General features: G+C 67.2%; 35 protein-coding genes and 1 pseudogene. 18 read left to right on the top strand and 18 right to left on the bottom strand.

Translation table 11 applies throughout. The annotated features are described in order from the left end of the window. Together LRP66_RS16500 and LRP66_RS16495 are read left to right on the top strand one after the other, a co-directional pair. Positions 1–281 (top strand): annotated as a pseudogene (locus tag LRP66_RS16500) (hypothetical protein); the annotation flags it as partial. Between the two features lie 193 nt (positions 282–474). Next, complete coding sequence (locus tag LRP66_RS16495) at positions 475–1,743, top strand: methyltransferase family protein (RefSeq protein ID WP_230483694.1); 1,269 nt, start codon at positions 475–477, stop codon at positions 1,741–1,743. A gap of 88 nt (positions 1,744–1,831) precedes the next feature. Here the strand turns inward: LRP66_RS16495 and LRP66_RS16490 are convergent, their stop codons facing one another. Then, positions 1,832–3,205 (bottom strand): glutamate--cysteine ligase, encoded by a 1,374-nt coding sequence (locus LRP66_RS16490; RefSeq protein WP_230483693.1) that lies wholly within the window; start codon positions 3,203–3,205, stop codon positions 1,832–1,834. A gap of 45 nt (positions 3,206–3,250) precedes the next feature. After that, on the bottom strand, positions 3,251–3,994 hold the full coding sequence (locus LRP66_RS16485; RefSeq protein WP_230483692.1) for a 16S rRNA (uracil(1498)-N(3))-methyltransferase: 744 nt from the start codon (positions 3,992–3,994) through the stop codon (positions 3,251–3,253). Between the two features lie 77 nt (positions 3,995–4,071). On the opposite strand from LRP66_RS16485, the gene ppk2 reads away from it, so the two are divergent. After that, complete coding sequence (ppk2, locus tag LRP66_RS16480; RefSeq protein WP_230483691.1) at positions 4,072–4,863, top strand: polyphosphate kinase 2; 792 nt, start codon at positions 4,072–4,074, stop codon at positions 4,861–4,863. Between the two features lie 31 nt (positions 4,864–4,894). Here the strand turns inward: ppk2 and LRP66_RS16475 are convergent, their stop codons facing one another. Next, a complete protein-coding gene (locus LRP66_RS16475; protein WP_230483690.1) occupies positions 4,895–5,104 on the bottom strand; it encodes a hypothetical protein in 210 nt (69 codons plus the stop codon). Positions 5,105–5,129: 25 nt separating this feature from the next. Here LRP66_RS16475 and ubiA point away from each other — a divergent pair, with 25 nt between their 5' ends. From ubiA to glgX, 8 genes are all read left to right on the top strand, one after another. Next, positions 5,130–6,053: a 4-hydroxybenzoate octaprenyltransferase gene (gene ubiA / locus LRP66_RS16470; protein WP_230483689.1), complete on the top strand. Its 924-nt coding sequence runs from the start codon at positions 5,130–5,132 to the stop codon at positions 6,051–6,053. A gap of 194 nt (positions 6,054–6,247) precedes the next feature. Beyond that, positions 6,248–7,558 (top strand): Nramp family divalent metal transporter, encoded by a 1,311-nt coding sequence (locus LRP66_RS16465; protein ID WP_230483688.1) that lies wholly within the window; start codon positions 6,248–6,250, stop codon positions 7,556–7,558. Positions 7,559–7,651: 93 nt separating this feature from the next. Further along, on the top strand, positions 7,652–10,084 hold the full coding sequence (locus LRP66_RS16460; RefSeq protein ID WP_230483687.1) for a glycogen/starch/alpha-glucan phosphorylase: 2,433 nt from the start codon (positions 7,652–7,654) through the stop codon (positions 10,082–10,084). Further along, complete coding sequence (gene glgB / locus LRP66_RS16455; RefSeq protein ID WP_230483686.1) at positions 10,081–12,234, top strand: 1,4-alpha-glucan branching protein GlgB; 2,154 nt, start codon at positions 10,081–10,083, stop codon at positions 12,232–12,234. The genes LRP66_RS16460 and glgB overlap by 4 nt, the downstream gene beginning before the upstream one ends. 77 nt (positions 12,235–12,311) lie before the next feature. After that, entirely contained in the window at positions 12,312–13,574 is a 1,263-nt protein-coding gene (gene glgC / locus LRP66_RS16450; RefSeq protein ID WP_230483685.1) for a glucose-1-phosphate adenylyltransferase, read from the top strand. A gap of 8 nt (positions 13,575–13,582) precedes the next feature. Then, complete coding sequence (gene glgA, locus LRP66_RS16445; RefSeq protein WP_230483684.1) at positions 13,583–15,037, top strand: glycogen synthase GlgA; 1,455 nt, start codon at positions 13,583–13,585, stop codon at positions 15,035–15,037. Then, complete coding sequence (locus tag LRP66_RS16440; protein ID WP_230483683.1) at positions 15,034–16,659, top strand: alpha-D-glucose phosphate-specific phosphoglucomutase; 1,626 nt, start codon at positions 15,034–15,036, stop codon at positions 16,657–16,659. Before glgA ends, LRP66_RS16440 begins: the two co-directional genes overlap by 4 nt. 73 nt (positions 16,660–16,732) lie before the next feature. Then, positions 16,733–18,535, top strand: coding sequence for a glycogen debranching protein GlgX (gene glgX / locus LRP66_RS16435; RefSeq protein ID WP_230483682.1), 1,803 nt, complete (start codon positions 16,733–16,735; stop codon positions 18,533–18,535). Between the two features lie 313 nt (positions 18,536–18,848). Here glgX and cyoD read toward each other — a convergent pair whose 3' ends face one another. The 5 genes from cyoD to LRP66_RS16410 are packed head-to-tail and all read right to left on the bottom strand — an operon-like array spanning position 18,849 to position 23,257. Next, positions 18,849–19,232 carry a cytochrome o ubiquinol oxidase subunit IV gene (gene cyoD / locus LRP66_RS16430; RefSeq protein WP_230483681.1) on the bottom strand — a complete coding sequence of 128 codons (384 nt, stop codon included), beginning with the start codon at positions 19,230–19,232 and terminating at the stop codon, positions 18,849–18,851. Beyond that, positions 19,229–19,864 (bottom strand): cytochrome (ubi)quinol oxidase subunit III, encoded by a 636-nt coding sequence (locus tag LRP66_RS16425; RefSeq protein ID WP_230483680.1) that lies wholly within the window; start codon positions 19,862–19,864, stop codon positions 19,229–19,231. Before LRP66_RS16425 ends, cyoD begins: the two co-directional genes overlap by 4 nt. After that, on the bottom strand, positions 19,861–21,873 hold the full coding sequence (cyoB, locus tag LRP66_RS16420) for a cytochrome o ubiquinol oxidase subunit I (RefSeq protein WP_230483679.1): 2,013 nt from the start codon (positions 21,871–21,873) through the stop codon (positions 19,861–19,863). The genes LRP66_RS16425 and cyoB overlap by 4 nt, the downstream gene beginning before the upstream one ends. Next, entirely contained in the window at positions 21,870–22,757 is an 888-nt protein-coding gene (cyoA, locus tag LRP66_RS16415; RefSeq protein ID WP_230483678.1) for a ubiquinol oxidase subunit II, read from the bottom strand. The genes cyoB and cyoA overlap by 4 nt, the downstream gene beginning before the upstream one ends. A gap of 53 nt (positions 22,758–22,810) precedes the next feature. Next, the gene (locus tag LRP66_RS16410; RefSeq protein WP_230483677.1) at positions 22,811–23,257 is read right to left on the bottom strand and encodes a hypothetical protein; all 447 of its coding nucleotides are present in this window, start codon (positions 23,255–23,257) and stop codon (positions 22,811–22,813) included. Positions 23,258–23,356: 99 nt separating this feature from the next. On the opposite strand from LRP66_RS16410, the gene LRP66_RS16405 reads away from it, so the two are divergent. Next, positions 23,357–24,199, top strand: a complete 843-nt coding sequence (locus LRP66_RS16405; RefSeq protein ID WP_230483676.1) for an HpcH/HpaI aldolase/citrate lyase family protein — start codon at positions 23,357–23,359, stop codon at positions 24,197–24,199. Positions 24,200–24,299: 100 nt separating this feature from the next. Here LRP66_RS16405 and LRP66_RS16400 read toward each other — a convergent pair whose 3' ends face one another. The 9 genes from LRP66_RS16400 to LRP66_RS16360 form a co-directional block, all read right to left on the bottom strand. Further along, on the bottom strand, positions 24,300–26,297 hold the full coding sequence (locus LRP66_RS16400; protein WP_230483675.1) for an acetyl-CoA carboxylase biotin carboxylase subunit: 1,998 nt from the start codon (positions 26,295–26,297) through the stop codon (positions 24,300–24,302). A 190-nt stretch (positions 26,298–26,487) separates the two neighbouring features. Continuing rightward, positions 26,488–27,513: a biotin synthase BioB gene (bioB, locus tag LRP66_RS16395; protein ID WP_230483674.1), complete on the bottom strand. Its 1,026-nt coding sequence runs from the start codon at positions 27,511–27,513 to the stop codon at positions 26,488–26,490. 14 nt (positions 27,514–27,527) lie between these two features. Continuing rightward, on the bottom strand, positions 27,528–29,792 hold the full coding sequence (scpA, locus tag LRP66_RS16390; protein ID WP_230483673.1) for a methylmalonyl-CoA mutase: 2,265 nt from the start codon (positions 29,790–29,792) through the stop codon (positions 27,528–27,530). A 72-nt stretch (positions 29,793–29,864) separates the two neighbouring features. Next, on the bottom strand, positions 29,865–30,623 hold the full coding sequence (locus tag LRP66_RS16385) for an enoyl-CoA hydratase-related protein (protein WP_230483696.1): 759 nt from the start codon (positions 30,621–30,623) through the stop codon (positions 29,865–29,867). An 8-nt stretch (positions 30,624–30,631) separates the two neighbouring features. After that, complete coding sequence (gene mce, locus LRP66_RS16380) at positions 30,632–31,051, bottom strand: methylmalonyl-CoA epimerase (protein ID WP_230483672.1); 420 nt, start codon at positions 31,049–31,051, stop codon at positions 30,632–30,634. 156 nt (positions 31,052–31,207) lie between these two features. Continuing rightward, the gene (locus tag LRP66_RS16375) at positions 31,208–32,734 is read right to left on the bottom strand and encodes an acyl-CoA carboxylase subunit beta (RefSeq protein ID WP_230483671.1); all 1,527 of its coding nucleotides are present in this window, start codon (positions 32,732–32,734) and stop codon (positions 31,208–31,210) included. A 287-nt stretch (positions 32,735–33,021) separates the two neighbouring features. Continuing rightward, positions 33,022–33,954, bottom strand: coding sequence for a 50S ribosomal protein L11 methyltransferase (locus LRP66_RS16370; protein WP_230483670.1), 933 nt, complete (start codon positions 33,952–33,954; stop codon positions 33,022–33,024). After that, entirely contained in the window at positions 33,944–34,639 is a 696-nt protein-coding gene (locus LRP66_RS16365) for an SDR family NAD(P)-dependent oxidoreductase (RefSeq protein WP_230483669.1), read from the bottom strand. Before LRP66_RS16365 ends, LRP66_RS16370 begins: the two co-directional genes overlap by 11 nt. 83 nt (positions 34,640–34,722) lie before the next feature. Continuing rightward, positions 34,723–36,081, bottom strand: a complete 1,359-nt coding sequence (locus LRP66_RS16360) for a methyl-accepting chemotaxis protein (RefSeq protein ID WP_443026710.1) — start codon at positions 36,079–36,081, stop codon at positions 34,723–34,725. Positions 36,082–36,386: 305 nt separating this feature from the next. On the opposite strand from LRP66_RS16360, the gene sdhC reads away from it, so the two are divergent. The 6 genes from sdhC to LRP66_RS16330 all read left to right on the top strand — a co-directional run bounded on the left by sdhC (position 36,387) and on the right by LRP66_RS16330 (position 43,376). Beyond that, complete coding sequence (gene sdhC, locus LRP66_RS16355) at positions 36,387–36,731, top strand: succinate dehydrogenase, cytochrome b556 subunit (protein ID WP_230483667.1); 345 nt, start codon at positions 36,387–36,389, stop codon at positions 36,729–36,731. Beyond that, the gene (sdhD, locus tag LRP66_RS16350) at positions 36,731–37,114 is read left to right on the top strand and encodes a succinate dehydrogenase, hydrophobic membrane anchor protein (protein WP_230483666.1); all 384 of its coding nucleotides are present in this window, start codon (positions 36,731–36,733) and stop codon (positions 37,112–37,114) included. The genes sdhC and sdhD overlap by 1 nt, the downstream gene beginning before the upstream one ends. Then, positions 37,114–38,922, top strand: a complete 1,809-nt coding sequence (gene sdhA / locus LRP66_RS16345) for a succinate dehydrogenase flavoprotein subunit (protein WP_042489426.1) — start codon at positions 37,114–37,116, stop codon at positions 38,920–38,922. The genes sdhD and sdhA overlap by 1 nt, the downstream gene beginning before the upstream one ends. A gap of 496 nt (positions 38,923–39,418) precedes the next feature. After that, positions 39,419–40,192, top strand: a complete 774-nt coding sequence (otsB, locus tag LRP66_RS16340; RefSeq protein ID WP_230483665.1) for a trehalose-phosphatase — start codon at positions 39,419–39,421, stop codon at positions 40,190–40,192. Then, a complete protein-coding gene (locus LRP66_RS16335; protein ID WP_230483695.1) occupies positions 40,192–41,970 on the top strand; it encodes a glycoside hydrolase family 15 protein in 1,779 nt (592 codons plus the stop codon). Before otsB ends, LRP66_RS16335 begins: the two co-directional genes overlap by 1 nt. Further along, a complete protein-coding gene (locus tag LRP66_RS16330) occupies positions 41,967–43,376 on the top strand; it encodes an alpha,alpha-trehalose-phosphate synthase (UDP-forming) (protein ID WP_230483664.1) in 1,410 nt (469 codons plus the stop codon). The genes LRP66_RS16335 and LRP66_RS16330 overlap by 4 nt, the downstream gene beginning before the upstream one ends. A 64-nt stretch (positions 43,377–43,440) precedes the next feature. On the opposite strand, the gene LRP66_RS16325 is transcribed toward LRP66_RS16330, so the two are convergent. Next, a complete protein-coding gene (locus tag LRP66_RS16325; RefSeq protein ID WP_230483663.1) occupies positions 43,441–44,562 on the bottom strand; it encodes a mechanosensitive ion channel family protein in 1,122 nt (373 codons plus the stop codon). Positions 44,563–44,862: the final 300 nt, after the last annotated feature.

Below are 44,862 nucleotides of genomic sequence, written 5' to 3'. Positions count from 1 at the left end.
AGCGCGAGACGGCGGCGCGCGAAGCCGAGCGCACCGCCCGCCGCGAGGCGGAGACGATCGCGGCCGCCAGGGACCCGCATGCCGTCGCGGCGAAGCGCCATCGCAGCTCTGGGCGCAAGGACGTGGTACGCGAGCAGCGCGATACGCGCGGCTATGCGACGGTGGTCGACGAGACGCGGATCCGCGAACTCGCCAAGCGCGGCGCGTCGCTGTCCGGGCTGGCGGGCGCGTTCGGGATCGACGAAGAGCGGATTAGGGAGATCCTCGACGCTGGGGAATGATGGCGCGGCCCCATTCCGTCACCCCGGCGGCTTGGCATTGGCAGGATTGCGAAACGCATCGCGTCCTAGGCCCGATCGACATCACCTATGCCTGTCCTTCCCTCGCCCCTCGTAGAGGGGAGAGGGGAGAATAGGCTGAATGTCGATCAGGCCTAACGCCTTGCTTACCGGATTGCGCTAAGACGAGCCTTCGATGTCCGAACCGCTCCCGCCCGCCCGCCCGCCGCGCCCCGCTTCCGCCGTCAGCCATGGCGTCGGGCTGGCGGGGCTGGCCGGGTCGGTGGCGTGGATCGCCTTCGCGCGGTGGCGGCATCTCGACGGACCGTTCGCGGCCCTGTTCCACCTGCTCTGTGCAGGGGTGCCGATGCTGCTCTGGTCGATCCTGGTCGACCGGGTGTACCGCTCGTCCAGCACGGGGATCGACTGGCATCGTCCCCGCCCCTTGTCCGAGACGCTGGACATCAGCCTGACCAAGCTGGCGGGGTTATGGGCGACGTTCGGCCTCATCGCGCTGATCTTCGCGACGGGGCGTTTCTATTGGCAGGGCATCTTCCTGTTCGCGATGAACTGCCTGGCCTGGGCGGCGCCGATACTATTCCTGCTGTCGATCCCCTATGTGATCTGGCTCGACCGGCGACTGGTCGAGCCCAAGGACGGCGCTTGGATGCTGGGGGCATGGCTGACCGGCCAGCCGGGGGTGGAGCGCGAGGCGATCTTCGCCCATCTGCGCGCCTGGGCGGTCAAGGCATTCTTCCTGCCGTTCATGCTGGGCGTCGTGCCGGGCGGCTTCGGCATGTTCGTGCGCGGCGATCTGTCGGTCGTGCTGCATGATCCGGTGGCGCTGGCCAACTGGCTCATCACGCTGATGTTCCTGATCGACGTCGCGTTCGCCACGGTGGGATATGTGCTGACCCTGCGGCCGCTCGATTCGCATATTCGTTCCGCCAATCCCCATGCGGCGGCGTGGATGGCGGCGCTGATCTGCTACCCGCCTACGATCCTGATGGGGGATAACGGGCCGCTCAACTATCGTCCGGGCACCGCCGAGTGGAGCTACTGGTTCGCGGGGCATCCGATCGTGCTGGCCGCGATCGGCGCGGTGCTCGTCGCGCTGACCGCGATCTATGCCTGGTCGACGGTGGCGTTCGGCATTCGCTTTTCCAACCTGACGCACCGGGGGATATTGACGCACGGCCCCTATGCGGTGTCGCGGCATCCGGCCTATCTGTCGAAGAACATCTTCTGGTGGATCGCGACCATACCGATCCTGTCCATCGGGACCTGGGTGGATGCGATGCGCAGCACGCTGCTGCTGGGGGTGGTCAGCGGGATCTACTATTGGCGGGCCAGGACCGAGGAACGGCATCTGTCGGCCGATCCGGCGTATCGGGACTATTCGGACTGGATGGCGCGGTACGGGGTGGTGCCGCGGTTCTTTCGCTGGCTGCTGGGGCGGGGATAATCCCTTGGCCTTCGACGTCGCTCAGGCCGAACGGGCCGGGGGATGAACGTCCGTCCGCCCCGAGCGCCGTCGAAGGCCATGGCAACCGTCAGAAGCTCGCTTCCCCGTAAACCCGCGAGATATCCCCACCCCACTCGCCGTGATAGCGATCGAGCAGCACCTGCGCGGGCACCTTGCCCGAGCGGACGATCTCGCGCAGCGGGTCGAGGAAGCCGGTTTCGTTATCGCCCGCCCCATTGACCCGCGCGCGCGCCGCGAGGCCACCATGCGCGATGTCGAGCACTTCGCCCGCGATGTCGCGCAAGCGTCCGCCGCCGGGCAGCGGCGCATCGAGCGCCAGTTCGGGCACCGAATCGCGCAACGCCTGCCGCTCGGTCAGCGACCAGCCCTTGACCAGCTCCCAGGCCGCATCGAGTGCGCCATCGTCATAGAGCAGGCCGACCCAGAGCGCGGGCAGCGCGCAGATGCGGTTCCACGGGCCTCCATCGGCGCCACGCATCTCGAGGAAGGTCTTCAACCGCACCTCGGGAAAGGCGGTCGAGAGATGGTCGTTCCAGTCGTCGATCGTGGGCAGCTCGCCCGGCAGGACCGACAACTCGCCCTTCAGGAAGTCGCGGAACGACAGCCCCGCCGCGTCGATATATTTGCCGTCGCGGTAGACGAAGTACATCGGCACATCGAGCGCATAGTCGGCGTAACGCTCGTACCCGAACCCGTCCTCGAACACGAAGGGCAACATGCCGGTGCGGGCGGGGTCGGTGTCGGACCAGATATGGCTGCGGAAGGACAGCTTGCCGTTGGGCTTCCCTTCGGTGAAGGGCGAGTTGGCGAACAGCGCCGTCGCCAGCGGCTGGAGCGCGAGGCCGACGCGGAACTTCTTCACCATGTCGGCCTCGGACGCGTAATCCAGATTCACCTGGATCGTCGACGTCCGCAGCATCATGTCGAGGCCGAGCGAGCCGACACGCGGCATGTGGCGAAGCATGATCGCATAGCGGCCCTTGGGCATGATCGGCAGCTCGGCGCGGGTCTTGTCGGGCCACATGCCCAGCCCCAGGAAGCCGACGCCGAGCGTATCGCCCGCCGCCTTCACCTGTTGCAGATGGCGGCCGGTCTCGGCGCAGGTCTGGTGCAGATTGTCGAGCGGCGCGCCCGACAGCTCGAACTGTCCGGCGGGCTCAAGGCTGATCGATCCGTCCGCGCCGTTCAGCGCGATGACGTTGCCGCCCTCCAGCACCGGCTCCCAGCCATATTGCTCAAGCTGACCGAGCAACGCGCGGATGCCCGAGGGTTCGTTATAGGAGGGCGCGTGGTGATCGCCGAGCGCATACACGAATTTCTCATGCTCGGTGCCGATCCGCCAGCGATCGCGCGGCTTTTCTCCGCGCGCGAAACTCGCGATCAACTGGTCGCGCGATTCGATGATGGCGCCCTTGGCGGTGCTCGCGGTCTTGGTGCTCATGAACCGCGCCTTACGCGGGCGCGCGCATCCGCGCCATAGGCTGAATCAACGCCAGTCGCCCGCCGCCGCCATCCATAGCGACACCGCCGCCGCCGCCGCCGTATCGGCGCGAAGGATACGCGGGCCAAGCCCGATACCGACGGCGCCGGGATGCGCGCGGATCGCCTCGCGCTCGCCCGCGTCGAAGCCGCCCTCCGGCCCGATCAGGATCGCCGCGGGGCCGGAATGCGCGCGCATCGCCTCCAGCGCCGGAACACCGCCATTCTCATCGGCGAAGAACAGCGCCCGCCCCTCCGGCCAGTCGCGCAGCAGCGCGGGCAGCTTCACCGGCTCGGCCACTTGCGGAAGCGCCGTGCGACCGCATTGCTCGGCCGCCTCGATCATGTGCGCGCGCAACCGTTCGGTATTGGGCTTGTCGACGACGGTGCGGCGCGTGACGACGGGCACCAGCCGTGCGACGCCCAGTTCGCAGGCCTTCTCCGCCAGCCAGTCGACACGTCCCTTCTTCAGCGGCGCGGCGCACAGCCACAGGTCGGGCACCGCCTCGCGCTCGCGCAGAAGCTCGGTCACGTCGAGGGTCAGGTCGCGCTTGCCCACCGACGCGGCGACGCCAAGCCATTCGCCGGTGCGGTCGTCGAACAGCTTGACCGGATCGCCGACCTTGGTCCGCATCACCGACACCAGATAATGCGCGGCGGGGCCGTCGATGCGGATCGCCCCCTCCCCCAGCGGCTGGTCGACGAACAGGCGGGGCGTGGATTGCGGCGGCCAGGCGGGGGTAGCGGGCATGGCGGCACGCTTACACGGGTCACGCGCGCCATGCCACTTTTGCCGCACCGTGCGTTTGTCGCGCAAAGGAGGTGACGATGGCGAAACATTATCATGAGGAGCTGGAGGCGCTGCAACTGGCGCTGGTCCGTACCCAGATGGCGATGACCGGTTCGGACGCCAAATCGGACGCCAGATCGGACGCCAGATCGGACGAGCGCGTCGTCATCGTGCTGGAGGGGCGCGACGGTGCGGGCAAGGACGGGACGATCAAGCGGATCACCGAGCATCTCTCGGTCCGCGCCACCCGCGTCGTGGCGCTGCCCAAGCCCTCCGACCGCGAACGCACGCAATGGTATTTCCAGCGCTACGCCAACCATCTGCCCGCCGCCGGAGAGATCGTGATCTTCAACCGGAGCTGGTACAACCGCGCCGGGGTGGAGGTTGTCATGGGCTTCTCGACCGCCACCGAGCAGGAGGCTTTCCTGCGCGACGCCCCCGATTTCGAACGGATGCTGGTCGAAAGCGGCATCCGGCTGGTCAAGATCTGGCTCGACATCTCAAAGGACGAGCAGGCGGAACGGCTGGAGGCACGGCGGACCGATCCGCTCAAGGCGCTCAAGGTGTCCGACATGGACAAGGTCGCGCAGGCGAAATGGGCGGAGTATTCGGCGGCGCGCGATGTGATGCTGACCCGCACCCACACCCCCTTCGCGCCGTGGCACATCGTCCGTGCCAACGACAAGAAGGAGGCGCGGATCGCGATCATCCGCCACATCCTCAACCGCATCGCCCCGCCCGAGATCGCGGCGGAGGTCAAGCTGCCCGATCCCGAGCTGCTGTTCCCGTTCGAGATGGCGGCACTGGAGGACGGGCGACTGGCGAAATAGCGGTCCCCTTGGCGCCGGGAGGATCGAAGCGTCAGCGGCGGCGACGGATCAGCCACCAGAGCAGGATCATCCCCACCACACCGAGCAGCACCACGCCGCCGACCATCCCCGCGACGCGCAGGATCGCCCAGAACAGCGCCTCGACGAAGCGGCCGACCGCGACCGACAGGCCGATCATACGGGAAAGACGGGACGAGGTGACACGAAGCCGCTGATAGCCGCGAACGGACTTGCGCGCCACGGGTCGCCCCCATAGGCCGCAGGGCATGACTACCGAGCCCAGGACCATCGAGATCGTACCCGATAGCGAGCATAAGGGGCTGGTCGGCCGGCTGCCGCCCCGCCTGCGGGGGCTGGCGCTGCTCGCCCGGTTCGACCGGCCGATCGGCTGGTGGCTGCTCTTCTGGCCCGGCGTCTGGGCGATCGCGCTGGCAGGGGGGCTGCCGCAGCGCTGGCCGCTGATCCTGTGGTTTCTGCTCGGCTCGATCGCGATGCGGGGCGCTGGTTGCGTCTTCAACGACATCGTCGACCGCGACCTGGACGCCAAGGTCGCCCGGACCCGCGCGCGTCCGATCCCCTCGGGTCTGGTGTCGGTGAAGCTGGCGGCGATCTGGCTGGTCGCGCTTTGCCTGATCGGGCTCGTCGTACTGGTCCAGCTACGCCCGCTCGCCGCGATCGTCGCGGTGGCGAGCCTGGCGCCGGTCGCGGCCTACCCCTTCATGAAGCGGATCACCTGGTGGCCGCAGGCCTGGCTGGGCATGGTGTTCAGCTGGGCTGCGCTGGTCGGCTGGGCGGAGGTGGCGGGCGCCCTCTCCGCACCGCTCTGGCTGCTCTATGCCGGGTCGATCGCCTGGGTGATCGGATATGACACCATCTATGCGTTGCAGGACCGCGAGGACGACGCGCTGATCGGCGTGCGGTCCTCGGCATTGCGCATGGGGGCGCATGTGAAGCCGGGCGTCGGGGCGTTCTATGCCGTGGCGGTGCTGTGCTGGGCGGGGGCGATCTGGCTGGTCCGGCCCGACCCGCTTGCGGTCGCCGCGCTGACCCCGGTCGCGCTTCACCTGGCGTGGCAGGTGGTGACGCTCAGGCCCGACGACGGCGCGGGCACGCTGTACCGGTTCCGGTCGAACCGTTTTGCCGGGTTGCTGATGGCGCTGGCCTGCGCGGTGGTGGGCAGCAGCCTTTAATCCTCCCCGATGCGGGGAGGTGGCAGCGCGGAAGCGCTGACGGAGGGGGGCTTCCGCGTAGAGTGACCTTTGTGGAAGCCCCCCTCCACCATGCTGCGCATGGTCCCCCTCCCCGTGGCGGGGAGGAGTATTGATCCACCGCAACGCTTTGCCGGGTTGTCGCGTTGGCGAACTTCCGTCACATCTGAAGGTCGATGACCGTAGCCACGCCCGCCACCCGCTCGCTTGCCGAAAGCCATCGTTCGATCGTGATTCCGGAGGGGGCGTCCTTCCTGCGGCGGCTGTTCGCCTTTGCCGGGCCGGGCTATCTCGTCGCGGTCGGCTATATGGACCCCGGCAACTGGGCGACCGACATCGCGGGCGGCTCCGCCTATGGCTATACGCTGCTGTCGGTCATCCTGTTGTCCAACATCATGGCGATGATCCTGCAGGCGCTGTCGGCGCGGCTGGGCATCGCCGCCGGGATGGACCTGGCCCAGGCGTGCCGCGCGGCCTATTCCAGGCCCGTCTCGCGAATCCTGTGGCTGCTCTGCGAGATCGCGATCATCGCGTGCGACCTGGCCGAGGTACTCGGCACCGCCATCGCGCTGCAACTGTTGTTCGACCTGCCCTTGGTGTGGGGCGTGCTCATCACCGGGTTCGACGTCTTCCTGATCCTGGCGCTCCAGCGTTACGGCTTCCGCAAGATCGAGGCGTTCATCATCGCGCTGCTGCTCATCATCGGCGGTTGCTTCCTGTACGAGCTGTTCGCCTCGCGCCCCGATCCGGGGGCGGTGATGGCGGGGTTCGTGCCGACGACGCGGATCCTCACCGACCCGGCGATGCTCTATATCGCGATCGGCATTCTCGGCGCGACGGTGATGCCGCATAACCTCTACCTCCACTCCTCGGTGGTGCAGACCCGCGCTTTCGACGAGTCCGAGAACGGCAAGCGCGATGCGATCAAGATGGCGACGATCGACAGTACGGTCGCCTTGTTCTTCGCCTTCTTCATCAACGCCGCGATCCTGATCGTGGCCGCCGCGACCTTCCATGTCGCCGGGCGTACCGACGTGGCGGAGATCGACCAGGCCTACCGCCTGCTCGCCCCGATGCTGGGCGCGGGCGCGGCGAGCGTGGTGTTCGGCATCGCGCTGCTCGCCTCTGGCCAGAATTCGACGGTGACGGGCACGCTGGCCGGGCAGATCGTGATGGAGGGATTCCTCGACCTGCGGCTCGCACCCTGGCTGCGGCGGCTCATCACGCGCGGCCTCGCCATCATCCCCGCCGTGCTGGTCGTCGGGGCAAGCGGACAGGCGGGTGCGACCAGGCTGCTGGTGCTCAGTCAGGTGATCCTGAGCCTCCAGCTTCCCTTCGCGGTGGTGCCTCTGGTCCGCTTCACCGCCGACAAGGGGATGATGGGCCCCTTCGCCAGTCCGTTCTGGCTGCGCATCCTGGCCTGGGTCATCGCGGCGATAATCATCGGCCTTAACCTTACATTGTTGTGGGGGCTGGCAAGGGGCTGATCTCGTTTTCGCAGTTGCGAAGTAATGCCGCGTGACTTCAATCCTGACGTGGTTAATCTGAGTGCAACTGGATCGACAGGGACGCCTGAATCAATGACGACCACCATCACCACCTTGCATGTCGACGATACCGGACCGCTGGCCGACGCGATCGTCGACACGCTGGTGCACCGGATCGGCAAGGACGCCGCCAATGCCCGCCGCCACGACTGGCTGGCCGCGACCATCCTGACCGTCCGCAACGGCATCATCGAACGCTGGATGGCCTCCACGCGCGAGGCACATGCGGCGGGTGCCAAGCGGGTCTATTATCTCAGCCTGGAATTCCTGATCGGTCGGCTGCTGCGCGACGCGCTGTCCAATCTGGGCGTCATGGCGCAGGTGGCGGGCGCGCTCCAGAATCTGGGCGTGGACCTGGCCGACCTGGAGGAAATCGAACCCGACGCCGCGCTGGGCAATGGCGGCCTGGGACGGCTGGCGGCCTGCTTCATGGAAAGCCTCGCCAGCCTCGACCTCCCCGCGTACGGCTATGGCATCCGCTATGTGAACGGCATGTTCCGCCAGCGGATCGACGATGGCTGGCAGATCGAATTGCCCGAAACCTGGCTGAGCCACGGCAATCCCTGGGAGTTCGAGCGGCGTGAGAGCGCCTATTTCGTCGGCTTCGGCGGCGAGGTGATCGGCACCGAGACGGGCGCGGTCCATTGGAAACCCGCCGAGGCGGTCGAGGCGATCGCGGTCGACACGCCCGTCGTCGGCTGGCGCGGCAAGCGGGTCAACACGCTGCGCCTCTGGACCGCGCAGGCGATCGACCCGATCCGGCTCGATCGGTTCAATGCGGGCGACTATACCGGCGCGCTGGCCGGACAGCTGGCGGCGGAGACGCTGGTCCGCGTCCTCTATCCCTCGGACAGCTCGCCCGCGGGCCAGGAACTTCGGCTGCGGCAGGAATATTTCTTCTCGTCGGCGTCGATCCAGGACATCGTCCGGCGGCATATCCAGTATTTCCATGACATTCGGACGCTTCCGGACAAGGCGGCGATCCAGCTCAACGACACCCATCCCGCCGTCTCGGTCGCGGAACTGATGCGGCTGCTGGTCGATCATCACGACCTGGGTTTCGACGAGGCGTGGGACATCACGCGCCGCACCTTCGGCTATACCAACCACACGCTGCTGCCCGAGGCGCTGGAAAGCTGGCCGCTCCATCTGTTCGAGCGGCTGCTGCCGCGCCACATGCAGCTCATCTACGCGATCAACGCCAAGCTGCTGCGCGAGGCGCGTGGGGTCGAGGGGGTGGACGACCGCGCCATCGCCGCGATCAGCCTGATCGACGAGGGCGGCGAGCGGCGGGTGCGCATGGCCAACCTGGCCTTTGCGGGCAGCCACAGCGTCAACGGTGTGGCCGCGCTCCACACCGAGCTGATGAAGAAGACGGTCTTCGCCGACCTCCACCACCTCTATCCGACGCGGATCAACAACAAGACCAACGGCATCACCCCGCGCCGCTGGCTCCAGCAATGCAACCCGCAACTGACCGCGCTGATCCGCGAGGCGATCGGGCCGGGTTTCGAGGATGATGCCGAGCGACTGGTAGCGCTCACCGAATTCGCGGACGATGCGAATTTTCGGGAACGGTTTCTCGCCATCAAACGTTCGAACAAGGTGGGGCTGGCAAATTATCTTCGGGAATCGAACGGCCTCCGCGTGGACCCGGACGCGCTGTTCGACGTCCAGATCAAACGCATCCACGAATATAAGCGCCAGCTTCTCAATATCATCGAGACGGTCGCGCTCTACGACCAGATCCGCAGCCATCCGGAGCGGGACTGGACGCCGCGAGTCAAGCTGTTCGCCGGCAAGGCCGCGTCGAGCTATCACAACGCCAAGCTGGTCATCAAACTGGCCAACGATGTCGCCCGCCGGGTCAATTCGGACCCCAGCGTCGGCCATCTGCTGAAGGTCGGGTTCATCCCCAACTATAATGTCAGCCTGGCCGAGAAGATCATCCCCGCCGCCGACCTGTCCGAACAGATCTCGACCGCGGGCATGGAGGCGTCGGGCACCGGCAACATGAAGTTCGCGCTCAACGGCGCGCTGACCATCGGCACGCTCGACGGTGCCAATGTCGAGATCAAGGAGCATGTCGGCGACGAGCATATCGTCATCTTCGGCCTCACCGCCGACGAGGTCGCCGCCAAGCGTCGCGACGGGTACAACCCGCGCGAGGTGATCGAGGGCAGCCCCGAGTTGCGCCAGGCCGTCTCCGCCATCGCCTCGGGTGTCTTCTCGCCCGACGATCCCGGCCGTTATGCGGGCCTGATGGGGGGACTCTATGACGGCGACTGGTTCATGGTCGCCGCCGATTTCGATGCCTATGCCGCCGCACAGCGGAGCGTCGACCAACGCTATCGCGACCGGGCGGGCTGGACCGCCTCGGCGATCCACAATGTCGCCAATGTCGGCTGGTTCTCCTCCGACCGCACCATCCGGCAATATGCCGAGGAAATCTGGAACGTGATGTGAAGCCACCCCGTGCCGCTCTGGATGCCCTGATCGAGGGCCGCAACGCCGATCCCTTCGCGTTGCTGGGTCCGCATCAGGGGCCGGGCGGCACCTTCCTCCGCGCGCTGGTGCCTGGGGCGGAGGCGGTCACCGCATTCGACCTGGACGGCGCGCGACTGGGCGAGCTGACGCAGGCCGATCCGCGCGGCCTGTTCGAGGGCGCAGTGACGGGCGCGCCGCAACCGGTGAAATATTGCGCCAGGGGGCATGGCGCCGAATGGTGGATCACCGATCCCTACAGCTTCGGTCCGGTGCTCGGCCCCGTCGACGATTTCCTGATGGGCGAGGGCAACCACTTCCGCCTGTACGACAAGATGGGCGCGCATCTGATCGAGCATCAGGGCGTGGCGGGCGTGCACTTCGCCGTCTGGGCCCCCAATGCCGAGCGGGTGGCGCTGGTCGGCGACTTCAACGACTGGAATCCCGGCCGCCACGTCATGCGCCGCCGCCTGGATGTCGGCGTATGGGAGATCTTCATCCCCGATATCGGCGAGGGTCGCGCCTACAAGTTCGCGATCACCGGCCCGCATGGCGACGAGCAGCCGATGAAGGCGGACCCCTTCGCATTCGCCGCCGAATTGCGTCCCAAGACAGCCTCGGTCACCACCGCCCCGCCAGCCCATGTCTGGAAGGATGCGCCCCACCGCGAGCATTGGGCGGGCGTCGACCCGCGCCGCGTGCCGATCAGCATCTACGAGGTTCATGCGGGTTCGTGGGACCGCGACGAGAATGGCTGGTATCTGAGCTGGGACGCGCTGGCCGACCGGCTGATCCCCTATGTGGTCGAGATGGGCTTTACCCATATTGAATTCCTGCCCATCTCCGAGCATCCGTACGACCCGAGCTGGGGCTACCAGACGACCGGCCTCTATGCTCCCTCGGCGCGGTTCGGCGATGTGGAGGGGTTTTCGCGCTTCGTCGACGGCGCGCACCGCGCGGGCGTGGGCGTGATCCTCGACTGGGTGCCCGCCCACTTCCCCACCGACGCGCATGGCCTGTCGCATTTCGATGGCACCGCGCTCTACGAGCATGAGGACCCGCGCCAGGGTTTCCACCCCGACTGGAACACCGCCATCTATAATTTCGGGCGGCGCGAGGTGGCGAGCTTCCTGGTGAACAACGCGCTGTTCTGGCCCGAGCGTTACCATATCGACGGGCTTCGCGTGGATGCCGTCGCCTCGATGCTCTACCGCGATTACAGCCGCAAGGACGGCGAGTGGGTGCCCAACGAACAGGGCGGGCGCGAGAATTGGGAGGCGGTCGAGTTCCTCCGCCAGGTCAACCGGCAGGTATATGGCCAGCATCCCGGCGTCTTCACCGTCGCCGAGGAATCGACCGCCTGGCCCGGCGTCTCCGCCCCCGCGCATGACGGGGGCTTGGGCTTCGGGTTCAAGTGGAACATGGGCTTCATGCACGACACGCTCCAATATATGGCGCGCGAGCCGGTGCATCGGCGGCACCATCATGGCGAGATCCTGTTCGGGCTCCATTATGCCTTCGACGAGAATTTCGTCCTGCCGCTCAGCCATGACGAGGTCGTCCACGGCAAGGGCAGCCTGCTGACCAAGATGGCGGGCGACGACTGGCAGAAATTCGCGAACCTGCGCGCCTATTACGCCTTCATGTGGGCCTATCCGGGCAAGAAGCTGCTGTTCATGGGCCAGGAGTTCGCCCAGCGCGAGGAATGGTCGGAGGATCGCCCGCTCGACTGGCATCTGCGGTGCAGCCATGCGCATGAGGGCGTCCGCTCGCTGGTCCGCGATCTCAACCATCTCTATCGCGACACGCCCGCGCTCCACGCCCGCGACTGCGAGCGCGACGGGTTCGAATGGCTGGTCGCCGACGACAGCGCGCACTCGGTCTTCGCCTGGCTGCGCAAGGCCCCCGGCGAGGCGCCGGTCGCGGTCATCGTCAACATGACGCCGGTCGCGCGCGCGCCCTATCGCGTGCCGCTGCCGCATGACGGGCGCTGGACCGAGGTGCTGAATTCGGACGCGAGCCAGTATTGGGGATCGGGGCTGGGCAATATGGGCGGGGTGGACGCGACGGACGGCGCCGCCTGGGTCACGCTGCCGCCGCTGGCCACCGTCATCCTTCGCTTCGACGGCTGATCCAGGTTCAGGTCTTTATTCGAATACCAACGCGCCGGACATGCGTTGCGATACCAACATAGGACGGGAGACGGACGATGGACCTGAGGCGCGGACAACCGCTGGCGCGCGATGCCATGGCCTATGTGCTGGCGGGCGGCCGTGGCAGTCGGCTGATGGAACTGACCGACACCCGCGCCAAGCCCGCCGTCTATTTCGGCGGCAAGGCGCGGATCATCGACTTCGCCCTGTCCAACGCGATCAACTCCGGCATCCGCCGCATCGGCGTGGCGACCCAGTACAAGGCCCACTCGCTGATCCGCCACCTCCAGCGCGGCTGGAACTTCCTGCGCGACGAACGCAACGAGAGTTTCGACATCCTCCCCGCCAGCCAGCGGATCAGCGAATTCCAATGGTATGAGGGAACCGCCGACGCGGTATTCCAGAATATCGACATCATCGAGAGCTATGCGCCCGAATTCATGGTCATCCTGGCGGGCGACCATGTCTACAAGATGGACTATGAGCTGATGCTCCAGCAGCATTGCGACAGCGGTGCCGACGTCACCGTCGCCTGCCTGGAGGTCACCCGTGCCGAGGCGAGCGCGTTCGGTGTGATGCATGTCGACGAGACCGACCGCATCGTCGATTTCGTCGAGAAGCCCGCCGACCCGCCGTCCATCCCCGGCAGCCCGGACGTGTCGCTGGCGTCGCTGGGAATCTATGTCTTTCGCACGTCCTTCCTTTTCGACCAGCTTCGCCGCGACGCCGCGACGCCCGGCTCCGCCCGCGACTTCGGCAAGGACATCATCCCCTATCTGGTCGAGCACGGCAAAGCCCAGGCGCACCGTTTCTCCGCCTCCTGCGTCCGTTCGCATGACGAGCCCGGCGCCTATTGGCGCGATGTCGGCACGGTCGACGCCTATTGGGAGGCCAGCCTCGACCTGACCGACGTGGTGCCGCAGCTCGACCTGTACGATCGCAGCTGGCCGCTCTGGACCTATGCCGAGATCACCCCGCCGGCCAAATTCGTGCACGACATCGACGGGCGGCGCGGATCGGCGGTGGCCAGCCTGATCGCGGGCGACTGCATCGTGTCGGGGTCTTCGATCCACCGCTCGCTGCTGTCGACCGGCGTGCGCACGCACAGCTTCGCGATGGTGGACGAGGCGGTGGTCCTGCCCTTCTGCCATATCGGGCGCGGCGCGCGGGTGCGGCGCGTCATCATCGACCGCGGCGTCAAGATCCCCGACGGGCTGGTGGTCGGCGACGATCCCGTGCTCGATGCGCACCGTTTCCGGCGGACCGACAAGGGCATCTGCCTGATTACCCAGCCGATGATCGATCGTCTGGACCTCTGAAAGATACCATGACCCTCTCCGTCCTGTCCGTCGCTTCCGAAGCCTTCCCGCTCATCAAGACCGGGGGGCTCGCCGATGTCGTCGGTGCGCTGCCCGACGCGCTGGCCCCGCACGACATTGCCGTGACCACGCTCATCCCCGGCTTTCCCAAGGTGATGCGCGCGATCGGTGACGACGCTCCCCGCGTCCATCACTGGACGCATATCATCGGCGCCGAAGCCTGGCTGTGCGAGGCGACGATCGGCGAGCACCGGTTGCTGGTCATCGAATCGCCGCAGCTCTGGGAGCGCGAGGGGCTTCCCTATGTCGATAGCGACGGAAACGACTGGCACGACAATTGGCGACGCTTCGCGGTGCTGGCGCGGGCGGGCGCGGACCTGGCCTCGGGCGCGGTGCCGGGCTATGAGTTCGACCTGCTCCACGCGCATGACTGGCAGGCGGCGCTGGCCCCGGCGTTCCTCCATTATGCCCCCGGCCCCGGCAAGGTCGCCAAGAGCATCGTGACGATCCACAACATCGCGTTCCAGGGGTCGTTCGCCGCGCATCACTTCGCCGATCTCGGCCTGCCCGACTATGCCTGGAGCGTCGACGGCGTCGAATATTATGGCCAGATCGGCTATCTGAAGGCCGGCCTGCGCACCGCCGACGCGATCACCACCGTCAGCCCGACCTATTCGGAGGAAATCCACCGCGCCCGATATGGCATGGGTCTGGAGGGCCTGATCGCGCAGCGCGCCGAATGCGTCAGCGGCATCGTCAACGGCATCGATCCCGCGATCTGGAGCCCCAAGGCCGACGCCGCGCTGCCTGCCCCCTTCTCCGTCGAGACGCTGGACGCGCGCATCGCCAACAAGCGCGCGGTCGAGGAGCAGTTCGGCCTGCAACAGGACGACAGCCCGATCTTCACCGTCATCAGCCGCCTGACCTGGCAGAAGGGCATGGACGTGCTGGTCGAGGTGATCGACGATCTCGTCGCGATGGGCGGGCGGCTGGTGGTGCTGGGCACCGGCGATCCGGCGCTGGAAATCGCCTTCGCCACCGCCGCGCTTCGCCATCCCGGCCGCGTCGCGGTGCGGATCGGCTATGACGAGCCGGTCTCGCACCTGCTTCAGGGCGGGTGCGATGCGATCGTCATCCCCTCCCGTTTCGAACCGTGCGGGCTGACCCAGCTTTACGGCCTCGCCTATGGCTGCGTACCCGTGGTCGCGCGGACCGGCGGCCTGGCCGACACGATCATCGATGCCAACGAAGCCGCGCTGGCGACCGGGGTGGCGACCGGGCTTCAGTTCGACAACGTCACCACCGACAATATCGTCGCGGTGCTGCGTCGCACTATGAGACTCTATGCCGACCAAGACCAATGGCGGACCATTCAGGTCAATGGCATGAATGCCGACTATAGCTGGCACCATAGCGGCCGCCACTATGCCGAACTCTATCATTCCGTCCTGGGGGACCAATGATCACCACCGTTTCGACCCAACCCTATCTCGACCAGAAGCCGGGCACGTCGGGCCTGCGCAAGAAGGTGCGGGTGTTCCAGCAGCCCAACTATGCCGAGAATTTCATCCAGTCGGTCTTCGACGCGCTGGGCGACGAGAAGAACGGGCAGACCCTGGTCATCGGCGGCGACGGTCGTTTCCTGAACCGAGAGGTGATCCAGGTCGCGATCCGCATGGCGGCGGCGAACGGCTTTGCCCGCGTCGTGGTCGGCCAGGGCGGCATCCTGTCGACCCCGGCGGCGAGCAACGTGATCCGGCAACGCAAGGCGCTGGGCGGCCTGGTCCTGTCGGCCAGCCACAATCCGGGCGGGCCCGATGAAGACTTCGGGATCAAGTACAACATCGCCAATGGCGGGCCCGCGCCGGAGAAGGTGACCGACGCCATCCACGCCAATACCAGGGCGATCAGCCGCTGGCTGACCGTGGAAGCCGGGGACATCGACCTCGATACGCTGGGCGAGGTGACGGTCGGCGACATGACCGTCGAGGTGATCGACCCGGTCGCCGACTATGCCGCGTTGATGGAAAGCCTGTTCGACTTCGCCGCGATCCGGGCTGCGGTCGAGAAGGGCCTGACCATGTCGTTCGACGCGATGAGCGCCGTGACCGGGCCTTACGCGACCGAGATTCTGGAAAACCGGCTTGGCTTCGCGCCCGGCACCGTCAGGAACGGCACCCCGCTGCCGGATTTCGGCGGGCATCATCCCGACCCCAATCTGGTTCACGCCAAGGCGCTGTACGACCGGATGATGGCCCCCGACGCGCCCGATTTCGGCGCGGCCTCGGACGGGGACGGCGACCGCAACCTGATCATCGGGCGCGGGCGGTTCATCACGCCGTCGGACAGCCTGGCGATGCTCGCGGCCAATGCGCATCTCGCGCCCGCCTATGCCGGTGGGTTGAAGGGCATCGCCCGCTCGATGCCGACCAGCGCCGCCGCCGACCGCGTCGCCGGGAAGCTGGGCATTCCCGCCTATGAGACGCCGACCGGCTGGAAGTTCTTCGGCAACCTGCTCGACGCCGGGATGGCGACCATCTGCGGCGAGGAAAGCGCGGGCACCGGTTCGGACCATGTGCGCGAGAAGGACGGGCTGTGGGCCGTGCTGCTCTGGCTCAACATCCTCGCCGCCTCGGGCAAGTCGGTCGACCAGATCGCCCGCGACCACTGGGCGAGTTATGGCCGCAACTATTATGCCCGCCACGATTATGAAGGCGTCGAGAGCGAGCGCGCCGATGCGCTGATGGCCGATCTGCGCGGCAAGCTGGCGACGCTGCCCGGCGAGAGCTTTGCCGGGCTGACGGTCGAGACGGCGGACGATTTCGCCTATACCGATCCCACCGACCAGTCGGTCAGCCGCAACCAGGGCATCCGCGTGCTGTTCGTGGGCGGCAGTCGCGTGGTGTTCCGCCTGTCGGGCACCGGCACCAGCGGCGCGACGCTACGCGTCTATCTGGAGCGTTACTCGGCCGACCAGTTGGACCGCGAAACGCCCGACATGCTCGCCGACATCATCGCGGCAGCCGACGAGATCGCGGGCATCACCCGGCATACGGGTCGCACCGAGCCCGACGTCGTGACGTAAGGCCCCGCAGGGGCAGCCGTTGCGCCACCCCGGCTTTCGCCGGGCCGGTCATGATGCGTAAGGTGGCGGGGCCATGACGAATCGCCCCACCCCGCCGCCCGGCGTCTTTCCCGCTCCGAAGGGAACGCGCTTCACCGTGCGGTCGACGGCCGACGCGGTCGAGCTTTGCCTGTTCGACGAAGGTGTCGAGCGCAGGGTCGCGATGCGCCGGGAGGGCGACCTCTGGTCCGTCACCCTGCCCTCGATCCGGCTCGGCCAATGCTATGGCTACCGCGCGCATGGCCGCTATGCGCCGGAGCGCAACCAGTGGTTCGACCCCGCCAAGCTGCTCGTCGATCCCTATGCGCTGGAGCTCGACCGCCCCTTCGTCCAGTCGCCGCGCCTGGGCATATATGGCGAGGATAGCGGTGACATCGTTCCGCGCGCGCGAATCGTCGCGCCGCTGACCGGGTCGCCGCCGCCGCCGCTGTTCCGCCCCGGCGGGCTGATCTACGAACTCAATCCGCGCGGCTTCACGATGCGGCATCCCGACATTCCGGCGGCGAAGCGCGGGACGCTGGCCGCGCTCGCGCATCCCGCGATCGTCGCGCATCTGCAGGAACTGGGCGTCGCGGCGGTCGAGCTGATGCCGATCACCGCCGCGATCGACGAGCGGCATCTGCCACCGCTCGGCCTGCGTAACGCCTGGGGCTATAACCCGGTGGTGCCCATGGCGTTGTGCCCGGAGCGGGTGCCCGGCGGTGTCGCCGAGCTGGTGTCCACCGTCGCCGCGCTTCGCCATGCGGGAATCGGGGTGATCCTCGACCTCGTCTTCAACCATATGGGCGAGAGCGACGTGCATGGCGGAACCTTGTCCTTCCGGGGGCTTGATCCGGAGACCTATGCAAGCGGCGCCGACGGGTCGCTGATCAACGACGCAGGCACCGGCAATACGCTCGATGCCGGGAGGGCGAGCGTGCGCGGCATGATCCTCGACAGCTTGCGCCATTTCGCGCGGGCGGGCGTGGACGGCTTCCGTTTCGATCTGGCGCCGGTACTCGCGCGCGGGCCGGGCTTCGATCGCAACGCCCCGATCTTCGCGGAGATCGCCGCCGACCCGATCCTCGCAAGCCGCGTCATGATCGCCGAGCCCTGGGATATCGGCCCCGGCGGCTACCGGCTCGGGGAGTTTCCCGACCACTGGCTGGAATGGAACGACAGATATCGCGATCAGGTTCGCCGCTTCTGGCGCGGTGACGGCCATGCGGGCGAGGTGGCGACGCGCGTCGCGGGGTCGGCGGACATATTCGCCAGCGCGTCCAGCCGCTCGGTCAATTTCATCGCGGCGCATGACGGCTTCACGCTGGCCGACATGGTCGCCTTTGCCGAACGGCACAATCACGCGAACGGCGAGGATAATCGCGACGGACATGGCGACGAGGTGGCGTGGAACCACGGCGTCGAAGGGCCGAGCGACGATGCCGCCATCCGCGAGGCCCGCGACGCCTCGGTCCGGGCGATGCTGGCCACCCTGTTCCTGTCGCGCGGCACGCCGATGCTGACCGCCGGTGACGAATTCGGCCGGAGCCAGCAGGGCAACAATAACGGCTATGCCCAGGACAATGACACGACCTGGCTCGACTGGGAGACGCGCGACGAGGCGCTGGAGGATTTCGTCAGGCGACTGAGCCGGTTCCGCCGGGACACGCCGATCGACTGGACCGAGTGGCTGGCCGATGCCGAGTGGCGCAGCCTGTCAGGCGATGCGATGCGCGTGGAAGATTGGGGCGGCGATGGCTTCGCACTCCACGTACCGCTGGGCGAGGGGAGCCTGGTTCTCCGCTTCGACAGGGTGCGCGGTGTCACCGCCTTTCGCGGGGTGATGGTTCGAAGCTGAACCCTCCCTCATGCGTACCTCCCTCCCCCTCCCGATGGGAGAGCGAAATGGCCCGTCCTAGGGCCGATCGACACTCAGCTTATTCTCCCCTCGCCCCTGGACAGGGGAGAGGGTTAGCGAAGCTTGCCAGCGTGCTGGCTAGCGCAGCTTGGGTGAGGGGTTGAGCGAGCTTCAAGGCTCGCGCGCTCTTCGAGCGCATCACCCCTCACCCAGCTCCGACTAAGCCTTTGCTACGCAAAAACCTAGTCTGCGCAACCCTCTCCCCTCTACGAGGGGAGAGGGAAGGACAGGCATAGTTGAATGTCGATCGGCTTTAGGGCGTCGCCATCGGACCCATCAGGTTGTGGTTCAGATGCCCCATGATCCAGATCGAGCCGAGCAGCACCAGCGCGACGATCAGCACGCCAAACAGCAGCGCCAGCACGTTGTTGCTGTTGTCGGGGCCGGTGGTGATGTGCAGGAAGAAAACCAGATGCACCCCCATCTGCCCGATCGCCAGCGCCACCAGCGCGGCGGGGACGGCGGGGCCCCAGACGATGTCGAACTGCACCAGCGCGAAGGAAGCGGTCGTCAGGATCGCCGCCGCGACCAGCCCGACGACATAGCTGCGAATGCCGCCGACGATCGAGTCCTGCTCGCTCTGCTCGCCCGGTGCGGTTTCGTCGCGGGACATTTCCTCGTCGGGCCGCTGGGTCATCCGCGCACTCCCATCAGATAGACCATGGTGAACAGCGCCACCCAGATGATGTCGAGCGCGTGCCAGAACAGGCTGAAGCACAGGATGCGACGCAAGATGTCCTCGCGGAACCCCTTGGCCCAGGCCTGTGCCATCATCGTGGTCAGCCAGAGAATGCCGAGCGTGACGTGCAGCCCATGGCATCCGACCAGTGCGAAAAAGGCCGACAGGAACGCGCTGCGCCCCGGGCCCGCCCCCTCGCCGATCAGGTGGAGGAACTCATAGGCCTCTAGCGCCAGGAAACCCGCGCCGAGCAGGCCCGTCGCCGCCATCGCGATCTGGAACCAGCGCATGTCGCGCGCCAGCGTCGCGATCCCCGCCAGCCCGCAGGCGAAGCTGGATAGCAGCAGCAGGACCGTCTCGGCCTCGACCAGTTCGAGCTCGAACAGCGCCTTGCCCGACGGCCCGCCCGCCGTCGCGTCCTTCAGCACCGCATAGCCCGCGAAGAAACAGGCGAACAGGATGAAGTCCGACAGCAGGAAGATCCAGAATCCATAGGACACGACCACCCGCTTGGGCGCCGGGCCGTCCGGATTCGGCTCGGCATTGCGGCCCAGCTTGTTGGGATCGTGCGTCTGTGCGGCCGCGCTCATGACAGCGCCTCTTCGGGCAGGTCGAGCAGCGTCGCCTTGCTGCGGCGGCGGGCCTGGTCCAGCCGCTCGACCTCGTCGACCGGGATCTCATACTCCGCCTTGTCGCGCCAGGCGAACACGACGAACGTCGCCCAGGCGCCGAAAAAGCCGAGGATCACCAACCACCAGATGTGCCAGACCAGCGCGAAGCCCATGGCGGTGGCGAAAAAGGCGCTGACCACCCCCGTCGGCGAATTGCGCGGCATTTCGATGGGCTCGTAATCGGGACGGTCGGACAGGCGACGGTTCTCGCGCGCCTTGGACTTGATGCCCCAATAGGCCTCCTCGCCCTTCACGTCGGGGAGCACGGCGAAGTTGAAGACCGGCGGCGGCGAGGTGGTGATCCACTCCAGCGTCCGCCCGTCCCAGGGGTCGCCGCTCTCGTCGATGCGGTCCTTGCGGGTTTTGATCGAGACATAGAGCATCATGATCTGGCAACCGATCCCGGCCAGGATCAGCAGCGCGCCGATACCTGCCGCGACCAGCCAGGGATGCCAGCCGGGCACGTCATAATGCTGCATCCGCCGCGTCATGCCCATCAGGCCCAGCACATAGAGCGGCATGAAGGCGAGATAGAAGCCGCTCAGCCACAGCCAGAAGGCGCGCTTGCCCCAGCGCTCGTCCAGGGTGAAGCCGAACATCTTGGGAAACCAGAAGGTGAAGCCCGCGAATGCGCCGAACAACACCCCGCCGATGATGACGTTGTGGAAATGCGCGACCAGGAACAGCGAGTTGTGCAGCACGAAGTCGGCGGGCGGCACCGCCAGCATCACGCCGGTCATGCCGCCGATGACGAAGGTCACGATGAACCCGATCGACCACAGCATCATCGAGGTGAAACGGATTCGCCCGCCATACATGGTGAACAGCCAGTTGAAGACCTTCACCCCCGTCGGCACCGCGATGATCATCGTCGTGATGCCGAAAAAGCCGTTCACATCGGCTCCGGCCCCCATGGTGAAGAAATGGTGCAGCCAGACCATGAAGGACAGGATGCAGATCACCATGGTCGCGATGACCATCGACCGATAACCGAAGAGCGGCTTGGAGGAGAAGGTCGAGATGATCTCGGAAAAGATACCGAAGGCGGGCAGGATCAGGATGTAGACCTCCGGGTGGCCCCAGGCCCAGATGAGGTTCACGAACATCATCTGGTTGCCGCCCGCTTCGGGCGTGAAGAAGTGGAAGCCCAGATAGCGGTCGAGGATCAGCATCCCCAGACACGCGGTCAGCACCGGAAAGGCCGCGACGATCAGCAGGTTGGAGGCGAGCGACGTCCAGGTGAACATCGGCATCCGGCTGTAGCCCATGCCGGGCGCGCGCATCTTCAGGATGGTGGTGACGAGGTTCACCCCCGCCAGCAACGTCCCCATCCCCGAAATCTGGAGCGCCCAGAGATAGTAATCCACGCCCACGCCGGGCGAGAAGCGCAGCTCCGACAGCGGCGGATAGACCAGCCAGCCGGTCTTGGCGAACTCGCCGATGACGAGGCTCATGTTGATCAGCAGCGCGCCGCTCGCGGTCAGCCAGAAGCTGACCGAATTGAGCGTCGGGAACGCCACGTCGCGCACGCCCAGCTGCAGCGGCACGACGAAGTTCATCAGGCCGATCATGAACGGCATCGCCACGAAGAAGATCATGATCGTGCCATGCGCCGAGAATATCTGGTCGTAGTGATCGGGCGGCAGATAGCCGTCGCTGTTATAGGCCAGCGCCTGTTGCGACCGCATCAGCAATGCGTCGGAAAAGCCGCGAAGCAGCATCACGCCTGCCAGCAGGCAGTACATCACCCCGATCCGCTTGTGATCGACGCTGGTGATCCATTCGCGCCAGACATAGGGCAGATGCCCGCGCTTCCACACCCAGACGAACACGCCGAGCAACACCGCGCCGATGACCGCCGCCGACACCAGCGGCAGAGGTTCGTGGAACGGGATCGAGTCCCAGCCCAGCTTGCCGGTCAGGCTCATTGCTGGCGTCCATCCTTGGCCGGCTTGGCCTCCGGCGCGCCGTTGCGCATCACGATCTGATCGTACAGGCCGGGTTGTAGCCGGGGATAGCTGGCGGGGCGGACGTTGCGGCTGGGATGCGCCATGGCGACGAACTCCGGCCAGTCGAGCGTCTTGCCCCGCCCCGCCCTGGCGGTCGCGACGAAGCGATCGAACGCGCCCTGCGGCACCGCGTCGACGAAGAAGTCCATATCGGCAAAGCCCTCCCCGCTATAATGCGCGGACAGCCCGCGATAACGCCCCGGCCTGTCGGCGCGCAGGTGAAGCGTCGCGTTCATTCCCGACATGGCATAGATCTGGCTGCCCAGTTGCGGCACGAAGAAGCTGTTCATCACCCCCGCGGAGGTGATGCGGAACCGCACCGGCGTACCGACCGGCACGACCAGCCGGTTGATCGTCGCGATCCCCTGCTCGGGATAGAGGAACAGCCATTTCCAGTCGGTCGCGACGACCTCGACCGTCATCGTCCTGGCGCGCGAGGCAATGGGCTTGGGCGGATCGAGATCGTGGCTGCCGATCCAGGCGATGCCGCCCAGGAACATGATCGCCAGCGCGGGGATCGACCACACGAGCAGCTCCAGCCGCCCGGAATAGGCCCATTCGGGCAGATGCCTGGCGCGGGTGTTACTCGCGCGGAACCACCAGCTGAACGCGAAAGCCAGCAGGATCACCGGCACGACGATCGCCAGCATCACCGCCAGGGAATTGAAGAAGATACTGCGCTCGCCCGCCGCGATCGGCCCCGCCGGATCGAGGATGCCCGGCTCGCACGCCGACAGCACGACGCACAGCATCAGGCACGCGAAACGCGCGGTGGTCTGAACTGGGCGCGGTTCACGAGGCATTCAGGCGGTGAACGGTGCTCCTCCGCTTTCGTTCCGCACGTCGCTGGTAGGGCTCAGGCGGCGACGCGTCGTCCCTCGCCGTCGCTCAAGTCATTGGCGGGACGATGGGTTTGCCGTGCGCGAACCGCGCGTGCCGCCGCGCGCCGCGTCGCGAACCGTCGCACGACCGGCCAGCGCGCCAGCATCGACGACGACAGCATCGCGGCAATGCCAAGCTCGACCACCCCGCCCCATTCGATCGCCGAGGCCATCATGACGAGGTCGCCCATCGATCCGCCCGCCATGGCAAGCATTCGGATTTCGTCGATCTCGAACCAGATGGCGAAGCCGATCAACGCGAGCCCAAGGATCATCACGCCCCATTGGGCCCGCCCGACCCGGTTCAACCGCCGCGCCGGGGCTTCGACCAGCCACCGCGACAGCCAGCGGCCGACCGGCAGATCCGGGCACCAGCGAAGAACCGCCATCAGCCCCAGCAGCAGCAATATACCCGCCACCATCTCTGTCCCCCCTTTGCGTCATTCCACTATGGGGCGGCGCCGGGTTTTTACCAGTGCTGGGCGTGACGCGGGGGGCCCCTCGCGACTATGATCCGCCGCATGATCTTGCGCAGCGCCCTGTTCCTCCCCGCCTCCAACGCCCGTGCGATCGCCAAGGCGCGGACGCTGGACAGCGATGCGGTCATCCTGGACCTGGAGGATGCGGTCGCACCCGAGGCCAAGGCGACCGCGCGCGAGGCGGCGGCAGCGGCCGTGCGCGAAGGCGGGTTTGGCAAGCGGATGCTGATCGTCCGGACCAACGGGCTGGATACGGCATGGGCGGCCGCCGATCTGGCCGCGCTGGCGTCGATCCGCCCGGCGGCGGTGCTGATCCCCAAGGTCAACGATGTCGCGACGCTCGAGCGCGCACGTGCCGCGCTGGGACCGGACGTGGCGCTCTGGGCGATGATCGAGACCTGTCGCGGCATCCTGTCGCTGCCCGCGCTGGCCGCAGCCGCGCGGGGTTTGGGGCTGACCGCGCTGGTCGCGGGGACCAACGATCTGGCCAAGGACATGCGCCTGCCCGCGCCCCCTGCTCCGGAGGCGCTGCTGCCGCTTCGCGTCCAGATCGTCGTCGCGGCGCGCGCGGCCGGGTTGATCGCGCTCGACGGCGTGTGCAACGCGCTGGATGCGCCCGAACGGCTGGTGGCGGAATGCGCGGAGGGGCGGCGACTGGGGTTCGATGGCAAGACGCTGATCCACCCCAACCAGATTGGATTGGCGAACCAGGGCTTCGGACCGAGCGAAGCGGAAATCGCCCGGGCGCAGCGAATCGTCTCGGCCTTCGCTGACCCCGCACAGGCGGCGCTGGGCGCGATCCGGCTGGACGGGCAGATGGTCGAGCGACTGCATCTGGCGGAAGCCGAACGGATATTGGCGCTGACGCGGACTTCGGCCGGATAACCTGCCCTCACCCTTCCCACCCGCTGTCGCGGGCCCCTTCCCTCTCCCGCCGGGAGAGGGAGGGAGGCGCGAAGCGCCGGAAGGTTGAGGGCGGGGGCGCTTACTCCAGCTCCAGAATCACCGCATCCACCGCCAGGCTGTCGCCGGTCCTGGCGGAGATCGACTTGACGGTGCCCGACTTGGCGGCGCGCAGGATATTCTCCATCTTCATCGCCTCCACGACGGCGAGCGGTTGCCCCGCTTCCACGGCGTCGCCCTCGGCCACGTCGAGCCGGACGAGCAGCCCCGGCATCGGCGCGATGAGGAATTTGGAGAGATCGGGCGGGATCTTCTCGATCAGATGCCGCGCGTAGGGCGCGGCGCGTGCGGGGAGGACGCGGACCGTGTGACTGGCGCCGCGCGTGGTCAGGCGGAAGCCGGTGCGGGTCTTCCCTATGCGCACCGACAGGGTATCGCCCGCCTCGTCCTCGACCGCGATCATCCGATCGCCGGGGGTATAGGCGATGGCGAGGTCGAGCGCGCTGCCGTCGACGCCGATGCCATCGGTCGAGACGTTGACCCGGTGGTCGGCACCCCCGATCCGAACCGTCCAGTCGGCGGGCGGCTGAAGTCGGTGGCCGAGCTGTCCGTCGATCCGCCGCGCGCGGTCGGCCTCGGCGGTCGCGGCGAAGGCGGCGACGGCGGCGAGCGTGCGGGTCAGTTCGCCGCTGGCCGGTGCGCCCTGGAAGCCTTCGGGATATTCCTCGGCGATGAACCCGGTCGAAAGATCGCCCGATCGGAAGCGCGGATGCTGCATCAGCGCCGAGACGAAGTCGATATTGGTCCCCGGCCCGCTGATCTCGAACGCATCGAGCGCGGCGACCTGGGCGTCGATCGCGGCTTCGCGGGTCGGGGCCCAGGTGACGAGCTTGGCGATCATCGGGTCGTAGAACATGCTGACCTCGCCGCCCTCGGCCACGCCGTCGTCGACGCGGACGCGAACCTCGTCATCGGCCTGTTCGGCTGGCGGATTGTAGCGGACCAGCCGCCCGGTCGAGGGCAGGAAGCCGCGATACGGGTCCTCGGCATAGACGCGGTTCTCGACCGCCCAGCCGGTCAGGGTCACCTGATCCTGGGTGAAGGACAACGGCTCGCCCGCCGCGACCCGGATCATCTGTTCGACCAGGTCGAGCCCGGTGATCTCCTCGGTCACGGGATGCTCAACCTGGAGACGCGTGTTCATCTCGAGGAAGTAGAAGCTCTTGCCCGTGACATCCGCGCCCGACACGATCAGTTCGACCGTGCCCGCGGAATAATAGCCGACCGCACGGGCCAGCGCGACCGCCTGTTCGCCCATGGCGCGGCGCATCTCGGGCGTGACGAAGGGCGACGGCGCTTCCTCGACCACCTTCTGGTGGCGGCGCTGGACCGAGCATTCGCGCTCGCCGAGATAGACGACGTTGCCATGTTGATCGCCCAGCACCTGGATTTCGATATGGCGGGGGCTCTCGATGAACTTCTCGATGAAGACCCGGTCGTCGCCGAAGCTGGCAAGCCCTTCGCGCTTGGTCGCCTCGAAGCCTTCGCGCACGTCCGCCTCGGACCAGGCGAGCCGCATCCCCTTGCCGCCGCCGCCGGCGCTGGCCTTCATCATGACGGGGAAGCCGATATCGCTGGCGATGCGCACGGCTTCCTCGGTATCGGCGATCTCGCCCAGATAGCCGGGGACGACATTGACCCCGGCGGCCTTGGCGAGCTTCTTCGATTCGATCTTGTCGCCCATCGCGGCGATGGCGTTGGGCGGCGGGCCGATGAACGCGACCCCCGCCTCGGCACAGGCGCGCGCGAAGCTCTCGCGCTCGGACAGGAAGCCATAGCCGGGGTGGATGGCATCCGCGCCGGTCGCCTTGGCGGCGGCGAGGATCAGCTCGGCCTTGAGATAGCTTTCGGCGGCGGGCGCGGGGCCGAGGCGCACCGCCTCGTCCGCCAGCCGGACATGCGGCGCGCTGGCATCGGCGTCCGAATAGACCGCGACGGTGGCGATGCCCATGGCTCTGGCCGTGCGGATCACCCGGCACGCGATTTCCCCGCGATTGGCGATCAGGATTTTCTGGAACACGGGGATACCTCTCCTTTTATGTCGTTGGTCCGTGTCGTGCCTGTTCCCCGGCGAAGGCCGGGGTCCAGTTTCCCTTTGGTCGATGGCGCGCCGTGGCTCCTCGGGGGAGGCATCTGCCACGTGCCATCGATGCTTCACCGCAACTGGACCCCGGCCTTCGCTGGGGTGGTCACGATGAGGGGCAAGAGGTTCACTCCGCCGCGACCCGCATCGGCTCGGCGCCTTCCATCGGACGCAGGCCCAGCTTGGCGAACAGCGCGGCGTCGGCATCGTCGCCCGCATTGCCCGCGGTCAGCAGCTTGTCGCCGGTGAAGATCGAGTTCGCGCCCGCCAGGAAGCACAGCGCCTGGGTGGCGGCCGACATGCTCTCGCGGCCCGCCGACAGGCGGACCATGCTCATCGGCATGGTGATGCGCGCGACCGCGACGGTGCGGACGAACTCGATATCGTCGATCCGCGCCAGCGGCGTGTCGGCGAGCATGTCGCCCAGCACCGTGCCCCTGACCGGCACCAGCGCATTGACCGGCACGCTCTCGGGATGGCGCGGCAGGGTGGCGAGCGCGTGTACGAAGCCGACGCGGTCGCCACGGGTCTCGCCCATGCCGACGATGCCGCCGCAACACACCGAAATGCCCGCCTCGCGCACGTTCGACAGCGTCTCCAGCCGATCCTCGAAACAGCGCGTCGTGATGACGTTGGCGTAGTTTTCGGGGCTCGTGTCGATGTTATGGTTGTAATAATCGAGGCCCGCCTCGGCCAGCCGCTGCGCCTGGGGGGCGTCGAGCATCCCCAGCGTCATGCAGGTTTCCAGCCCCATGGCCTTCACCCCCTCGACCATGGCGACGACCTTGTCCATGTCGCGCTCCTTCGGGCTGCGCCAGGCCGCGCCCATGCAGAAACGCTGCGAGCCGGCCGCCTTGGCCTCCGCCGCCGCCGCCAGCACGGCTTGCACGTCCATCAGCTTTTCGGCCTTCACGTCGCTCTCGGCCGAGGCGCTCTGCGAGCAGTACCCGCAATCCTCGGGGCAACCGCCGGTCTTGATCGAGCAGAGCGTGCACAGCTGCACCTCGTCCGCCGCGTGGTGCGCGCGGTGCACCTCGGCCGCCCGGAACAGCAGCTCGGTGAAGGGCAGGTCGAACAGCGCGGCGATCTCGGCGCGGGTCCAGTCGGTGCGCATAGCCGTCGCCTCGGGGCGGATCGCGGTGGTCGTCGTCATCACGTCGTGTCCTGTCATTCGCCCGTCTCGGGCGGCATATTATGGCCCAGCAGCCTCAGCACATCCTCGGCCGCTTTCACAAGGTTGGTGCCGGGGCCGAAAATCGCCTGAACCCCGGCATCGTAGAGCGCCTGATAATCCTGTGCGGGAATAACGCCACCCGCGATGACCTTGATATCGGCGCGGCCCGCGTCGCGCAGGTGGCCGATGAGTTCGGGGATCAGCGTCTTGTGACCCGCCGCCAGGCTGGAGGCGCCGACGATATCGACGTCGCGGGCGAGCGCCAGTTGGGCGGCTTCTTCCGGCGTCTGGAACAAGGCGCCGGGGACGACCTCGAAACCCAGATCGCCGAACATCGAGGAGACGAGGTTCGCGCCCCGGTCATGCCCGTCCTGCCCCATCTTGGCGACGAACATCCGGGGCTTGCGACCGAGACGACGCTCCACCGCCTCGACACCCCGGATCAGGCGGGCCCAGCGTTCGTCCTCGCCATAAGCGCCGCCATAGATGCCCGACACCGGGGTCGGCTGGGTGCCGTAGCGACCGAACACATCCTCCAGCGCCGAGGAAATCTCGCCCAGCGTCGCGCGCGCCCGCGCCGCCTCGACGGCCAGAGCGAGCAGATTGCTCCCCAATCCTCCCTGAGCTCGCTCGGGGAGGGGGACCGCGGCCGAAGGCCGTGGTGGGGGGGCGGAGAGGTCAGCCCCGGCCCCTCCACCATCGCTGGCGCGATGGTCCCCCTCCCCAAGACGAGCTTGGGGAGGATTTTGGGCCGCGTTACGCAGGGCATCGAGCGCGGCCTGAGTCGCAGCCTCGTCGCGTTCGGCCTTCACCCTGCCGATCCGGGCCACCTGTCCAGCCCGCACCGCATGATTGTCGATGTCCAGGATTTCCACCGGCGCTTCGTCGGCCAGCCGGTATTTGTTGACCCCGACGATCACGTCCTCGCCCCGGTCGACCTTGGCCGCACGCGCCGCCGACGCCTCCTCGATCATCGCCTTGGGCCAGCCCGCCGCGACCGCCTTGGCCATGCCGCCCTCGGCCTCGATCCGCTCGATCAGCTCCCAGGCGCCGTCGACGAGGCTCTGGGTCAGGCTCTCGACATAGTAACTGCCGCCCAGCGGATCGACGACCTTGGTCATCCCCGTCTCTTCCTGCAACACGATCTGGGTGTTGCGCGCTATCCGGGCGGAGAAGTCGGTGGGCAGCGCGATCGCCTCGTCCAGCGCGTTGGTATGGAGCGACTGCGTCCCGCCCAGCATCGCCGCCATCGCCTCGATGGTGGTGCGGATGACGTTATTATACGGGTCCTGCTCGGTCAGCGACACGCCGCTGGTCTGGCAATGCGTCCGCAGCATCTTGGAGCGCTCGTCCTTCGCCCCCAGCTGCGTCATCGCGCGGTGCCACAGCACACGCGCCGCGCGAAGCTTGGCGACCTCCATGAAGAAGTTCATGCCGATCGCGAAGAAGAAGGACAGCCGCCCCGCGAACTTGTCGATATCAAGGCCCGACGCCACGCCATATTTCACATATTCCATGCCGTCGGCGATGGTGAAGGCCAGTTCCTGGAGCTGCGTCGCCCCGGCCTCCTGCATGTGATAGCCGCTGATCGAGATGCTGTTGAACTTGGGCATCTCGGCCGAGGTATAGGCGAAGATGTCCGAGATGATCCGCATCGAAGGCTCGGGCGGGTAGATATAGGTATTACGGACCATGAACTCCTTGAGAATGTCGTTCTGGATGGTCCCTTCCAGCTTCGACCGGTGAACCCCCTGTTCCTCGGCCGCGACGATGAAGAAGGCCAGGACCGGGATCACCGCGCCGTTCATCGTCATGCTGACCGACATGGCGTCCAGGGGGATGCCGTCGAACAGGATCTTCATGTCCTCGACCGTGTCGATCGCGACGCCCGCCTTGCCGACATCGCCCGTCACGCGCGGGTGATCGCTGTCATAACCCCGGTGCGTCGCCAGATCGAACGCGACCGACAGCCCCTTCTGCCCCGCCGCCAGGTTGCGCCGGTAGAAGGCGTTCGATTCCTCGGCGGTCGAGAAGCCCGCATATTGCCGGATCGTCCACGGGCGCCCCGCATACATACTCGCGCGTACCCCGCGCGTGAACGGCGCGAAGCCCGGCAGGCCGGGGTCGGTGGTCACATCGGCGGCGGTATAGAGCGGCTTGACCGTGATCCCCTCCGGCGTCTGCCAGTCGAGGTCGCGCCCCTTCACCTCACGCGCGGCAAGGGCTTCCCAGTCGGACAGCTCAGGGCGTTCGGCCATCGGCCACTCCTCATCCACTCTTATTTTATTTCACTAGAGCGAAATCATCATGCGCGCGCAAGGGGCCGTATCCTACCGCCCCAGGAAACGCGCCGGACGCTTTTCGAAAAACGCCCGGCCGCCTTCCTCGCCGTCCTGCGTCGCGCGGGCGCGACGTTGGTCCTCCGCCTCGCGAGCCAGCGCGGTGGCATAGTCGCTATCGAATCCGGCGTGGAGCGCGCGGCGCATCAGCCCCAGCGCCACGCTCGGCCCCGCCGCCAGCCGCTCGGCCAGCGCGAAGGCTTCGGCGTCGAGCGCATCGTCGGCGACGACCTTGTGGATCATGCCCCAGTCCAGCGCCCTGGGCGCGGGCACCCGCTCGCCCAGCATCATCATCTCGGCGGCCCGCGCACGGCCGATCAGGCGCGGCAGCATCCAGCTCGCCCCGCCATCCGGGACGAGGCCGATATTGACGAAGGCATGGAGGAAATAGGCGCCCTCGCTGGCCACGCAGAAATCGGCCGCCAGCGCGAGGCTGCATCCGATCCCCGCCGCAGCACCCCGCACCGCGCTGACGACGGGTACGGGCAGGTCGACCAGCGCCAGCATCGCCGGATTATAATGCTCGACCAGTGCGCGATGCACGGTGTCCGGGCCGACATCGCCGCCCGAGATATCCGCGCCGGAGCAGAAGGCCCGCCCCTCGCCCGCCAGCAGCACCGCTCGCGCATCGCCGCGCTGCTCCAGCGCCCGCCCGATCGCGTCGAACAGCGCGGGCGGCGCGGCGTTCAGCCGCTCGGGTCGGTCGAGCGTCAGGACCAGCACATCGCCCCGCCGCTCGACGCGCAGCATCGCGTCGCTCAATGCCCCTCCCCCGGCGTTTCCATCAACTCGATCAGCACGCCACCCATGTCGCACGGGTGGAGGAACACGACCGGCGTGCCATGCGCCCCGATACGCGGCTGGCCAAGCAGCGTCGCGCCCTTCGCCTGTAAGTCCGCCACGGCGGCCGCCATGTCGGCGACCTCGAAGCACAGGTGATGTTGCCCGCCCGCCGGGTTCTTCTTGAGGAAGTTGGCGATGGGGGAGGTTTCGTCCAGCGGCTGGATCAGCTCGATCTGGGTGTTGGGCGCGTCGATGAAGCATACCCGCACGCCCTGCGGGGGCAGGTCGAACGGCTCGCCGATCGCGTCCGCGCCGAGGATGTGGCGGTAGGTTTCCACCGTCTTTTCGATCGACGGCGTGGCGATGCCGATATGGTTGAGACGGCCCAGGGTCATGCGCGCTTCCGATCGATCCGTGTGACGAGGGCGCCTCCCCTCCCCCGGCCCCTCCCGCCTGCGGGAGGGGAGAGGTTCTGGGTGAGCGCTGGCCCCAGGCACGCCCCTCCCGCAGGCGGGAGGGGATGGGGGAGGGCTCCCCCGCTTGCGACCATCTCAGAGCGGCAGATTGTCATGCTTCTTCCACGGGTTCGCCAAGTCCTTGTTCCGCAACTTGCGCAACCCCAGCGCGATCCGGCGACGCGTCGAGTGCGGCTGGATCACCTCGTCCACGAATCCTTTGGACGCTGCGACGAACGGGTTGGCGAAGCGCGCCTCATATTCCGCCGTGCGCTCGGCGATCTCCTCGGGCGTCCGCCCACGGAAGATGATCTCGACCGCGCCCTTCGCACCCATCACCGCGATCTCGGCGGTCGGCCAGGCATAGTTGAGGTCGCCGCGCAGATGCTTGGACGCCATCACGTCGTATGCGCCGCCATAGGCTTTCCGCGTGATGACCGTGATCTTGGGCACCGTCGCCTCGGCATAGGCGAAGAGCAGTTTGGCGCCGTGCTTGATGATGCCGTTATGCTCCTGCGCGGTGCCGGGCAGGAAGCCGGGCACGTCGACGAAGGTGACGATCGGAATCTCGAACGCATCGCAGAAGCGCACGAAACGCGCCGCCTTCCGCGAGGCGTTGATGTCGAGCACGCCCGCCAGCACCATCGGCTGGTTGGCGACGAAGCCGACCGTGCGCCCTTCGATCCGGCCGAAGCCGGTGATGACGTTCGCCCCGTGCGCGGGCTGCACCTCGAAGAAGTCGCCCTCGTCGACGACCTTGGCGATCAGCTCGTGCATGTCATAGGGCTGGTTGGCGCTGGCTGGGATCAGCGTGTCGAGGCTTTCCTCGATCCGGTCCCAGGCGTCCGCCGTAGGCCGCTCGGGCACGCCCTCGCGATTGTTGGCGGGGAGGAAATCGATGAAGTCGCGTGCCGCCAGCAGCGCCTCGATATCGTCCTCGAACGCGACGTCGGCCACGCCGGTCTTGGTGGTGTGCGTCACCGCGCCGCCCAAAGCCTCTTGCGTGACGACCTCGTTGGTCACCGTCTTCACCACATCGGGCCCGGTGACGAACATGTAGCTCGAATCCTTCACCATGAAGATGAAGTCGGTCATCGCCGGGCTGTAGACCGCGCCGCCCGCGCACGGCCCCATGATGAGGCTGAGCTGCGGCACCACGCCCGATGCCAGCACATTGCGCTGGAACACCTCGGCATAGCCGCCGAGCGAGGCGACCCCTTCCTGGATACGCGCGCCACCCGAATCGTTCAGCCCGATCACCGGTGCGCCGACCTTCATCGCCATGTCCATGATCTTGCAGATCTTCTGGGCGTGACGTTCCGACAGCGAGCCGCCGAACACGGTGAAGTCCTGGCTGAACACGAAGACCAGCCGCCCGTTGATCGTGCCCGACCCCGTCACGACGCCGTCGCCGGGGATGACCTGCTCGGTCATGCCGAAGTCGGTGCAGTTGTGCTCGACGAACATGTCGAGTTCCTCGAAGCTGCCCTCGTCGAGCAGCACGTCGAGCCGTTCGCGTGCGGTCAGCTTGCCCTTGGCGTGCTGCGCGGCGACGCGCTTCTCGCCACCACCGGCGCGCGCGGCCGCGCGGCGGCGCTCGAGTTCGACCATCGTCGATGCCATGACCTCATCCTCTTATGTCTTTCCGGGGTCTATGCCCGAGAGGTTGGGGGGATGGCAATCGCAGGGATTTCCGTTTTCGTAAGGGGAAGCTCCCCCTCCCGCAGGCGGGAGGGGGTTGGGGGGAGGGTCTGGAGTCTCACCGAGACCGCCGCCTGCGGCCGTGCCCTCCCCCGGCCCAGTTTCAGGTAAACGATGCCCCGCATCGTTTAGGTCATGCCGGGGGCATGACCAACCTGAAACTCGCCTGCGGGAGGGGAGAAAGACAAGAGCCCTGCTTGTTCAGGCGATCAGATATCCAGCGCCCAGCCGTCGCGCCCCTTGGGATCGAACGGACCGTTCGGCACGAAACGCTCCGCCCCCGCCCGCAGCCGCAACACACTCCAGTCGCCACGCCGGTCGACCGTCTCCAGCGCGCAGCCACACGCCTCATAAGCCGCGACCACATCGGCGCGCTGCGTTTCCAGCAGCCCCGCCAGTACCAAGGTCGCATCCGGCCCGGCAATCGCGGCCAATTCCGGCGCCATCGAAATCAGCGGCCCCGCCAGGATATTGGCGATGACCAGGTCATAGGGCGACGCCGCCATGATCGGATCGGCGAGCGCGCCGTCCGCGACGATCAGCTCCACCCCGTCCACGCCGTTGATCGCCGCATTCTCTTCGGTCACATCGACCGCGATGGGGTCGATGTCGGTCGCGACGACCTTCGCATCGGGCCAGAGATGGCGAACGGCGAAGGCGAGCAGTCCGGTGCCGGTGCCGACGTCGATGGCGTTCGCGACCGTCTCCGAAGCCATCGCGTCGAGCATCGCGAGACAGCCGCTGGTCGTTTCATGATGCCCGGTGCCGAAGGCGCGCCCCGCCGGGATGTGGAAGCCGCGCTTCCCCTCGGGCACCGTCTCGTCGCCGGTGTGGACGAAGAAGCCACCGACCGACAGTGGTTCGAGTCCGGCCTGGCTCATCGTCACCCAGTCCTGCGCGGGCACATGCTCGACCGTGGCGGGATGATCGCCCGCACTCGGCACCAGCGCGCGGATCGCGTCGATGGTCGCGGCATCGGGCTCCACCTCGAAATAGGCGTCGAGCCGCCAATGTTCGCGGTCGTCCTCGACCTCCTCGGTGGTCATGATGACCGCGTCGATCGCCAGATCGTCGGCGGCGTCGATCGCCTCCGCCTCGTCGCGGGTGCAGGGCAGCGTCAGCTTCCAGCTGTCAGCGGACATAGCTGGCTCCATTTACGTCGAGCACCGCGCCGGTCATCGAGGGCGGAGCGTCGGTGCACAGGAAACGCACGGTCGCCGCGACCTCCTCCGGAGAGGCGACACGGCCGAGCGGAATGTCGGCGAGCAGCCTGTCGCCGCCCCGGCTGGCCAGATAATCGTCCGCCATGCCGGTCATGGTGAAACCGGGACAGACCGCGAAGGCGAGAATGCCTTGCGCGGCATAGCCGCGCGCGATGGTCTTGGTCATCGCGACCATGCCGCCCTTGGATGCGGCATAATGCCAGTGGGCGGGCGAGTCGCCGCGATGGGCGGCGCGGCTGGCGATGTTGACGATCCGCCCGCCGACGCCCCGCTCCTGCCAGTGGAGAACCGCCAGGCGGCACAGCTCGGCCGAAGCGGTCAGGTTGACCTGCATCGTCCGCGCCCAGCTTTGCGACCAGTCTTCGGCGTCGAGCGGGCTCGCCTCGAAGATTCCGGCATTGTTGACCAGCATGTCGATCGCACCGCCCGCCTCGGCCATCGCCGTCGCCCAAAGGCGCGCGGGTTCCTGCGGCTGCGACAGGTCGGCGGCAATGCCACTTCTGGTGCCATGGCCCAGCACGCGGACATTCGGCAGTTCGCCCAGCGCCTTGGCGGTCGCCGCACCGATGCCGCGGCTGCTTCCCGTTACCAATATCGTCGTCATCCCCCGCCCGTGCCGGGCGCGAGCAGGCGCGTCAACGGGGTTGCGCACGCCGCCCCTGCCAGGGGGAGGATCGATGGATTGTCTCAGGCCGCGACGCGGGCGACGAACTGGGTGGCGCTGGTCTTCAATTCGCCCAGTTGCGTGTCGAGATCGTCGAAACCGCGCCCGACGCGATCGATCTCCTGCGCGACATGCTCGGTATCCGAACGGATCGCGGCGATGGTGTGTGACATCGAATCGGCGGCCAGCGCGGTTTCGTCGACGGCGGCGGTGATCGCGGTCACCGTCTGCGCCTGCGCCTCCATCGCGTGGCGGATGCGCTCGGCGGATACCTGCACCTCGTTCACCGTGGCCTTGATCGACGCGTTGGTCTCGACGGTCGAGCGGGTCGCCGCCTGGATCGCGGCGATCTTGGTCGCGATGTCGTCGGTGGCGCGCGCGGTCTGGCTGGCGAGGCTCTTGACCTCTTGCGCGACGACCGCGAAGCCCCGGCCCGCATCGCCCGCGCGTGCCGCCTCGATCGTGGCGTTGAGCGCGAGCAGATTGGTCTGACCCGCAATGTCGCGGATCAGGCCAAGGATCGACTCGATCGACTTGGCATGGTCGGACAGCATCTCGGACATGCCGACCGCCTGACCGGCCTGGTCGGCGGCGCGGTTGGCGACGTCGGCGGCCTGGTCGACCTCGGTCCGCGCATCCTCGATCGCGCGGATGAGGCCGGCGGCGGTCTGTGCCGCCTCGCGCATCGCGACGGCCGACTGCTCGGCAGCGGCGGCGACCTCACTCGACTTGCCCAGCATTCCGCGCGTCGACAGCGACGCGTCCTGCGCCTGGCGCCGCAGGTCCTGGCCGCCGACCGACGCGGTTTCGACCACCACCGTGATGCCGTTGCGGAAATCGTCCGCCAGCTTTTCGCGCTGCCGCTCGGCACACCAGCTCGAAAAGCCCGCGAACAGCTCGACCGTCAGCTCTGTTTCCATGCCGTAGAGCCGCAGCAGGGTATCGATCGCCAGGGTGCGGCGCGAATCGTCCGATGCCATCTCCTCCATGACGATCTTCAGAACCGCCCGGTCGCTCGAGCAGGACATGGCCAGCACCTCCATCGGCGCGACCCCGGCGGCATAGGCGGAGGCGATCGCCCGGCCGAGCGACTCGACCCATTCGCGCCCGCCCAGATCGCAGAAGCGATTGCGCAGATAGGCGCGCCCCGCCGTCTGCTGCCGCTCGCGGTCCAGCGGCGTCCATTCCGGCCGCCCCGGATTGTTGAGCCGCCAATGGTCCCAATAGGCGCTCGTCACCTCGTCCGCGCGCGGCTCGATCACCGGCCAGAGGTCGGCGGCATGCCGGATCAGCGAACGCGCGCCGCCGTCAAAGGCACGGATCCGCGCGTCGAGGTCGATGTTCGCCGTGATGACCGTGGGCGATGGCAGCTCGAAATCCAAGACGTGGTTCCCCCATTCGAAACGCTTCGAATCTTTCGCCGACAGCATGGGGGAAAAGGGTTAAAAGCATATTATTCGGTGGTTTCGGAGTAAAAGAGCGCAACGCCGATGCTGCGATGGCGGGATTCGCGCCCGCGCGCCGTCGCGGGATACGCTCCCGACTTGCATCCTGTCGGCGTCTTCACCATAGGCATATCCGCAAACCAGCCCGACCTTAAAGATTGTTCGAGGATCTGCCCTTGGCCGCCCGCAACACCGCACGCCCGCTCTCACCGCATCTCCAGATCTGGAAATGGGGTCCAAACATGCTGGTCTCCATCCTGCACCGCGTCACCGGCACGGGCATGGCGACGGTGGGCACGCTGCTTCTCGTCTGGTTCCTGGCGTCGATCGCCGCGGGTCCGGAAAGCTATGCGACGTTCCGCGACGTCTTCACCGTCCAGTCGGGCGGGCTCAACATCATCGGCTATGTCGTCGGCATCGGCCTGACCGCCTGCCTGTTCCAGCATATGGCCAATGGCATCCGCCACCTGTTCATGGATGTCGGCGCTGGCTTCGAGCTGAAGTCGAACAAGCGTCAGGCGCAGGCGACCATCATCTTCGCCGTCGTGATGACGGTGGCCTTCTGGCTCTATCTGGGGATCAAGTGATGCGTTCCGGAACCGCGATCGGCCGCGTGCGCGGCCTGGGCTCGGCCAAGTCGGGCACCCATCACTGGCTGAACCAGCGCCTGACGGCGGGGTCGAACTTCCTGCTGGTCGTATGGCTGCTGATCTCGATCCTGCGCCAGCCATCCTATGACTATGCCGCGATGCGGCTGTGGCTGGCCAATCCCTGGGCCGCCATCCCGATGGCGATGCTGGTCGCCTCCATCTTCTATCATATGCGCCTGGGGTTGCAGGTCGTGATCGAAGACTATGAGCAGGACCAGAACCGGGTCGCGCTGCTCGTCGTCATGAACCTGTTCGTCTTCACGACCGCCGCCGTCGCCATCTTCTCGATCCTCAAGATCGCTTTCGGAGCCGCTGCATAATGTCCGCTGCCGCTTACAAGATCATCGACCATACCTATGACGCCGTCGTCGTGGGTGCGGGCGGCTCGGGCCTGCGCGCCACCATGGGTATCGCCGAGGCGGGTCTGAAGACCGCCTGCATCACCAAGGTGTTCCCGACGCGCAGCCACACCGTCGCCGCGCAGGGCGGCATCGCCGCGTCGCTGGGCAATATGGGCCCGGACCACTGGACCTGGCACATGTACGACACCGTCAAGGGGTCGGACTGGCTGGGCGACCAGGACGCGATCGAATATCTGTGCCGCGAGGCGCCCGCCGCCGTGTACGAGCTGGAACATGCGGGCGTGCCGTTCAGCCGCACCGAAGAGGGCAAGATCTATCAGCGCCCCTTCGGCGGCATGATGCAGAATATGGGCGAAGGCCCGCCCGCGCAGCGCACCTGCGCCGCCGCCGACCGTACCGGCCACGCCATGCTGCACGCGCTGTACCAGCAGTCGCTGAAATATGACGCGGACTTCTTCATCGAGTATTTCGCGCTCGACCTCATCATGGACGAGCAGGGCAATTGCCGCGGCGTGATCGCGCTGTGCATGGAAGACGGCTCGATCCACCGGTTCCGCGCGCACAATGTCGTGCTGGCGACCGGCGGCTATGGCCGCTGCTATTTCTCGGCCACCTCGGCGCACACCTGCACGGGTGACGGCGGCGGCATGGTGCTGCGCGCGGGCCTGCCGCTGCAGGACATGGAGTTCGTGCAGTTCCACCCGACCGGCATCTACGGCGCGGGCGTCCTCATCACCGAGGGTGCGCGCGGGGAAGGCGGCTACCTCACCAACTCCGAGGGCGAGCGCTTCATGGAGCGTTACGCGCCGTCGGCCAAGGACCTCGCCAGCCGCGACGTCGTGTCGCGTTCGATGGCGATGGAGATCCGCGAAGGGCGCGGCGTCGGCAAGGAGGGGGATCACATCTACCTCCATCTCGACCACATCGACCCGAAGGTGCTGGCCGAACGCCTGCCCGGCATCACCGAGACCGGCAAGATCTTCGCCGGTGTCGACCTGACCCGCCAGCCGCTGCCCGTCACGCCGACCGTCCACTACAACATGGGTGGCATCCCGACCAACTATCACGGCGAAGTCGTGCGGTTGAAGGACGGCAACCCGGACTCGGTCGTCCCCGGCCTGTTCGCGGTCGGCGAAGCGGCCTGCGTGTCGGTCCACGGCGCGAACCGCCTCGGCTCCAACTCGCTGATCGACCTCGTGGTGTTCGGCCGCGCGACCGGCCTGCGTATCAAGGACACGCTGAAGCCCGGCACGCCGCACGCGCCGCTGCCCAAGGGGTCGGAGGAACTGGCGCTGGGCCGCCTGGATCACTTCCGCAACGCCGCCGGTGGCTCGACCACGGCGTCGGTGCGCAGTGAGATGCAGAAGACGATGCAGCGCCACTGCGCCGTGTTCCGCACCGACGAGCTGCTGACCGAAGGCCGCCAGATGATCCGCGCCACCTATGACCGGATGAAGGACATCGGCATCAAGGATCGCTCGCTGATCTGGAACACCGATCTGGTCGAGACGCTGGAGCTGGACAACCTCATCAGCCAGGCGGTCGTGACGATGGAGTCGGCGCTGAACCGCAAGGAAAGCCGCGGCGCGCACGTGAACGAGGACTTCCCCGATCGCGACGACGCCAACTGGATGAAGCACACCGTCGCGACCTTCGACGGCTGGGGCGGCCAGGGCGGCGGGGTCGCGATCGACTATCGCCCGGTGCATGATTACACGCTGACCGACGATATCGAGTATATCAAGCCGAAGAAGCGGGTTTACTAAACACCGCGTTTCCGACCTTCCAAACGGGGGGCTGGCGAGCGATCGTCGGCCCCTTTTTTGCTATTCCTTCTTCTTCCCCCCTTCCGCAGGCGGGAGGGGTCAGGGGAGGGAAAGCCCCAAGCGACCCAGCCCGTGGAGAGCCCCTCCCCCCATCCCCCTCCCGCAGGCGGGAGGGGGTGCGCCTGGCAGCGCGCGTGCGGTTCACGCTTAGCCGCCCCCTTCTTCCCCCCCCCTCCCGCAGGCGGGAGGGGTCGGGGGAGGGAAAGCCCCAAGCGACCCAGCCCGTGGAGAGGCCCCTCCCCCCATCCCCCTCCCGCCTGCGGGAGGGGGTGCGCCTGACCGCGAGCGTGCGGTTTACAGTTGGCCGCCCCCTTCTTCCCCCCTCCCGCAAGCGGGAGGGGGTGCGCCTGGCCGCTCGCATCCATGCCTTCGGCTCCTTCCGTAATCATTTCGGCAGCGCAGCGGAACGCGAGCGGCGGGGATGGGTTCACTTGGCATGTCCGCATCCGCTATCGCGTCCTCCATGTCGCTCGATCTCGCCCCGCCCCCGCCCCGCCTGTCTCCAGCCGATAGTCTGTTCCTCGATTTCGACGGCACGCTGGTCGACCTCGCCGACAATCCAGAAGGCGTGCATGTCGACAGCGTGCTGGCCGACCGGCTCGACGCGCTCGCGGCGCACATGCCCGGTCGCATCGCCATCGTCAGCGGCCGTTCGATCGCGCAGCTCGACGCGCTGTTCGGGCCGCAGGCACAGCATTTCACCGTCGCGGGCAGCCACGGCGCCGAACGGCGCTCCCCCGAGGACGGCCATGTCCAGCCCGACAAGCCCGATCACCTCGCCACCGCGACCGAGGAAATGCGCCGGGTCGCCGAGGCGAACGACCTGTATTTCGAGACGAAGAGCTTCGGCGCCGGGCTCCACTACCGGCGAAATCCGGATGCCGAGCCGCTGGCGCTGCGCGAGGCGACCGCGATCGCCGAGCGTCACGGCCTGACGCTGCAGCCGGGCAAGATGATGGTCGAGATCCGCCTGCCCGGCGACAAGGGCCAGGCGATCGAGACGCTGATGCAAACCCCGGCCATGCGCGGCACGGTGCCGATCTTCTTCGGCGACGACGTGACCGACGAGGACGGCTTCGTCGCCGCCGCCGCGCTGGGCGGCGCGGGCGTGCTGGTCGGCCCGATGCGCGAGACCGCCGCGCTCTACCGCCTTCCCGATGTCGCCGCCGTCCATCAATGGCTCGCCCGAGCGCTGGAGAATGCCGAATGATGCAACAGGATCTGAATCTCTGGCCGATCGGCAATTGCCAGGTCTCGGCGCTGGTCGATTCGCAGGGACGCTTCGTCTGGGGGTGCGTGCCGCGCGTCGATGGCGACCCGGCGTTCTGCGCGCTGCTGGGCGATGGCGAGCCCGAGACGGGCTATTGGGCGATCGATCTGGAGGATCGGGTGTCGACGACGCAGGGCTATCTGCGCAACACGCCGATCCTGGTCACCACGCATATGGACGATCGCGGCAACGGCATCGAGATCACCGATTTCTGCCCCCGATTCTCGCGCGATGGCCGCGTCTATCGCCCGACCAGCTATGTCCGGATCGTTCGCCCCATCAGCAGCCCCCGCATCCGCATCGCGCTGCGCGTCGCGACCGACTGGGGTCATCCGACGGAGCGGACGCAGGGGTCGAACCACATCCGCTACCTGATGACGCAGCAGACGTTGCGCCTGTCGACCGACGCACCGGTCGGGCACATCACCGCCGAACAATGGTTCCGCCTGGAACGCCCGATCCATATGTTCCTGGGCCCGGACGAGAGCTTTGCGGGCGTGCTGAACGAGGCATGCCGCGCGATGCTGGAGCGCACGACGCAGGAGTGGCACCACTGGGTGCGTGGCCTCGCCACCCCCGTCGAGTGGCAGGCGGTCGTCATCCGCGCCGCGATCACGCTGAAGCTGTGCCAGCATGAGGAGACCGGCGCGATCGTCGCGGCGCTGACCACCTCGCTGCCCGAACATGCCGATTCGGGGCGCAACTGGGACTATCGCTATTGCTGGATCCGCGACGCCTATTACACGGTGCAGGCGCTCAACCGGCTCGGCGCGCTCGACGTGCTGGAGGGGTATCTCGAATATCTGCGCAATATCGTCGATGCGGCGCGGGGCGGGCATATCCAGCCGCTCTACGGCGTCGGCGGCGAGGCGACGCTGGTCGAGCGGATCGAGGACAAGCTGCCCGGCTACCGGGCGATGGGGCCCGTCCGCGTCGGCAACCAGGCCTATGAGCAGATCCAGCACGACGCCTACGGCCAGATCGTGCTGTCCGACGTGCAGGCCTTTTTCGACACGCGGCTGTTCCGCATGTCGGGCGTCGAGGACTTCCACTCGCTGGAGCAGGTCGGCGAGCGCGCCTGGGCCAAGTACGACCAGCCCGATGCGGGCCTGTGGGAATTGCGCACCAAGAGCCATGTCCACACCTATTCCGCCGCCATGTGCTGGGCGGCGTGCGATCGACTCGCCAATGCGGCGCAGGCGCTGGGGCTGGAGGAGCGCCGCGCCTTCTGGCAGGAGCGCGCCGACCTGATGCGCGAGACGATCGAGCAGGCCGCCTGGCGGCCCGGGACGCAGCGCATGTCGGCGACCTTCGGCGGCGACGACCTAGACGCCAGCATCATCCAGTTGCTCGACCTGCGCTTCCTGTCGCCCGACGATCCCCGCTTCCGCTCGACGCTGGACGCGGTGGAAAAGGGCCTGCGCCGGGGCAGCCACATGCTGCGCTATGCGACCGAGGATGACTTCGGCCTGCCGCATACCGCTTTCAACGTCTGCACCTTCTGGTTGATCGAGGCGTTGTATGTCACCGGGCGTCACGCCGACGCCCGCGCGCTGTTCGAGGAGATGGTGGCGCGCTGCACCCCCGCCGGGCTTCTGTCCGAGGATATCGACCCGAATACGGGCGAGCTGTGGGGCAATTATCCGCAAACCTATTCGCTGGTCGGCCTGATCAACTGCGCCGTCCTGCTGAGTAAACCATGGAGTGCCGTGCGATGAGTCGCCTGATCGTCATCTCGAACCGGGTCCAACCGCCCTCCACCGGGCCGGGCGGCAATCAGGGCGGGCTGGCGGTCGCACTTCTCGCCGCGCTTCGCGAACAGGGCGGGATCTGGTTCGGCTGGTCGGGGGAAACCACCGAGGAATTCACCGGCCATATCAACTTCCAGCAGGGCGGCGGCGTCACCACCGCCACCATCGACCTGGAAGAGCAGGATATCGACGAATATTATAACGGCTATGCCAACCGGACCCTGTGGCCGCTCTTCCACTACCGGATCGACCTGACCGAGTTCGAGCGCGATTTCGATTCGGGCTATGCCCGCGTCAACGAGCGGTTCGCCGAGACGGTGCAGCCGCTGATCGAGCCCGACGATCTGGTCTGGGTTCACGACTATCACCTGATCCCGCTCGGCCGGGACCTGCGCAAGCGCGGCTTCAAGAACCGGATCGGCTTCTTCCTGCACATCCCCTGGCCGCCGGTCCGGCTGCTGATGTCGCTGCCCAGCCATCGCAAGCTGGTCGAATCGCTCTTCGCCTATGACGTGGTCGGCTTCCATACCGAGGACTGGCTCGACAGCTTCCGCGACTACGTGACCAAGGAGCTCGGCGGTACGCTCGGCGAGAATGGCGAGGTCACCTGGAACGGTCGCACCATCTGCGCCATCCGCGCGCCGATCGGCATCGAGACCAAGGAGTTCGAGGAAGCCGCCAATGGCCATGACGCACGGTTCGCCCGCGAGCGCATGTACATGTCGGCGACGGGCCGCAGCCTGATCGTCGGGGTCGACCGGCTCGACTATTCCAAGGGACTGGCCGAGCGGTTCCTGGGCTACGAGCGCTTCCTGACCCAGAATCCCGAGCGGCGCGGGCTGGTCTATATGCTCCAGATCGCCCCGCCCAGCCGCGAGAAGGTCAACACCTATCAGGAGATACGCGCCAATCTCGATTCGCTGTCGGGGCGGATCAACGGCGAGTTCGCCGATATCGACTGGGTGCCGATCCGCTACGTCAACAAGGGGTTCCCGCGCCCCGTCTTGGCGGGCATCTACCGCGCGGCGCGGATCGGGCTGGTCACGCCGCTTCGCGACGGCATGAACCTGGTCGCCAAGGAATATGTCGCCGCGCAGGATGCGGATGATCCCGGCGTGCTGATCCTGTCGCGCTTCGCCGGTGCGGCGGAGCAGCTGAAGGATGCGGTCCTCATCAACCCGTACAGCGCCGACGAAATGTCCGACGCGATCGTCCAGGCGCTCGCCATGCCGCGCAACGAGCGGATCCGGCGCTGGGAAAGCCTGATCGACAATGTCCGCCGCGAGGACGTGTTCTGGTGGTGCGAACTGTTCCTGGCGGCGCTGCGCGGGGATGGGGTGAAAGCGGAGGCGATTGAGGAAGCGGCGTCCTGATCCTCCCCGGCACGGGGAGGGGGACCGCCGCGAAGCGGTGGTGGAGGGGACTTGCCACAAAGGACTACCCCAGCGGCACGCCCCCTCCACCAGCCTGCGGCTGGTCCCCCTCCCCGTTCCGGGGAGGAATGGAATGCTCCAACCGCCGTCTCGGCAGCGCCTCGGGCATCTCGCGCCGGATATAGTCGAGCAGGCCTTCGCGGATCTCGCACCGCAGGTCGAACGCGGTCGAGGCGTCGCGCGCGGTCATCAACCCGCGCACCTCGATCGAGTCGGGCTTCACGTCGGTCACCTGCATATTGAAGAACCGCCGGTCCCAGCGCGTGCTCGCTTCGACGATCTCGCCCATCCTGGCGCGAAGGCGGGGAATATCCGCCGCCGGGTCGAGATACCAGAACACCGAGCCGAGCAACTGGCTGGTCTCGCGCGTCCAGTTCTGGAAGCTGTTCTCCAGGAACTTGGCGACGGGCACGACCAGCCGCCGCTCGTCCCAGATCCGCACGACGACGAAGGTGAGGTGGATCTGCTCGATCCTTCCCCATTCATTGTCGATGATGACCACGTCGTCGAGCCGGATCGGCTCGGTAAAGGCCATCTGCACGCCTGCGATCAGGTTCTTGAGCGCGGGCTGCGCGGCGGCACCGACGACCAGCCCCGCGATACCCGCCGAGGCCATCAGCGTGACGCCGATGGTGCGGATGCCCGGCACGCTGAGCAGCATCAGGCAGACGGTCAGGAACACGATCAGGAAGATGCCGATCCGCCCCAATATCTGCGCTCGCGTCCGCTTTCGCCTTGCGCGCAGATTGTCCTCGACGCTGATGTCCGCGCGCAGATAGACCACGCCCTGCAAGGCGCGCAGCGCCGACACCGCGAGCCAGCCGAGCAGTGCGGGCACCCCGAAGCCCAGCACCTGTCGCCAGATGTCGCGCCCTTCGCTCGACATGGGGACGAGGCGCATCGCGAAGCTGACCGCGATCGCGATCGCCACCCAGCGCAGCGGCTGACGGATGTGCGCGAGGACCAGATCGTCGCTTTCGCTGGCCGTCCGCCGCGCCGCGTGACCGGCGATACGCATCGCGACGCTGTGCACCACCACCGCGATCAGGATCGCCGCCGCGATGATGAGGACATGTTGAACCCACAGCCATTCGGCCGGAATGTCGAGCGATCGAAGCCAGCGCATGGGGCTGCTAAAGGGTCAGGGGCAGGAAGGTTCCGGGGGTACGTGATTCCCTCCCCGCTTCCCACCAACGTAAAAAGCGCCCCCGACCGCAATCGGGGGCGCCTTCGTCAGGACCGGGTCAGGCCGCCGGTCGGATCGCACCGGTGGGCGCGGGAGCGGGGGCACCAGCCGGGGGCGGCGGGGGCGGTACGGGCACGCCCTGCGGAGCGGCACCGTTCACGGGCGGAGGCGGGGGCGGAGGCACGGCACCCGGTGCGCAACCACCCGGCGGGGGCGGCGGGGGCGCACCCGGACCACCCG

Origin of the sequence: Sphingomonas sp. Leaf21, from assembly GCF_916858675.1 — a bacterium.
Lineage (GTDB): Bacteria > Pseudomonadota > Alphaproteobacteria > Sphingomonadales > Sphingomonadaceae > Sphingomonas.
This window is presented reverse-complemented; position numbering and strand designations above follow the sequence as displayed.

Excerpts from the sequence above, each read along its gene's own strand:
- LRP66_RS16495 (WP_230483694.1), top strand. The coding sequence starts at position 475 with ATGTCCGAACCGCTCCCGCCCGCCCGCCCGCCGCGCCCCGCTTCCGCC.
- LRP66_RS16490 (WP_230483693.1), bottom strand. The coding sequence starts at position 3,205 with ATGAGCACCAAGACCGCGAGCACCGCCAAGGGCGCCATCATCGAATCG.
- LRP66_RS16485 (WP_230483692.1), bottom strand. The coding sequence starts at position 3,994 with ATGCCCGCTACCCCCGCCTGGCCGCCGCAATCCACGCCCCGCCTGTTC.
- ppk2 (WP_230483691.1), top strand. The coding sequence starts at position 4,072 with ATGGCGAAACATTATCATGAGGAGCTGGAGGCGCTGCAACTGGCGCTG.
- ubiA (WP_230483689.1), top strand. The coding sequence starts at position 5,130 with ATGACTACCGAGCCCAGGACCATCGAGATCGTACCCGATAGCGAGCAT.
- LRP66_RS16465 (WP_230483688.1), top strand. The coding sequence starts at position 6,248 with ATGACCGTAGCCACGCCCGCCACCCGCTCGCTTGCCGAAAGCCATCGT.
- LRP66_RS16460 (WP_230483687.1), top strand. The coding sequence starts at position 7,652 with ATGACGACCACCATCACCACCTTGCATGTCGACGATACCGGACCGCTG.
- glgC (WP_230483685.1), top strand. The coding sequence starts at position 12,312 with ATGGACCTGAGGCGCGGACAACCGCTGGCGCGCGATGCCATGGCCTAT.
- glgA (WP_230483684.1), top strand. The coding sequence starts at position 13,583 with ATGACCCTCTCCGTCCTGTCCGTCGCTTCCGAAGCCTTCCCGCTCATC.
- LRP66_RS16440 (WP_230483683.1), top strand. The coding sequence starts at position 15,034 with ATGATCACCACCGTTTCGACCCAACCCTATCTCGACCAGAAGCCGGGC.
- glgX (WP_230483682.1), top strand. The coding sequence starts at position 16,733 with ATGACGAATCGCCCCACCCCGCCGCCCGGCGTCTTTCCCGCTCCGAAG.
- cyoD (WP_230483681.1), bottom strand. The coding sequence starts at position 19,232 with ATGACCCAGCGGCCCGACGAGGAAATGTCCCGCGACGAAACCGCACCG.
- LRP66_RS16425 (WP_230483680.1), bottom strand. The coding sequence starts at position 19,864 with ATGAGCGCGGCCGCACAGACGCACGATCCCAACAAGCTGGGCCGCAAT.
- cyoB (WP_230483679.1), bottom strand. The coding sequence starts at position 21,873 with ATGAGCCTGACCGGCAAGCTGGGCTGGGACTCGATCCCGTTCCACGAA.
- cyoA (WP_230483678.1), bottom strand. The coding sequence starts at position 22,757 with ATGCCTCGTGAACCGCGCCCAGTTCAGACCACCGCGCGTTTCGCGTGC.
- LRP66_RS16410 (WP_230483677.1), bottom strand. The coding sequence starts at position 23,257 with ATGGTGGCGGGTATATTGCTGCTGCTGGGGCTGATGGCGGTTCTTCGC.
- LRP66_RS16405 (WP_230483676.1), top strand. The coding sequence starts at position 23,357 with ATGATCTTGCGCAGCGCCCTGTTCCTCCCCGCCTCCAACGCCCGTGCG.
- bioB (WP_230483674.1), bottom strand. The coding sequence starts at position 27,513 with ATGACGACGACCACCGCGATCCGCCCCGAGGCGACGGCTATGCGCACC.
- scpA (WP_230483673.1), bottom strand. The coding sequence starts at position 29,792 with ATGGCCGAACGCCCTGAGCTGTCCGACTGGGAAGCCCTTGCCGCGCGT.
- LRP66_RS16385 (WP_230483696.1), bottom strand. The coding sequence starts at position 30,623 with ATGCTGCGCGTCGAGCGGCGGGGCGATGTGCTGGTCCTGACGCTCGAC.
- mce (WP_230483672.1), bottom strand. The coding sequence starts at position 31,051 with ATGACCCTGGGCCGTCTCAACCATATCGGCATCGCCACGCCGTCGATC.
- LRP66_RS16375 (WP_230483671.1), bottom strand. The coding sequence starts at position 32,734 with ATGGCATCGACGATGGTCGAACTCGAGCGCCGCCGCGCGGCCGCGCGC.
- LRP66_RS16370 (WP_230483670.1), bottom strand. The coding sequence starts at position 33,954 with ATGTCCGCTGACAGCTGGAAGCTGACGCTGCCCTGCACCCGCGACGAG.
- LRP66_RS16365 (WP_230483669.1), bottom strand. The coding sequence starts at position 34,639 with ATGACGACGATATTGGTAACGGGAAGCAGCCGCGGCATCGGTGCGGCG.
- sdhC (WP_230483667.1), top strand. The coding sequence starts at position 36,387 with ATGCTGGTCTCCATCCTGCACCGCGTCACCGGCACGGGCATGGCGACG.
- sdhD (WP_230483666.1), top strand. The coding sequence starts at position 36,731 with ATGCGTTCCGGAACCGCGATCGGCCGCGTGCGCGGCCTGGGCTCGGCC.
- sdhA (WP_042489426.1), top strand. The coding sequence starts at position 37,114 with ATGTCCGCTGCCGCTTACAAGATCATCGACCATACCTATGACGCCGTC.
- otsB (WP_230483665.1), top strand. The coding sequence starts at position 39,419 with ATGTCCGCATCCGCTATCGCGTCCTCCATGTCGCTCGATCTCGCCCCG.
- LRP66_RS16335 (WP_230483695.1), top strand. The coding sequence starts at position 40,192 with ATGCAACAGGATCTGAATCTCTGGCCGATCGGCAATTGCCAGGTCTCG.
- LRP66_RS16330 (WP_230483664.1), top strand. The coding sequence starts at position 41,967 with ATGAGTCGCCTGATCGTCATCTCGAACCGGGTCCAACCGCCCTCCACC.
- LRP66_RS16325 (WP_230483663.1), bottom strand. The coding sequence starts at position 44,562 with ATGCGCTGGCTTCGATCGCTCGACATTCCGGCCGAATGGCTGTGGGTT.